Origin of the sequence: Streptomyces sp. NPDC001902, assembly GCF_042891295.1 — a bacterium.
Taxonomy (GTDB): Bacteria; Actinomycetota; Actinomycetes; order Streptomycetales; family Streptomycetaceae; genus Actinacidiphila.
Map to the genome: position 1 here is coordinate 57,672 of NZ_JBIATA010000016.1, position 56,819 is coordinate 114,490.

A 56,819-nucleotide genomic window follows, 5' to 3' on the forward strand; every position below is an offset into this window, starting at 1 on the left:
CACCAAGATCGTCCCGACCAGCGTCCTCGGCTCGCTCGACGTGGCGACCGGCGAGACGGACGACCCGGTGGCGGTACGGCGCGGCCCCGCCACGGGGATGGCGGTGGACGGCGCCAACGGGCTCGCGGTGGCGGCGTTCACAGCGCCGGAGGGCACGAGCTACGCCGGCTCCGGCACCGCCGTCGTCACGGACAACAACGCCACCGGTCAGCTGCTCGTCATCGACGTCACGACGGGCGAGGTGGTGAAAACGCTGACCGGATTCCAGATCACCGGCCACGGCGGTCCCCTGGTCCACGGGGGCGTGATGAACTCCGTCCAGCTGGACCCGGCGACCCGCACGGGCTGGACGTACGGGGCGTACGACGGTCAGATCCGCCAGTTCTCCTACTGAGCTCGGGGCGATCTGTGCCACGGGGGGCGAGAAGCGGTCACCGCTTCTCGCCCCCCTACCGGCCAGGCGAACCTATCCGGTCGCGGCATCGGGCCCACGAGTGGGTGCGGCAGGTGGTTCGCACGGACGAATCCACGTCACGGACAGCGCACTTGCATCCCGCTGCGCCGCTGATGAACGCGGTGGCTTCGGCCCTTTACTTCGCAGTGGATCACCGACGACACTGGTGCACCGCACGGCCGTCGGCTCTCTTCGCCCCCACGCGCCTCGTCCGGAAAGCCCGTCGGCGTGCGCCCACCCAGCCTCGCAAGACGGTGCCCCACCCCGGCTCGACCTCCGGCGAAGGACGCAAATGCGACACTCCACCTTGCTGACCCGCGGCTTCGGCGGCGGCGCCCTGGCGTGCGCCGCGGTCGCCCTGGCACTGATCTTCGTGCGCTACGACGCGCCCGCCCCGCGGTGGGACATCCTGACGGCGCTCGGGGCGTCAGCGGCCACCGCCGGAGCCTGGGCGCTCGCCTGCCGCCTGGCACCGCCGCTGCGCCCGGCGCCCTCCACCGCGCAGCCGTCCCCACCGCCACCCGTGCCGCGCCGGCTGCCGATGCCCGCCCGTGACGCCGGGCGCGCGACAGGGGCCGTACTCCTCATCGTGACGCCGTTCTTCCTCACCCGGCTGGCCGCCGGCACCGGCGGGGTGCTCGCCGGCGTGCTGATCATCCTCATCTTCATCCTGACGGCCAAGACGCTCCAGTTCGCCCGCCGCCAGACCAGGCAGGCCGACATCCGCGCCAAGATGCGCGTGCTGTCCGAGGACGCGGGCCGAGGCGAACTCCACACCGTGCGCGTCCGGGCCGGGGAACCGGTGCGCATGCGCTACCTCAAGCGCGGAGACAAACCAGGCCAGTTGGACGTCACACAGTTCCACTGGATCGTCCTCCACGAGGGCGGACGCGAGATCAGGCTCGCAGGCCCCGACGCGGAGGTGGGCCGGGCCGCCCTGCGCCTCGGCGGCCAGGACGGATGGCTCTGCTGGCCGGAACGCTGGAAGCTGATCGAGGACGAACTGCCCGCGGCGTTCGTCGCCGACAACGGCGAGACGGTCATGGGTCTCACGGACCCGGACGAGGCACGCCCCTACCTCAAGGGCGCCGCCAGTCCCGGCGCCGCCGACCGCGCCGTCCGCCGCGTGCCGCGCACCGCCAAGTTCTCGGCGCCGGTGCACGGACCCATCCTCGGCGGCGCCCTTCTCGCGGCCGTGATCGCCGCACCCGTCCTCTGGTTCGGGCCCGACCGGCTGCCCTGGTTCGTCACCTGGCTCCTGTGCGCCCTGGCCGCCGCGGCGGCCGTCCACCTGCCGCTGCGGGGGATCGGCGCGGCGAGCCGGACCCTCCCGGACGGCCCGACCTGGACGGTGCGCGAGGAGTCGGACCCGGCCATCTCGTGACCCGGGCCGGCACTCCCGCCACCGCCGCCGTGCGCGGTTCGCGGAAGGCCGTCACACACTGCGCCGGGAAGCCGGACCACGGAAGCCGAGGACGCGATGGCGATCCCATACCCGTGCCCACGACCAGGCGGCCGGGCGGCCTGCCACGGGGCGCGGGCCGACGCGGTCACCACGCAGCACAGCACCGAGATCCACTGCGTCCAGTGCAGCCGCGCGGGCCGATCTCATGCCCTGGCAAACAACGCCTCCAGTGCCTCAGCCGTCTCCGGGTAACGGTCGAGCAGTGCCGCGCCGGCCAGCTCGGGTTCTGGCGTCGCCCAAGGGTCCTTGCAGCCCAAGAGGCTGGCCAGTGCGTCGGTCGTTGATGGGTGGGCGGTGAGGAGGGTGGCACCGCGGGGGGACTGTCGTGCCGGGGGCAGGGCCAGCGGCGCTGGCTGAGCGGCGCGCCACGGGGGGATCCAGGCGTCGAGGGCGGGGAGGCGGCCCGGGAAGATGCGGCCCGCCTCGCGGATGAGGAGGGGGGCCAGTTCCGTGCCGCCCGCGCGGAGGCTCATGATCAGGGTGGGGAGCCATGGGAGGAGGACCTGGTCGGGGAGTCGGGCGAAGGCGTTGGAGACGGCCTCCACGACGACGTCGGCGAGGCCCGGGACAGGTTCCAGGGCGTGGAGGAGGCCGCTGAGGTAGCGGGGGTAGGCGGGGACCACCAGGGGGTTGGCGAGCAGCTCGTCGCACTTGGCCCGCAGTTCCGCGCGGGTCAGGGTTCCGAGGTGGACCTGGGCCGCCCACAGCAGGGCCGTCTTCGAGGGGTCCTGGGGGTGGGACTGCGCGACGGACAGTTCGAGCTGGGTGCGGTCGCAGCCCAGTGACAGGGCCAGGGTCTCCATGCTGAACAGGAAGCCCAGCATCGCCGCGACCTGGCGGACGGTGGCGTCGTCGTCGGTGAACGCGGTCGGGAGCAGGGTGCAGTAGTGCGCGTAGCCGGCTTTGGTGAAGGACTCGATCCACGACGGCAGCGTCGGTTCGCTGGTGCGGTAGTAGGAGAGGAGCCGTCGTACCCGGTGGAGTACTTCGGGCGCGCCGTCGACGGTGCGTTCGGCCGACAGGACCTCCAGGGCGCGGGTGCCGAGTTCGTCGGCGAGGCGGCGGCTGTTCAGGTAGAGCGTGGCGTCCTCGACGGCTTCGAGGACTGTTGCCGCGGTGGCCTTGGGGTCGTAGGCGCGGCGGCGCAGGCGTTGTTCCAGAACCTGTTCGATGCTGACGCCCTCGTAGCCGAGCTCGATGAGGGCGCGCTGGTGGGTACCGAGGGCGAGGTCCCAGGACTCCTGGATCGGGCGCTCGCCGAGCTTCCGCTCGCCCATGATGGGCCGGGCGGTGCCCTCGGGCATCAGGCGGCGCAGCATCCACAGGACGTCGGAGCACGGGCCGAGTTCCGGCCGGCCGGCGATGTCGAGCAAGGCGCGCTGCACGCCGCGCTGCTGGAGCTTGAGGCCCAGGGGTGCGAGCCGGTCGTGCACGTCGCGGGCTAGGGGCGGCAGGGCATCATAGCCGACCTGGCCGATCCGGTCGCCGCCCATCATGATCTCGACGAGCCGACGCACGTCGCGCCGGCCGGGCACCGCGTCCTTCTCGATGCAGGTGACGGCCGCGTCCTGGAAGTCATACGGCGTGGGCTTGGCCCGGTCGCGCATCCCGGCCAGCAGGATCGACGTCTCGAACACGGCGATGGCGTCGGCGGTGGAGGCAAGGTAGCCGTTGCGGCGGGCGGCGCGCACGATCTCCACCGACCAGCCGAGCAGTTCGGCCTCGTCCAGTTGGTCCAGGGCGGGCGGGCGCTGGAGGAAGCCGGTCAGCTGGTCGGCGGGTACAGCCTGAGGGGCGGGTGCCAGGGCCTTGGCGGGCGTCGTCTTCTTCGTGCCCGCCTGTCCCGCAAGGCGGTACGGCTTCACGCGGGTCCGCTTGAGGTTCTTCGTCCACTGCGTCGCGGCGATCGACACCGAGCCCGCGGCGAGGCCGAACTGCGCCTCGATCGCCGCGTGGCTGGACGGGATCAGGCCGTGCAGCCACTTGGTGCCGCTGCGCGGGGTGATCTCGAAGGTGTCGGCGCCGTCCACGCCGAACTCGGCGACGCGGCTGGCGGCGTGGAAGGCGCCGCAGACGTAGAGGCAGTCCGCCGGGTCGGTGGCGGTGGCGGCCAGGTGCTCGCGCATCCGGGTCCACATGTGGCGCTCGCGGTCCTCGTCCACGCGCACCCGGTGCGGGTCGCCGGGGGCGAGGCGCCGGAAGAGGCTGCCGATGAGGAACATGACCTGGCGGTAGGTGTCGTGGTCGGCGTCGCCGAGCGGCAGCTCCACGTACTGGTGCCACCACTCCGACCAGTGCCGCACGCGGCCGTGGCGCAGCAGGTGCTCCTCCAGTTCGGCGAAGCGCGGCCGCAGGTCGCCGATCTCGACGCCGACCGCGTCGCCGTGCAGCGCGGCCTCCTCCTCGGCGGGCGGCGCGTCCGGGTCGTCCGGCGTGTCGGGCCGTTCGGCGCGGGCGTCCCACTGGAAGACGTGGTCGGAGGAGCGGTCGACCAGGACAAGTTCCACGCCCGGGGTGTCCAGCGCGTAGGCGATGGCCTGGTACTCCGCCGAGGCCTCGGTGATCGGGGCGACCACCGACAGCGGGGCCCAGTCGGCGGGGAAGCCGTCGGCCTCGCTCGCGTACGCCTGGACCGCGACCGGCAGTCGGCAGTTGCGCAGCTCCGTGAGCAGCGGTGTCATGTCCTCGCACAGCTCCAGGTACACGACCTTGGGCTGCTTCTCGCGCAGGCGGCGTGCCATGGCGACCGCCGAGGCGGGCGAGTGGTGGCAGACCGGGAAGACCTCCAACGGCTCGCGCACGGCGCGGTCGACGTCGTCGACCATGCCGAGGAGGATGCCCTCCAGGGCGTCGGGCCCATCGGCGAACGTCGTGGCGGCTTCGCGGAGCTGACTGCGCAGCGCCTCGAAGGTGCCCTCGTGGGGGGCGGTCATGAGAGGGTGGCGATCGCGTCGCGGCCGCCCTCCAGGAACTCGGGCCAAGCGCCGCCCTCGTCCTTGCTGCGCGGCTCGACGACGCCGTGCAGGTACTTGTTGAGGATCGCCAGGTCCTCGGGCTCGCGCCGGGCCAGCGACCCGACGAGAGAGGACGCGAGGGCGCGGGCGGTCAGGGCCCGCTCACCGAAGAAGTTGCTGTGCAGGATGGAGTCCTCCAGCACGCCGATCTGCTCTGCGGTTGACAGCGCGGACTCCAGCTTCTCGTCGTCGCTGCCGGCCGCGGCGGCCGAGGCGCGCAGGTCGGCGAAGCTCTGCAGCAGCACGTCGAGCAGGGTCGGCGGCACGTCCAGCTCTATCTGGTGGCGGCGCAGCAGCTCCTCGGTGCGGAAGCGGACGATCTCCGCCTCGCTCTTCTTGTTCGTCACGACGGGGATGCGGACGAAGTTGAAGCGGCGCTTGAGCGCGGAGGACAGGTCGTTGACCCCGCGGTCGCGGCTGTTGGCGGTGGCGATGATGGAGAAGCCGGGCTTGGCGAAGACGATGTTGTCGCTGTCGCCGTCCAGTTCGGGGACGGAGATGTACTTCTCGGAGAGGATGGAGATCAGGGCGTCCTGGACGTCGCTGGTGGAGCGGGTGAGCTCCTCGAAGCGGCCGATGGCGCCGGTCTCCATGGCGGTCATGATCGGTGAGGGGATCATCGACTCCCGTGACTGGCCCTTGGCGATGACCATGGACACGTTCCAGGAGTACTTGATGTGGTCCTCGGTGGTGCCGGCCGTGCCCTGGACGACGAGGGTGGAGTTGCGGGAGATCGCGGCGGAGAGCAGCTCGGCGAGCCAGCTCTTGCCGGTGCCGGGGTCGCCGATGAGCAGCAGGCCGCGGTCGGAGGCGAGGGTGACGATGGAGCGCTCGACGAAGCTGCGGTCGCCGAACCACTTCTGTGCGATCTCGCGGTCCAGGCCGTCGGAGGGCTCGGAGCCCAGGATGAACAGGCGGACCATCTTGGGCGACAGGCGCCAGGAGAACGGCTTGGGGTTGTCATCGACCGACTCCAGCCAGTCCAGTTCCTCGGCGTACTTGGTCTCGGCGGGGGCGCGCAACAGGTCGGACATGAGGGGCCTTTCGGGCAGGGTGGGGTGCTGCTCGGGTTGTCTTGGGTTGCTTCGTGGTGCCTTGGGCCGCCTGGGGGCGCTCAGGCGAGGAAGGTCTTGAGCTCGTGGACGAGCTTGCGTATGTGGCCGGAGATCACCGGGGTGCCGAGGTCCTTGAAGCGCTCGCGGAACCACGGGTTGACGCTGCCGCGGCCGGAGCTGGTCACCGAGCCGACGGGGATGAACTTGACCCCCGAACGGTGGAGGGCGGCCATGCTCTCGAACAGCGGCTCCGTCCGCCATTCGTAGAAGTCGGAGATCCACACGACGACCGTGTTGCGCGGCTCGGCGACCTTCGGCTGCGCGAGCGCCATGGCGACCGTGCCGTCGGTGCCGCCGCCGAGCTGGGTGCGCAGCAGGGTCTCGAAGGGGTCGTGGACCCAGGGCGTGAGGTCGAGTGCCTGCGTGTCGTACGCGATGAGGTGGACGTCCACCTTCGGCAGCCCGGCGAAGATCGAGGCCAGGATGGTGCAGTTCACCATGGAGTCGACCATCGAGCCCGACTGGTCCACGACGACGATCAGCCGCTGGGGTGTCGTCTTGCGGGCGGTGTGCCGGTAGTAGAGGCGATCGACGTAGAGCCGCTGCTCCTCCGGGCTCCAGTTGGTGAGGTTCTTCCAGATCGTGCGGTCGAGGTCGAGGTTGCGGAACACCCGCTTGGGCGGGATCGAGCGGTCGATCGCGCCGACCGACGCCTTCTCGACCTGGGTGCGCAGTACTTCGGCGACCTCGTCGACGAAGCGGCGGATCAGGGACTTGGCGTTGGCCAGGGCGACGCCCGAGAGGTTGTTCTTGTCCCGCAGCAGCTGCTCGATCAGGGACATGCTCGGGGTCAGCTGCGCGGCGAGCTTGGGGTCGGCCAGGACTTCGCGCAGATGCATCCGCTTGACCAGGTCGGCCTCGATGGCGCCGAGTTCGGGGCCGATGGCCGGGATCAGCCGGCTGAGGTCGGGGGTGGTGCCCCCGCCGCCGGTGCCGGTCGGGCTGACGCCGGGTCCTGCCGCCCGTCCCCCGGCGCGGCCGCCTCCACGACCGCCCCGCAGCTCGCCGGGGCGGCAGCCGAGCGCGCGCTCCAGCCAGCCCGCGTCGGACTGCCAGCGCGCCAGCTGCCCGGCGGTGACCGTGCCGGAGCCGGAGGTGAAGACGTTGAGCAGCACCTTCGACACCAGTGCGGCGCGGCGGACTTCGGCGGCGCGGTCGCGTGCGCCGTCCTCAGGGTCGGGTTCGGGGGTCATCAGGCCGTCGAGCTCGGCGGCCAGCTCCGGGTGGCGTTGCACGATGGAGTCCACGGAGGTCTGCGGGTCCAGCAGGGCGGGCGGAAGGCCGATGTCCTCGACGACCGCGAGGCTCGCCGATTCCAGGCCGGCCTGCTCCTCGGGGTCGAAGAGCCGGGCCAGCAGGCGCCAGTACAGGACCTGGCGGCGGTTGTCGTGCGGGTCGGCGACGGGAGGCCCATCGGGGCCGTCGGCGTGCCCGGTCTGCCCGCTGGTCTGTTCGGTCATTTCCGCAGCAGCCTTCCGGCGCGTTCCCGCAGGACGTCCACCGCGTCGGTGGCGGCCTTCTCGGCCTTGACGCCGTTCTTGTCGCTCGTCCCGCCCGCCCATGCCCCGGCGTGGACGGCGACAGCCTTCTTCCGCACCGTCGTCTCGACGGCCAGCGGCTGCACGCGGTACGTCCCCTCGTCCCAGCGGAGCAGAGCGATGCAGGCGCCCGACGCCGCGACCGCCTCGGGGGTGAGCGGCCCGGCGGCCGGAACGCGGTCGGTGTCGACGGCGAGGGACTGCCCGGCGACGGTGAACGTCACCACGCCGTCCTCGGTCCCGGCGGCGTAGCCCTCCAGGAACACCGGCACGGCGATGCGCGCCGGGTGGCGGTCCAGGGGCGCGACGGCCGGGTCGGCGGCGGTGGGCAGCACGACGCGGGCGGCGGCGAAGGCGTCGGCGGGCTCGCCCGCTTGGGCGTGCGCGTCGTTCCAGAGCAGGTCGCCCTCGGCGGTGACGGGCATGCCGGCGAGGTCCATGGAGCGGCCCTCGCTGACGGCGGCCAGCAGCGACATGTGCGGGCGGAGCAGATGCCAGAGTCCGGCGCCGACGACGGAGTCGGGCTTGGGCGCGGACACGCTCGCGCGCACCAAAAGGGGCGTCGTGCCGTCCGCAGGCTCGAGCACGGCGTGGACCTGGGCCTGCACGGCGGTCGCGTGCTCCTGGAGGTCGACGCCGAGGGGCAGCAGGCGGCCGTTCGCCGTGCCGGTGGCGGGCACACCGGCCGCGCCGGGCAGCGTCAGCAGCATCCCGCGCGACCACAGGTCGGCCCAGCGGCGTACGGGGAACCGCTCCATGGTCGCCCCGGGACAGGAGGCGGCGAGTTCGGCGGCGAAGCCGTCGAGGAGCGTGGCCAGGCGGCGCAGTGCCGGGTCGGGCAGCATCGCGGAGACGATCTGCGCGGCGCCCGACACCAGGTCGTGGTCGAGGCCCTGCCAGCCGGAGCGGGCCAGGTCGGACAGCCAGGACCGGGCGGCGGCCAGCAGGTTCGGCGCCTGGTCGCCGTGGGGCTCGGGGGCGGCCTCCTCGGCGCGGGTCCGGCCGGTCGCCTCCTGGATCCGGGCCGTCAGTGCGTCATGGACGGAGCCGAGCAGCGCGGTGCGGGCGGCGGCGAGGACGACCAGGTGGTCCTCGCTCGCGGCTCCGGCAGCCGCCTTCTCGGCCGCCTCGGCGACCCTGGCGGCCAGCGGGGTTCCCGCGACGGCGTGGACGAGTTCCGTCAGGCCGGCGGTCTGGGCGGGCTGGGGACGCAGGAGTCCTGCGACGAGCGTTGCGTCGAAGGCGTTGACGGCCGTCAGGGCCTCGTCGAGCCCGGGGAGGGCTTCCGCGAGCAGGTCGATGCGCATCACGCCACCGCCCTGGTCGGCGGGAACCACTGCATCTCGGGCAGCGGGGCCGTGGTGGGGGCGAGCTCCAGGTAGGCGAGGTGGCGCAGGAACCGGCTGAAGACCGGCGCCGCGGCCTGCTTGTCGCCCTGCGAGGGGCGGGCGCTCGTCATGGCGGCGGTGATGCTCTGCGCGTCCGGCTCGGCGCCCGCGGTCTCGACCTTGACGTAGCGGGCGACGCGCTCGGCGCCGTACTGCAGCACGGCCTCGACGATCAGGGCTCGTATGTGGTTGCAGAAGCCGCCGCGTGCGCCGCCGCAGGGCCGGTTGTTGTTGGTGCTGCAGGTGTAGGCGTAGCTGCCCGCGGCGACCGACGAGACGTAGACCCGCTCGATGTCCGAGCCGCTGGACACCACGCCCTGCAGGCGTCCGTCGGCCAGTTCGACGAACGGTACCTTGGCGAGCTTGCGCGGCCGGGCGGGTGCCGTCACCCGTGCCGTGCTCGACCTCTCCCAATCTGACAACGCGCCATCTCCTGTGCAGCATGGGGGTATTCCGCGCCACATCGGCGGGACGTCAATGAACATATCCGCGATCACTGACAATGCCGTCCGGCCGTGCACAGGCCCAGGTCAGAGCCCCAGAGGGGCGTGCGGGCGCGCGTTTCCAGCGCCGCCGTCCCGGCCCGGGCGACGGCTCCGGCGCCGATGCCCTCGGCGCTGTCGATCCGCGACGCGAGCGGGGTGATCGCCACCACGCGCGCGAGCCGACCGAGCCTGCTCGCGTCCTCCATGTCGCCCGGCATGACGGAGCCGATGGTGAGCCCGCCGCCCGGCCGGCCGTCGCCGCGTCAGAGCCGCGAGGGGAGACCGCCCCGTTCCGGCAGCGGCGCGGTGAACCCCCAGCCGCGGGCCAGCAGCGCGTCGAAGGCGGTCGCGGCCGTCCGCAGCCGCTGCTCGTGCGGGATGGTGAGCACCACGTACGGCAGGCCGCGGCGGGTGAGTTCGGTGCGGAAGCGGCCGGTCATCCAGGAGCGCAGGTGCTCGCCGTCGCGCAGCCCGTCGTCCTCGAAGGGCACACCGGCGTCGTCGGTGAGCAGCCACAGGTGCTGCCGGCCCCGCGCGGCGACGGTTTCGACGCGGGGATCGCGGCCGCCCATGTAGCGCTCGTGCCAGATGGTCGTGGCCATGGCGTCGGTGTCGCAGAACAGGACCGGTGACCCGGCCCGTGCGGCGGCGTCCTCCTCGGCGAGCTGGCGCTCCGCGATGACCTCGAACTCGTCCGAGTCCCAGGTGACTTCGTCGAACGTGGCGTCCGGCCGGGTCTCCAGCAGCCGGGCGTACTTCTCCTCGCTGCGGTGCCCTGCGTTGCGGCTGTTGAGGCTGCGAGGGGCGGGGCGATGGTGGCTACACCTGCGCGGGCAATCGGTGATGAGGCCCTGCCTACCCTAGCTGGGCCCTGACCTGCAGTGACTGCTACGCGTCGGGGGTGCCGTCCTCGGTCGTGATGTCGACGGCTGTCCCCTGTACGGCGGTCATGCCGAGAAGCCTCCCGAGGCATCAGCGGCGGGAGGCTGGTGCCATCGGCGCGGCATGCACGTCTCATGCTGCAGGCAAGATCCATACCTTCGTGACCGGCCTCGCGGCCTCATTCGAACCGCGAGGTGTCCCCCGCGCCCCGCCGTACGATCTCTGCCACGCCGCCGGAGAAGTCGACCACCGTCGTCGGTTCGGTGCCGCAGTCCCCGGAGTCGACCACGGCATCCACCACGTGATCGAGCCGATCCTTGATCTCCCAGCCCTGAGTCATCGGCTCCTCCTCGTCAGGCAGCAGCAGTGTGCTGGACAGCAGCGGCTCGCCCATTTCGGCCAGCAGCGCCTGGGTGACCACATGGTCCGGGATGCGCACACCCACGGTCCTCTTCTTCGGGTGCAGCAGCTTGCGCGGCACCTCACGGGTGGCCGGGAGGATGAAGGTGTAGCTGCCGGGCGTGGACGCCTTCACGGCCCGGAACACGTCGTTGTCCACCTGCACGAACTGGCCCAGCTGCGCGAAGTCCCGGCACATCAGCGTGAAGTGGTGCCGGTCGTCGAGGTGGCGGATCGAACGGATCCGGTCCATGCCGTCCCTGCTGCCCAGCCGGCAGCCCAGCGCGTAACAGGAGTCGGTGGGGTATGCGATGAGTCCCCCCGAGCGCACCGCGTCGGCGACCTGGGCGATGCTGCGCGGCTGAGGGTTCTCGGGGTGCACGTCGAAGTACTTCGCCATCTGCCGAGCTTATGGCGTACCCGGGGGCCGCGCTCGCTGGGCCGCACCCCGTCGTCGCAACTACCGCATCGGACACGGACAAGACCTGTCACCCACGCTCCTGGAAGCCGCAGCCAGCAGCAGTGGCAGGTGAAACTTTGATGGGACGAACAGCTCAGTCGTCAATCTTCGGTGAGACCGGCGCATCTTCGCTGGGCCTCGCGTATCCGGATCGACGTCCACTTCGCGGCACCGACACTGCCGGCGCTGATAGCGGCGGAGCTGATCCGCCGGCTCGTCCGTTCCTTCATCTCGCCGAAGGACCGGTAGGCGCCGGAAAGCACGAGTCGGCGCAGCGGCCACGCCCGCTGCGCCCGACGGGCGTCCGTCGGACGTCCGACAGAATGGCTCCGTGACTCCCGAATCCGGACCCCACCGCCGTGCCGCAGACCCGGCGCGGACCCGTCTGACGGCGGCCGCTGCCGCGGTGATCACCGTCGGTGCGGGGCTGGGGCTCCGGGCCGTGGCCGAGGGGAGCGTGGCCAAGTACGGCGGAGACGCGCTCTACACCGTCCTGCTCGTCACCCTCGTCGTTCTGGCGGCGCCCCGGGTGACGCCCCTGATGGCCACCGGAAGTGCCCTGGCCGCCAGTTGGGTGATCGAGTTCCTGCAGCTCAGCGACGTGCCCGCGGAGCTCGCCCAACGCAGCCTCGTCGCCCGTCTCGTGCTCGGCTCCACCTTCAACCCACCGGATCTGCTGTGGTACGCCGTCGGCGCGGCGGCGGGCTGGCTCGTCCACACCGCGGTGTGCTCCTTCCTGGCACGCCGACGTACGGAGCACCGCTGACCTTGTCCCACCGCCCCGGTTCAGCGCGCGGCGAGCCGTAGCGCCATCTCCCGTGCGGAGGAGGGCAGTCCGCGGACGGGCTCCCCGTACTGCGGGTGTGCCTGGTCGAGGGTGGGGACCAGGGAGCGGGACCGTTCCTCGGGTACGCGTTCCAGGACCGTCGTGCCCGTCTCCGCCTCCAGGGCCGGGGCGTAGCCTGCCGTGCGCAGGGCGGCGAGGGTCTCGTCCGGAGGCGCCGTGGAGATCAGCACCGTCGGCGCGATCCGTCGCAGGCCCAGCTTGGCAAGGCCGCGCGCCTGCGCGACCTCCGCGATCAGCGTCGTGTCGTCGGAGCGGATGCAGCACGCCGAACGCACCACCCGCAGCCGCCCATGGCTGCGGGCGACGTCCTTGACCGTGTACGTCAGCGGTTGCGGCAGTTCCGTTCCCGGCCGGCAGACGGCGGTGAGGCGTTCGAGGATCCCGTCGGCGTCCCATCCCGCGTCGAAGGCCCGGCGCAGGGAGGCGGGAGTGATGCGCCAGACCACGGCGTGCCCCTCGGACTCGATGTCGCCGACCGCCGACAGCAACGCCGCTAGATCGGGCGCGGGCGCGCCGGTGACCGTCGCCGTGGAGTCGGCCTGGAACCGGGCCGTGGTGCTCGGCGCCGGCAGCATCGAGCGCAGGGCATCGCGCAGTGCGGCCACCGCCGTGGCCAGGGCCGGGCGCTCGGCCAGGCCCTCGCCCAGCCGGTCGGCGCCCTCGGCCGCCGGGTCGGCGTACGCGCCGGGCACGGCGGGGTAGTGGCGGGCGGCCCCGGCGCCGAGCAGTCCGGCGACCGCGCGGCCGACTTCGGTGAGCGCGCCGTGGGCCACCAGGCCGAGCAGCTCCGCCTCCGCCAACGTGGCCTCGAGGCGCCCTTCCAGGTCCTCGTCCTCGTAAGGCGCGATCAGCACCGGCCGGAACCAGACGGCGCACTCCAGTAGTTCGTCGCGTCCCTCTCCCCCGGCGGCCAGCCCGTACCCGTCCGGCAACGAGGCCAGCGCCTGGAGCACGCCGTGCCGCAGTGGCGCCGCGTACGGGTCCTGGGGGCTGATCAGCGCGACCGGGGTCTCACCCTCCTCCGGCCAGTACGTGAACACCTCCGGGACCACGGCCCAGGCGGCCGTCAACGGCAGCAGCTTCCCGGCGGGTGTGGCCGCGGCCCAGGCGTCGTAGCGCTCGCTAAGCAGCAGCCGCGCCGGTTGCGGCGGCGTGGCGGGGCGTCGGCGCCCCCGACCGCGAGCGGCAGGCTCCGCCTTCTCGCTCTGGGGCGCGGCAAGGCCCGCGTTCACCGCCAGGTCGAGCCACAACCGGGTGTGCTCCTCACCCGTCCCGGCCGCCTTGGCCAGCCTCCTGGTGTCGCGCACCGCGATCCCGCCGGCCTTGCGCACCGCCACCGGACGCGCGGCCAGTTCCCGCAGCACCAGTTCCGCCCGCCATGCGGCGGCTCCCGCCGCCACCGCGCCCTGGGCCGCCCAGTCCGCGGGCAGCCTGGTGACGCACGTCAGCGGTTCCGGGTCCAGGCTCGGCGCGGGCGCGGGCTGATCCGCGCGCAGTGCGTGGCCGACCTCGTACGGCAGCTCCACCAGATCAGGCCCGACCGGGACCACCATGCCGTGTTCGGCGAGCCAGTCGGTGCCCTCGTCCCCGCTGCCGCCCTCCCGGAACGTGTACTTGCGGTCCGGTCCCGCGTAGTCGCCGTACCGGGACACGAAGCAGTGAGTGCGCAGCAGCGGGGGTCCCTGCAGCATGTGGTCGAGCAGTTCGTGAGCCGCCGCCGGGGCGGTGGCCACCAGCTCCCGCACCCGGCCGGGGTCCGCGAGCAGAGCGCCGACCGCCGCCTGCGCGTCCGCGCGGGTGCGCTGCTCGATGCCGAGGGCGGCGGCGATCCGTTTGATCTCCGGCGCGTTGTACGCCTGTGTGAACAGCAGGTCGGCCGGCCTGCCGTAGCCGTCCATCCGGGCCGCCGACGTGTGCAGCAACGACGGCAGCGCCAGCCGGCCGGGCGGCGCGGGGAGCACCAGCGCCCGCTCCCGCAGCCGTTGCAGCGCTTCCGCGGTCCTCTCACGTGGTGTGCCGCCCTGCTCCAGCCAGTCCAGCACGTCCGTCTCGGGCACCAGCCGGGTGTAGGGGTCCACCGGCGGCGGCGCCGGGCGCCAGCCGTACGTGTGCTGCTCGGCCTCGGTCACCGGCCCGTACGTCTCCAGGGCCCGGGCCGCCACGCACGCCAGCAACTGCGCCTCGCCCCCCGTCCCCGCGGCGACGGCGCGCTCCACGGAGTCGTCGGTGAGGAGGTGCTCCGCCAGTTGCCGGAACGTGGTGACCGGCGTGTAGCCCGCGGCACGGGGCAGTTCACGCTCTTCCAGCAGGGCGGTGAGGGACTCGGTGGAGAGCCCGGCGAGCCACTGCTCCAGGGCGGTACGTGCATGCACCCGACTGAGCCTAGAACAGTCCGAGTCCCCCATGGCACCCCTCTCGCGATGCGCTTCGCCTCGGGTGGCGCCGTCCCGGCGGGAACGAGGGCGGCCCCATGACACGGCATGCCGCTGTGTCATGGGGCCGCGGCCCGCAAGGAGGCTGCTCAGAAGCCCAGGCTCCAGGTGTCGAGGTAGCCGGGGAGGACGATGAAGTTGCCCGGGGTGTTGTCCCTGACCCGCAGCTTCCAGGTGCCGTTGGCCGGGACAGCGGAGGCGTCGACGGTGAACGTCTGGTGCAGTTCGGGGATCGCGACGGGGCCCTGCGACCAGCCCTTGACCGGGATCACCCGGCCGTCCTCGCTGACCAGGTCGATGACGTAGAAGCCGACGTGGACGGCGTAGAGGTCGACCGTCACCTTGAGGTCGGCCGGGGCGTTGCCGTTGCGGCCGCTGACGGTGACCGGGCTCTCGATCACCGCCCAGTTGGGGATGTCGTACCGGTTCGGGTTGACGAAGACGTCGCCGCCGGAGGCGAGGACGGTCCACTGGTAGCGGACCGTGCGGCAGTTGCCCGCCGCGTCCTTGACGGTGATCGCGGGCCGGTACTCGCCGCCCTTGACCGGGATCCCGGAGACCAGGCCGGTCCTCGCGTTCATGGACAGGCCGCGCGGGAGGCCCTTGGCGGAGTACCTGAGGGCGCCCGGACGGGAACTCTGCGCCTGGATCTGCCAGGTGACCGACTGGCCGGTCGCCGTCCGCCGCGGGTTGGTGCTGTCGATCGCGAGGTGGTCGACGAAGCGGTACCCGACCTTGACCGCGGCCCAGGCGTTGCCGACCGCCTCGTACTTCTTGCTGCCCACCCCGTAGAGGTCGGCGGCGGCCTGGAGCGTGGCGGTGCGCGCGCCCGCGTAGTCCGTCGTGCTGGTCATGTAGACGGTCAGCGCGCGGTACCAGATGTCGGTGGCCGACTCGCGGCCGATGCCGGAGACCGCCTTGCCGTCGAAGGTCGGGCTGTCGTAGCGGACGCCGTTGATCGTCTTCTTGCCGCTGCCTTCGGAGAGCAGGTAGAAGAAGTGGTTCGCCGGGCCCGAGCTCTGGTGCGGGTCGAGGTGCTTGGTGCCGGTGGTCCAGTAGTCCTGCGACGCGCCGTAGCCCACGTCGTCCTTGGACGGCTGGTCCATGTAGCGCAACGGTACGCCGGTGCCGTAGACGTCGACCTTCTCGGCGATGAGGTAGTCGGGCACGTCCTTGGGGCTGTTGGTGAAGAACTCCACCGCGGTGCCCATGATGTCGCTGGTGGCCTCGTTCAGCCCGCCGGACTCGCCGCTGTAGATCAGGTCCGCGGTGGCCGAGGTGATGCCGTGCGTCATCTCGTGGCCTGCGATGTCCAGGGCGGTCAGCGGCCGCTGGTTGTCCTCGCCGTCGCCGTAGTTCATGCAGAAGCACTCTTCGTCCCAGTACGCGTTGACGTACCCGTCGCCGACGTGGACGTAGGAGCGCGCTCCGACGCCGTCGTCCGCGATGCCCTCGCGGCCGTAGCGGGAGTGGAAGAAGTCCCAGGTCTGCTGGGCGCCGTAGGCGGCGTCCACGGCGGCCGTCTGGAGGTCGGCCGGTGTGCCGTCGCCCCAGACGTCGTCGTCGTCCGTCATGACCTGCCGGGTGTCGTAGTCGTACGTCTCGTGGTTGCCGCGTGCGGCGTCCACCAGCTCGAAGACGTCACCGTTGCGGACGGAGCCGATCTGCACGCTGCCGTTGTGCTGGCCGGTACCCGTACCCGAGTGGACCTGCTCGACGCTCGCGAGCCGCTTGCCGGTCTTCGCGTCGGTCACGACCTGGAGGCGGCTGGGGGTGCCGTCCTTCTGGACGCCGGTGACGACGGACTCCCAGGCCAGGGTCGGTGCGCCGGTCGCCGCCCAGACCACCAGGCGCGGGGCCCGGTCGACCGCTGCCGTGCGGGTCTCCTCCCGGCCGGCGATGTCCAAGGCCGACTTCCGTGCCTTCGCCGCCGCGAGCGCCGGCGTGGTCGTCGGCACCGTGAGCCTCGCACCGCGGGCCTTGGTGACCGTCCGGGCGCCGCCCCGCTCGTGCACCACCAGGTCGCCGCCGAGGACCGGGAGACCGGCGAAGGTCCGCTCGTACCGTGTGTGGACGGTGCCGTCGGCGTCCTTGATGACGCCCCTCGGTATCAGCTGCTCCTCGTCGCCCAGCTTCAGCGACTCGGCCGTACCGGCGCTCGTGGCGGCGGCGGTTCTGAGCAGTTGCCCGCGCTGCGCGGGGGTGAGCGGGACCGTCCGCGTTCCGGACGCGGAGGACGCGACGGTCCCCTGCGGGTTCTCCTGCGCGCCCGCCGAGGCGAGGGGCAGGACGGACGCGATGAGCGTGGCCATGGTGACGGTCGCGGTCGCCACGGCGCGTCTGCGCCCTGACGACCGGGCTGCGGATGGCGTGGACCGGGTGGCGCGGAAGGTGCTCGTCACTCCTGAGGCTCCTTGTGGGTGGGGGCGATGCGGGGACGGGTGAGGACGTGGCTGCGCCGGAGCCGCCCTCGCCCCCCTGAAGTGGCCCGAACACAGCCCCAGATGCTTGCAGCGGCCGGTCCCCGTGTCACGAGTGCGGAGATCATTGTCCGGATTCCGGAGAGCCCTGCGCGGTGGTGTCACATAGCGGGGGCCTGTCTGGTCTGTTCGACCTCGCGGGAGGTACTCGGCGCTGCCCGGCAGCCCACTCCGGACGTCTCCTGCCGCGTGCCGCGGGGTCCGCACCGCGAAGGCACCGTCGGTGCACGAATCTTCCGCCGTCGCAGGTCAGCCGGACACCGGCAACTGCCCACTCGAACCTTTCCGGACCGGTGGCGGTACCCGGCCGTAAGGGGAAGCCCCCGGTGCCGGTTGCCTCGCCCGCCGCGCCGACACCTGGGCCCGCATCGTGGACACGTCACTTCGCGCCATGAGAGGACGGGACGCTTTCCGGCCAATGTGGCCGCCGGACGACCCTGTCGCGGACTCGGCGCGGCACCCCGGCCGCGCGCTCTGGACGTCGCGCCGGACGCTGTGCGAGCATCACTGCTGGTCAGGTGTACGGCACTTGGCCCGCTTGATCCCGCCGCGCCCGCGGCCCGCAGATCTCCCTGCCCGGCAGGTAAGGGGGTCCCTTTCAGAGGAGACCCCTTGTGCCTGTCGCACCTCGTCCCGCCCGGCCGACGCAGTGGCCGTTCTACCTGCGCGCGGTCGTGGACATCGCCTTCCCCGCCCACACGCTCCGCGTCATGCCCACCGCCGGACGGCCGGGCCGGCCGGGTCTCACGTACCCGCTCCACGGCGGTCGGACGATCCACATCGTCACCGCCTTCAATCCTGAAGGACGTGACGCCACCACGCGGGCCAACCTCCGCGCGCACCACGCGCTGCTGCACCGCATCGGCGTCGCCGGGTTGCCCTGGTGGCCCGCCGTCGGCGGCGACCCTTCCGGCGCACACGCCGAACCCGGCGCAGCCGTGGTCGGCATGGACGACGCGCAGGCCCGCGCGATGGGCCGCCGCTTCCGCCAGGACGCCGTCTTCGCCTGGTCGCCCTCTTCGTGGCGGGTGCTCTCCTGCACCGACCCGGAGTACGACACGACCGCCGCCGGCTGGCACGCAGCCCTACTCCGGCCGCCCGCCCAGCCGGTGACGCCGTTGCCCGCGGGCTCCGGGCCCTCCCGCCTCAGGTCTGACGACTGTATTCTGCATACCAAAACGCAGAGCTCGGAGGCGACATGGCAGACCTGGACCCCGAGGTAGTCCTGGGCATGACGGCCCAGGCGCCCGACGGCGTAGTGATCATCGACCGGGAAGGACTCATCCGCTACTGGAACCACGGGGCGGAGCGGATCTTCGGGTTCCCGGCGGCCGAGGTCGCCGGCCGCAGTCTGGACGTGATCATCCCCGAGCGGCACCAGCAGCGTCACTGGGACGGTTTCGAAAAGTCCATGGCCAGCGGCACCACCAGGTACGGGGACGACGACCTCCTGACCGTCCCCGCGGTGGGCGCCGGCGGCCGGAAGCTGTCGATCGAGTTCAGCGTGGTGCTGCTGAACGGCGCGGACGGGCAACCGGGTTACGTCGGGGCCGTCATTCGTGACGTCACCGAGCGGCGCGCCAAGGAGAAGGAGCTGTACCGCCAGGTGGCGGCCGCCAAGGCGGACCACACGCCGGCCACCTGACCTCAGCAGCCACGAACGCGAAGTCCCTGTACGGAAGACCGGATGCTGCTGGTCAGCTTCCGGGGGTGTGCGTGATGTCGGCCCTCAAGACCCGGTCGGGGCTCTGAAGGCCGACGTCATCGTTCGGGGCGGGTTGTGGATGGTGATGCAGCCGAGCGGACCGAGTGACGTGTCCGCGGAGACGGTGCGGGTAGCTCGGGCCGCGCTTCCGAGGGGGGATCTCGCGACCCGGGTACAGGACGAGCTGGGACCGCCGCTTCATGGTGGGGGGTGCGCGGACCCGATTTCGGCCCATGGCAGGCCTACGCGGTCACCGGGATGGCTGACTCTCGCGTTGGTGTTGCAGTTCGTGGACACGTGAGCCGGCGACAACACGAGCACGCCCTACGCCTGGTTCATCGCCTAAGAGGCTGCGCAGATCGGCGACCGCAAAAAGGTGTCCCATAAATGTGCGACGGAAACTGATAGTTGCTGGCAGAGGTAAGCAAACCCGTTCGCAGCCGCGTGATGCGGTAACCGTCGTAGAAGCAACGAGCCAGCTGATCACAGAGCGTCGCAACTCCATGAGCACCAGGACCTTTTCCCGTCCTGTTGCCGGTGTCCTCAACCGCGCCTATCCGCGCGACCTCTAAGCCCAGGCAGCGGATTCGGCCCAGCCGACGGAGGCGGTGGTCATCGAGGGGGCGCTGTGACTGGAGGCAGAAGCGCGGGACGGCGAGGCGCGGAGCCGATCGTGATCGCCCTCCGCTCAACGAGCGCCGCATACGACGGAACGCCCGGCCGAGAGAACTCGGCCGGGCGTTCCGGACCCCATGTCAGGCGAGTTTGAAGTCGCTCCGAATGACGCCGTATTCGGTCGGCTCCACCCAGCACGTGTACTGGCAGCCGAGGAGGCTGGAAAGATCAATCCCGAGTTGTCCCGCCAGGACGTCGGCACCGGTCTTGGAAGTCCGAGAAGGGTCATCGATCGCCCGATAGTGGGCAGTGGCTCCGCGCAGCTCTACGACGACGTACGCGACACGCCTTCCTTTTCGGGTAGGCCGGCCCTCATCGTGTTGCTGATGAAGGTCATGGGCATTCATCGGCTGACCGCAGATCCCACAGCGCGCATCTTCTCGCAGAGCGTCCATGGAGGGAATGGTACTTCCACATGAAAAACCCCTGCCCGGTGCGGCCCTACGATGATGACTGCCCGGGCAGGGGCCCTGCCAATTGGTCACATCTGGGCGGCTTCCAGCAATACGACGCTGGAGCGTGCCCCTGCCTCGCACCTGCCGACGGTACGTTCAGTGGTCGACGGACTCAAGCCATCTCCGGGCAGCCGCCTTCTCCTGCTGCGGCGTCCCCCGCCATCCTGCCTTCCACTCCGCGAGTTGGCGAAGACCGGCGAGGTCCGAGAATCCGTTCACCAGGACAGCGCCGATCGAGGACTCCCCCGTCCTGCCGCAGACGATGACGTCTCCGGTGACCGACAGCATGGCGAACTCCGGTGCGCCGAAACCGATCCCGAGAGCGGCGGCGGAGCCGGCGCCCACGATGTCCCAGGGTTCGTCCAGCCTGACGCGCGCCCACCAGTGGTCGCCCTCATCGATCTCGACGGCGACCAGAAATTCTCGGTCGTCTCCGAAAAGGCCTCCTTCGCGGGAAAGATCGAACCAGCCCTTGTTCGCCGTGTCGACGAAATCCGGAGTATCGCTGCCGACGACCGATCTCCGCCAGTCTCCGAACGCGGGCGGATATCCCGTGGCCGCATTGGCGAGCGTCGGCGGGATGAGGCGATGTTCCGGGGCCATCAGCCCCAGGAAGACCAGTCCGGCCGGGGCGAGCCGCCCAGGGTGGTCCATTTCTTCAACCTTTCCGGATGACCCTTGGACGAAATCCACGGATACATGGACGAAGCAGTGCGCGACGCCCGTCAAGGAGCGCCGTGCGCTGCTTCCTTAAGCTACTGCACTTGATTGGGTGATGTCGGTGCCGTTCGCCTGACAGCTGGCCGTCGGCACCGATAGCCGTTGGGTGTGAGGTATGCCCAGGGCGGCGGGCTGACCGACGCCGAGAGGATCACGCGGGAGCGGTTACGGCTCCAGGCCGTGGAGCGTTTCGAGGCCGGGCAGAAGAACGCGGAGATTGCAGGTGCCCTGCGGATCAGCTTGCGGTCGGTCGAGCGGTGGCGCCGGGCCTGGCGCGAGGGCGGCGAGGCGGGAGTCCTGTCGAAGGGGTCGCCGGGCAGACCTCGACTCAGTGAAGCCCAGATCGCCAGGCTGGAGCAGGAGTTGGAGCGTGGTCCACTGGCTCACGGCTGGGCGGACCAGCGGTGGACCCTGGCACGGATCAAGACGCTGATCGGCCGACTCTTCCACGTCTCCTACACGGTCGAGGGCACCTGGCGGCTGCTGAAGCGCCACGGCTGGAGCTGGCAGCAGCCCACTCGACGGGCGATCGAGCGCGATGACGACGCGGTCGAGGTGTGGAAGAAGGAGACCTGGCCACGGGTAAGAGCACCGCGGCGGAGCGCAACGCCTGGATCGTCTTCGAGGACGAGGCCGGGCAGTCGATGACTCCGCCGCGCGCCAGGACCTGGGGCCGGATCGGCCAGACCCCGGTCGTGAGGGTGAGGGGCCGGGGCTCGGGGCGCGTATCGATGGCGGGGATGGCCTGCTACAAGCCGGGCCAGCGGTCCCGGCTGATCTACGCGATCCGCGAGTACCGGGGCCGCAAGGACGAACCGAAGGGCTTTGGCTGGCGCGACTTCCGCGACCTGATCGTCCGCGCTCGCATCCAGCTCGGCGGACCGATCGTGCTGGTCTGGGACAACGTCCGCCTGCACCTGACGGCCGGCATGCGCGAGTTCATCGACGCGAACGCCGAGTGGCTCACCGTGTTCCAGCTGCCCACCTATGCCCCGGACCTCAACCCGACCGAGGGCGTCTGGTCGCTGGTCAAGCGGGACATCGGCAACCTCGCCGCGACCGACCTCGGCCAGATCACCCACGCCGTGAAGCGCAAACTGAAGATGCTGCAGTACCGACCTGAGGCCATCGACGGCTGCCTCGCCGGCACCGAACTGGCCCTGGACCTGTGAGCGTGGGGTCGACCGACCCGAAATTGTTCGAAGCCCAAAGCTGCTGGTCAGCTACGGTGGCGACATGACTGACAGCCTGCCCGAGGACGTAGCCGACGTGCTTGACCTCGTCCTGAACCCGGACGAGCCCGTTCACGTCGCCCTCCGACGGCAGGTGCCTCAACTCAGGGTGCAATCCCGCTGTGAGTGCGGTTGCGGCACTGCCTACTTCGACCTTGACGCCGACGCGGTGAAGCCCGCGCCAACGGGCCCCGGCACCGTCGTGGCTGCCAACGTGCAGCTGTTCACCGAAACCGGCGAGTGCCCTGGCGAGGTCCTGGTCTTCGCGCAAGGCGGCTACCTCTCATGGCTGGAGGTCTGCTCTTGGAGCGATGACGTCGAGGTGAATCTCGCCGCGGCGCGGCGCTGGCTACAGCCACCGTCCTGAGCCCGAGCCGGTAACAGCAGGCGGTCTCGGACCTGACGCCGTCACCACGAGTCGACCGACATCACGAGTTCAAGTTCAGTACTGCGCTGGTCGCCTTGCCCTCGATCTGGTCGTCGCCGCCCGTCGGGCAGGAGGCGTTGTGACCGGCGCCGGTGCCGGTGCGGGCCCGGGATGTCGGTCCGCTCGGCTGCATCGGCATCCGCACCCCACCCCGAACGGCAACGTCGGCCTCCACAGCCCGACCGGGACGTGAAGGCCGGCATCACGCGAAGAGGCCCCCGCGCCGCGGGCCACCTGGGGCGCCGGCACGGGGGCTTCGCCGTACGGAGACACGGGTGCCCCGCGCGCACGGATCGCGCGGGGCACCCGTGGGTCTGTCCGGGTCAGACGATGATCTTGCCCTCACGCAGCCTGGCGATGTCGTTCGCGTCGTACCCCAGGTCCGCGAGGACCTCGCTGCCGTGCTCGCCGAGCAGCGGGGCACCCTTGATCTCGGGCTTGAAGTTGGAGAACTTGATGGGGCTGCCCACCGTCAGGTAGGTGCCGCGGCCTTTCTGCTCGACCTCGACGATCGTGCCGCTCTTGCGCATGTCCGGGTCCTCGGCGAGCTCCTTCATGCTGAGGACGGGCGCGCAGGGCACCTCCCACTTGCGCAGGATGTCGACCGCCTCGTACTTGGTCTTGTCGGCCAGCCACTTCTCGATCTCCGCGAAGATCTCGAAGATGTGCGGCTGCCGCGCCCTGGCGGTCGTGTACTCCGGGTCGTCGACCCACTCGGGCCGGCCGATGGCCTCGGCGGTGCGCTTCCAGTTCTGCTCCTGGACCGTGAAGTAGATGTAGGCGTTGGGGTCGGTCTCCCAGCCCTTGCACTTCAGGATCCAGCCCGGCTGGCCACCGCCGCCGGCGTTGCCGCCGCGGGGCACCGCGTCGCCGAACTCGCCGTTCGGGTACTGCGGGTACTCCTCCAGGTAGCCGATCTTCTCCAGGCGCTGCTGGTCGCGGAGCTTGACGCGGGTCAGGTTGAGGACGGCGTCCTGCATGGACACCGACACCTTCTGGCCCACACCGGTCGCGTTGCGGTGGATGATCGCCGTCAGGAGGCCGATCAGCAGGTGCATGCCGGTGTTGCTGTCGCCGAGGGCCGAGCCGCTGATGGTCGGCGGGCCGTCCCAGAAGCCGGTGGTGGACGCGGCGCCGCCGGCGGCCTGGGCGACGTTCTCGTAGACCTTGAGGTCGTTCCAGGACGAGTCGTCGTTGAAGCCCTTGACCGAGCCGAAGATCAGGCGCGGGTTGAGCTCGTGGATGTGGTCCCAGCCCAGGCCCATGCGGTCCATGGCGCCCGGCGCGAAGTTCTCGACCAGGATGTCCGCCTCGCGGATCAGCTTCTCCATGACCTCCTTGCCCTCGGGGGTCTTGGTGTTGATGGCCAGCGAGCGCTTGTTGCTGTTGAGCATCGTGAAGTACAGCGCGTCGAGGTCGGGGTCGTCCCGCAGCTGGTTGCGGGTCACGTCGCCGCCCTGGGGACGCTCGACCTTGATCACGTCGGCGCCGAACCAGGCGAGCATCTGGGTGCACGCGGGGCCGGCCTGGACCCCGGTGAAGTCGATCACCTTGATCCCGGCGAGCGGCTTTTCACTCATGGTGGCTTCCTTCTTGTCTGTTCGCGGTGCGCGGGTGGGCGGTGCTGGGGAACGGTGCTTCGGGGTGCGGTGCGTCGCCTACGGGGCGGTCACTTCTTGGCCGGCACGATGTTGCCGACGGTGATGCCCTTGGGGTTGAGGTGGGCGATGTGGCCGCTCTCGGTGCCCGCCGAGGGGTCGATCACGCAGTCGATGAGGGCCGGGCCGCCCGAGGCGAGCGCCTCGGTGAGGGCGGCGGTGACCTCGGCGGGGGTGGTCGCGCGGTAGCCCTTGCCGCCGAAGGCCTCGAACATCACGTCGTGGCGGGCCGCGGACATCAGCGTCGTCGGCGACGGGGCCTCGTCGTAGGGGTTGACGTCGTCACCGCGGTAGACACCCCCGTTGTTCATGATGACCGTGACGACGGGCAGCTTGTAGCGGCAGATCGTCTCGATCTCCATGCCGCTGAAGCCGAAGGCGCTGTCGCCTTCCACGGCCACGACCGGCTCCCCGCTCTCGACGGCGGCGGCGATCGCGTAGCCCATGCCGATGCCCATGACGCCCCAGGTGCCGCTGTCGAGGCGGTGCCGCGGCACGTGCATGTCGATGACGTTGCGCGCGATGTCGAGGGCGTTGGCGCCCTCGTTGACGAGGTACGTCTCGGGGCGCTCGCGGATGACGTCGCGTACGGCCTTCAGGGCGCCCATGAACTGCATCGGGTGCGGGTCGGCCTTGAGGCGCTCGGCCATCTTGGCGACGTTCTGCGCCGAGCGCGCCCCCAGTTCCTCCCGCCAGGCGGCGGGGGCCGCGATCTGGCCCGGCTTGCTGCGCTCGATGAGGGCCTCGACGACCGACTCGATGTCACCGACGAGCGGCGCGGCGATGGGCTGGTTGCTGTCCATCTCCTTCGCCTCGATGTCCACCTGGACGAACTTCGCGTCGGGGTTCCACTGCGGTGCCTCGCCGTGGTTCAGCAGCCAGTTCAGGCGGGCGCCGACCAGCATCACCACGTCGGCCTTCTTCAGCGCCAGCGAGCGGGCGGTGGCCGCCGACTGCGGGTGGTCGTCGGGCAGCAGGCCCTTCGCCATCGACATCGGCACGTAGGGGATGCCGGTGGACTCGACGAACTCGCGGATCTGCGTGTCCGCCTGCGCGTAGGCCGCGCCCTTGCCGAGGACGATCAGCGGCCGCTGCGCGCCGGCCAGCAGCTCGATCGCGCGGTCCACCGCCTCGGGGGCGGGCAGCTGGCGCGGTGCCGGGTCGACGAGGCGGCTGAGCGTCTTCGCGCCCTCCCCGGCGTCCATGATGGAGCCGAGCACCGCGGCGGGGATGTCGAGGTAGACGCCGCCGGGGCGCCCGGAGACGGCGGTGCGCAGGGCGCGGGCGATGCCGCGGCCGATGTCCTCGACCCGGCTGATGCGGTACGCGGCCTTGCAGAACGGCTGCGCGGCGGCAAGCTGGTCCATCTCCTCGTAGTCGCCCTGCTTGAGGTCGACGAGGTGGCGCTCGCTGGAGCCGGAGATCTGCACCATCGGGAAGCAGTTGGTGGTGGCGTTGGCGAGCGCCACCAGTCCGTTGAGGAAGCCCGGCGCCGACACCGTCAGGCAGATGCCCGGCTTCTTGGTGAGGTAGCCGGCCGCCGCCGCCGCGTGTCCCGCGTTGCTCTCGTGGCGGAAGCCGATGTAACGGATGCCCTGCGCCTGGGCGAGCCGGGCCAGATCCGTGATCGGGATGCCGACCACCCCGTAGATGGTGTCGACGTCGTTCATCTTGAGCGCATCGACGACCAGGTGGTACCCGTCGGTGAGCTCGGCCGGTGCGTCGGCGTTCGCCGCTGTCTCCAGTGGTGAGGGGGCGGTCATGGTCCGAGGTCCTCCTTGGGCGGGTCATGCGTGCGGCTTCTCCCTTCACCATCCGCAGCCCGCTCCCCCGCGTCCAAGACCTATCGGCGACCAGCCGATAGACGGCGTTTATCGACGCACGCCACAGGGGCGTTGAGGTGGGTTGATAGACCTCCGCTATCGACCGTTCGCCAGTGCGTATTGGACGGGTGCTCCGCGCCCCGCGCAGTCTCGCTGGGGACGGTTCATCAGACATTCCAGGCGCGAGGAGGTGCGGCCATGGCCGTTCCGGCCGCTGCATCCGTGCGCGACCCCGACCGTTACCGGCCGCCCGCGGTCACGGGCCTGACCGATCTCCTCGACCGGCACGCCCGGGGGCGTCCGCAGGCACCGGCGCTGATCGCCGGCGCGGACCGCGCGGAGGTCTCCTACCGCGCCCTGGACGAGCTGGCCGACGCGGTGGCCGCGCGCCTGACCTCGGCGGGGCTGCGCCCCGGGGACCCGGTCGGCCTCGTCGGCGCCAACACCGTGGAGTTCGTCGTGGCGTTGCTGGGCGGGGCGCGGGCCGGACTGGTGGTGGCCCCCGTGGACCCCGCGCTGCCCGAGCCGCAGATGACGGCCCGGCTGGAGGCGCTGGGGGTGCGGGCCGTCCTGCTGGGCCCGGCCGCGGGCGGTGCCCCGCCGGCGGCCGTGGGGCCCGGTGTCCCGGCCTGGACCCTGCGGGTGGGCCTCTCCCCCGCCGGGACGGCGACGGCCGTGCTCGCAACGGGCGAGGGCGCGCCGGCCGCCGCGCGGGGCGCGTCCGGCGAACTGACCGCGCACGACGCCCTGGTGCTGTTCACCGCGGGGACCACCGACCGGGCGAAGATGGTCCCGCTGACGCACGGCAACGTGGCCGCCTCGGTCCGCGGCGTGTGCGCCGCCTACGAGCTGGTGCCGGGCGACGCGACGGTCGCGGCGATGCCGTTCTTCCACGGGCACGGGCTGTTCGCCACGCTGCTGTCCACGCTGGCGAGCGGGGGCTGCGTGCTGCTGCCGGCGCGCGGGCGGTTCTCGGCGCACACCTTCTGGGACGACATGCGGGCGGCGGGCGCCACCTGGTTCACCGCGGTCCCCACCGTCCACGAGCTCCTCCTGGAGCGGGCGGCGACGGACCTCACGGGCCCGCAGGTGCCGGGCTTGCGGTTCCTGCGCAGTTCCAGCGCGCCCCTCAACACGGCCACCCAGCGGGCGCTGGAGCGCACCCTGGGCGCGCCCCTGCTGTCGGCGTACGGCATGACCGAGTCCGCGCACCAGGCGACGAGCGAGCCGCTGCCGCAGTACGGGTCGCTCAAGCACGGTTCGGTCGGCCGGCCGGCCGGGATCGAGCTGCGGGTCCTGGACCCGGACGGGAAGCCGTGCCCGCCCGGCGGCGAGGGCGAGGTGTGGGTGCACGGTCCCACGGTGGCCCGCGGTTACCTGGGCAATCCCGCCGAGACGGCACACGGCTTCGCCGACGGCTGGTTCCGCACCGGCGACCTGGGCGCACTCGACGAGGACGGCCACCTGTTCCTGACCGGCCGCCTGAAGAACCTGATCATCCGCGGGGGCGAGAAGGTCGTGCCCGAGCACGTCGAGGACGTCCTCGCCGGGTGTCCGGGGGTGGCCGAGGCCGCCGTGTTCGCCGTTCCCGACGCGACGTACGGGCAGCGGGTCGGCGCGGCCGTGGTCCTGGGCGGGGCGGAGGCGCCGGGGGCCGAGGCGCCCGGGGCCGAGGAGATCCGCCGGTACTGCCGCGCCCGGCTGGCCCCGTTCGAGATCCCCGACCGGATCCGGGTCGTCGCCTCGCTCCCGCACACGGCGAAGGGCGGTCTTGACCGGGCGGCGGTGGACGTCCTGTACTCCGAGGGCCCCGTATGGCCCGGGCTCACCTGACGCGGTGCTCCGCGGGCAGCGGCTCGTCGAAGAACTCGTCGAGCGACAGACCGGCCGCCGCGGTCATGAACGCCCGCGCCGCGACCGACCCCGGGGTCGCCGCGTGGATCGCGACGGAGACCTGCGCCCTGGCGTCCGGTTCGACGAGGCGCACGGCCCGCATCCGGCCGAGCGGCGGCATCGCGCGCAGCCACGTGTGCGGGACGATGCTCGCGCACGCGCCGGCGCCCACGCTGGCGTAGAGGGCCGCCACCGAGTCCGTCTCGACCTGTGGGGTCACCACGACCCCGCTCTCGGCGAACGCGTCGTCGATGACCTGGCGGATCCTCATGTCGGGGGTCAGCAGGGCGAGGGGCATCGTGGCCGCGTCCGCCCACTTCATGGTGTCGGTCTGCGGCAGCAGCTGGTCGCTGGAGGCGAGGAGCATGTACCGCTCCTCGTACAGCGGCATCACCTGCAAGTTCTCCCGGTCGTGCGGGGCGAAGTGCGCGATCGCGGCGTCCAGCTCGAACGCGAGGAGCTGGCGGTGGAGTTCGGTGGTCGACAGCCGGGAGCGGACCTGGACCTTGGCCAGCGGATGGGCCGCGCAGAAAGCGGCGACGGGCAGGACCAGGGTGGTGGACGCGGTGGGCTCGGTGCCCAGCCGCAGGGTGCCGGTGATGCCCGACTGGACGGCGGCAACCTCGGCCTTGAAGGCCTCCTGCTCGGCGAGGATGCGTTTGGCCCAGACCACCAGCCGTTCGCCCTCCGGGGTCAGGCCCTGGTAGTTGTGCCCGCGGTTGATCAGCGTGACGTTCAGCTCCCGCTCCAGCTTGGCTATCGCCGCCGAGAGCGCGGGCTGCGAGACGTAGCAGGACTCCGCCGCCCGGGCGAAGTGCCGCTCCCTGGCGACCGCCACGAAGTACTCCAGCTGACGGAACAGCATGAACGACTCCTCTCTGCCTGGGCCGCGGCCGCGCCGGCACTTCCTGCTGGAGTCGCAACGCCGTCGGTCCCGGCGGACCGGCGCTCCCGGGATCGGGAACGTCCCCGGGCGGCCGACGGCGGACGAGCTGGTTGCGGTGTGACCGGGCACAGCCTACCGAGCCGGATCGCGGCCCTCGTTCGTGCCCGCCGAGCCGGTGCGGGCCCCGGTCCGGGGCCCGGTCCCGTCGCGGCGGCGACGGGACCGGGCTCCGGAGGTACTGCGGCGGTCGTCCGGCGGTGGACCGGAGATCCGCGGGTGTCTCGGGTTCGGATACGCGGGGGACGGGTCAGGCGGGGACGGGTTTGCGCGCGACGGCCCCGTTCTCCCGGTCCGCGGTGACGCCGCGGGCCAGCAGGTCGGTCGCGGCGTGGACCGCCCGCAGGTTGGGGGCGTCCGCGCCGGAGATGTCGGCCATCTCCACGACGGCCGTCACGATGGCGTCGAGTTCCAGCTGCTTGCCGGCCTCGAGGTCCTGGAGCATCGAGGTCTTGTGGTGTCCCACCCCCTCGGCGCCCCGAAGCCGCTTCTCGATGGAGATGTCGGGGGTGCTGCCGACCCTGGCCGCGATGTCGAGGGTCTCCTCCATGAGCTGGGCGACCAGCCGCCGGGTGTGCGGGTGCTTGCAGATGTCGACCATCGTCGCCCTGGTGAGGGCGCTGATCGGGTTGAAGGCGACGTTGCCCATCAGCTTGATCCAGATGTCGTCGCGCAGGTTGGGCTCCACCGGGCACTTGAGGCCGCCGGCGATCATGGCCTCGCTCAGCTGCGTGCACCGGTCGGAGACGCCGCCGCCCGGCTCGCCGATGGAGAACCGGGTGCCCTCCAGGTGCCGGATGACCCCGGGGGCCTCGATGACCGTCGCGGGGTAGACGACGCAGCCGATGGCGCGTTCCGGCGCCAGCACCGCGCTGGTGGCGCCGCCGGGGTCGACCGCCTCGATCCGCCGCCCCTCGTAGGGGCCGGCCAGCTCGTGGAAGTACCACCAGGGAATGCCGTTCTGACCGGCCACCACCGCGGTCCGCTCGTCGAGCAACGGGGAGATCAGCGGTCCTGAGGTCGCGTAGGAGTGTGCCTTCAGGCCCAGGAAGACGTAGTCGACGGGGCCGATCTCCTTGGGGTCGTCCGTGGCGTGGGGCTTGGCCACGAAGTCACCGCGCGGGCTGTTCACGCGGACTCCGTGGGCGCGTATCGCCTGAAGATGCTCACCCCGGGCGATCAGGTGGACGTCCGCGCCACCACGGTGCAGTGCCGCGCCCACGTAAGCGCCGATCGCACCGGCTCCGAGGACTGCGATTTTCACGGCGACTCCTCTCCATTCGAAGGGGGAGTGAATACTGTATGCAGTACTCTCTTGGGATGTACAGTCCCCTCACGCGAAGTCGCGCGCCCGGAACCGAACAGGGTCCCGCCTGGCGCCGCGACGGAGGTCTCCGGCGTCGCCCGGGGCCATGAACCGGGTCACACACGCTCCGGACAGGTTGATCGAGCACGCAGCGGGGGAACGCTTCGCCGCACACGCGGTCCCGGGCACGCACGGCCGCACCACGAGGCCGGGGAGCACGCAGTGCGGACGACGGCTCGGCTGACGACGCCGTGACGTCAGTCAGTAGCGACGGAAAAGGAGAGCGATGTCTGATTCACCCCCACAGCAGATCGGTGTCGTCACCGAGTCCACCGCCGGGGAGACGCGGGTGGCGGCCACACCGGACAGCGTCCGACGGCTCCTCGGCCTCGGTTACGAGGTCGTCGTGGAGTCCGAGGCCGGAGCGGCCTCCGGCTTCCCCGACGAGGCGTACGCCGAAGCGGGCGCGCGGATCGGCGACGCCTGGCAGGCGGACGTGGTCCTGAAGGTCAACGCCCCCTCGCACGAGGAGATCGGGAAGCTGCGCGACGGCGCGACCCTGATCGGGCTGATCGCCCCGGCCCACAGCCCCGACCTGGTCGAGGAACTGGCGGCCCGGCCGATCACCGTCCTGGCGCTGGACGCCGTCCCGCGCATCTCCCGGGCCCAGTCGATGGACGTCCTCAGCTCGATGGCGAACATCGCCGGGTACCGGGCGGTGATCGAGGCGGCCCACGTCTTCGGGCGCTTCTTCACCGGTCAGGTCACCGCGGCGGGCAAGGTGCCGCCGGCGAAGGTCCTGGTGGCGGGCGCGGGCGTGGCGGGTCTGGCCGCGATCGGCGCGGCCGGCAGCCTCGGCGCGGTGGTGCGGGCCACCGACCCGCGGGCCGAGGTCGCCGACCAGGTCCGTTCCCTGGGCGGCGAGTTCCTCGCCGTAGAGGTGGAGCAGGAGGCGAGCGGCGACGGCTACGCCAAGGCGACCTCGCAGGCGTACGACCGGCGTGCCGCGGAGATCTACAGCGAGCAGGCCGCGGACGTCGACATCATCATCACCACCGCGCTGATCCCCGGCCGCCCGGCCCCCCGGCTGATCACGGCGGCCGACGTGGCGTCGATGAAGCCCGGCAGCGTCATCGTCGACATGGCCGCCGCACAGGGCGGCAACGTCGAGGGCACGGTCAGCGGGAAGGCCATCGTCACCGACAACGACGTGACGATCATCGGCTACACCGATCTTGCGGGCCGGCTGCCCGCCCAGGCCTCGCAGTTGTACGGGACCAACCTCGTCAACCTGCTCAAGTTGCTGACGCCGGCCAAGGACGGGCAGCTGACGCTCGACTTCGACGACGTCGTGCAGCGGGCCGTCACGGTGGTGCGGGAGGGCGAGATGACCTGGCCGCCACCGCCCGTCCAGGTCTCGGCGGCGCCCGCCGGGCAGGCACCGGCGCCGGTGGTGACCGCGCCCGCGCCGAAGGAGCCCCGGCTCTCACCGGCCGCGCGCTACGGCCTGATCGCCGCCGGCATGCTCGCGATGTTCTTGTTGGTCGCCTTCTCCCCGGCCCAGCTCGTGGGCAACTTCACGGTGTTCGCGCTGGCCGTCGTCATCGGTTACTACGTGATCGGAAAGGTCCACCACGCCCTGCACACCCCGCTGATGTCGGTCACCAACGCCATCTCGGGGATCGTGGTGGTCGGAGCACTGCTGCAGATAGGTCACGCCGGACCGGCCGTCACCGTGATGTCGGTCGTGGCGATCATGTTGACCACCGTGAACATCTTCGGAGGATTCGCCGTCACCCGCCGTATGCTCGGCATGTTCTCGAAGGGCTGAGGATCGATGAACGCAACCACGGCCGCACAGGCCGCCGACATCGTCGCCGCGCTGCTGTTCATCTTCAGCCTGGCCGGACTCTCGCAACACCGCACCTCCCGCGCCGGAGTGGCGTACGGCATCGGCGGCATGGCGCTGGCGCTGGTCGCCACCGTCGTCGCCGCGGCACAGGACATCCCGGGCACCGCCGTCGTGCTGATCGTCGCCGCCACGGTCGTCGGCGGTGCCGTCGGCCTGTGGCGGGCACGCCGGGTCGAGATGACCCAGATGCCCGAGCTCATCGCCGTCCTGCACAGCCTCGTCGGCCTGGCCGCGGTGCTGGTCGGCTGGAACAGCTACTACGAGGTGGAGGCGCACGGCGCCGCGCAGACCCGGGTCGCCAGCGACCTGCTCGGCATCCACCACGCGGAGGTGTTCATCGGCATCTTCATCGGCGCGGTCACCTTCACCGGATCCATCGTCGCCTACCTGAAGCTGTCGGCGCGGATCAAGTCCCGTCCGCTGACCCTGCCCGGCAAGAACGCCCTCAACCTCGGGGCGCTGGCCGCCTTCGTGGCCCTGACGGTGTGGTTCACGGTGAGCCCGGACCTCGGCCTGATGATCGCCGTCACCGCGCTGGCGCTCGTGCTCGGCTGGCACCTGGTCGTCTCGATCGGCGGCGGTGACATGCCGGTCGTCGTCTCGATGCTCAACAGCTACTCGGGCTGGGCCGCGGCCGCGGCGGGATTCCTGCTCAACAACAACCTGCTCATCGTCACCGGCGCGCTCGTCGGCTCCTCCGGCGCCTACCTGTCGTACGTCATGTGCAAGGCGATGAACCGGTCCTTCCTCTCGGTGATCGCCGGGGGCTTCGGCGCCCCGGCGCCGACGGGCGGCGACGCCGAACAGGGCGAGCACCGCGAGACCTCAGCGGAGGAGACCGCCGAACTCCTGGAGAACGCCACGTCGGTGATCATCACGCCCGGCTACGGCATGGCGGTGGCCCAGGCACAGCACCCGGTGGCGGAGCTGACCCAGGCGCTGCGGCGGCGCGGGGTCGAGGTCCGCTTCGGCGTCCACCCGGTGGCCGGCCGGCTGCCCGGGCACATGAACGTGCTGCTCGCCGAGGCCCGGGTGCCGTACGACGTCGTGCTGGAGATGGACGAGATCAACGACGACTTCGGCGACACCACGGTGGTGCTGGTGATCGGCGCCAACGACACCGTCAACCCGGCGGCGGAGGAGGACCCGTCCAGCCCCATCGCCGGCATGCCGGTGCTGCGGGTGTGGGAGGCGGAGAACGTGGTCGTCTTCAAGCGGTCCATGTCCTCGGGGTACGCGGGGGTGCAGAACCCGCTGTTCTTCCGCGAGAACAGCCGCATGCTCTTCGGCGACGCCAAGGAGAGCGTGGACGCCATCCTGCGCTCGCTGAGCACGCCCGACCCCGCTTCCGCGGCGTCGCAGGGCCTGCGCACCGACCAGCAGCCCGCCCCCGCCTGACCGGTGTTCCGCCCATGGCGGTGGGGTGGGGGAAGCGCGGCTTCCCCCACCCCGTCCGCCGTGCCGCCGGTGCTCCGCCGCGGGCCTCCGCACGCCGACGGCCGATTTCCTACCAAGCCCGTTCAATCCTGCGGCTGAATTGCATACCGAAATCTGTATTCTTGGCACTGTGCAAAGAACTCAGCCGACAGGGGGGCTCATGCGCGAGAGAAGCACCGCGGCCGCCGTCGTCCGGGTCACCCGGCCGGCACCGTTGCGCCAGGCCGTCTACGAGGCCCTGATCGACCTGATCGTCAACGGCACCCTCAGACCGGGCCAGCACCTGGTCGAGGCCGAACTCGCCGACCACCTCGGCGTCAGCCGCCAGCCGGTGCGCGAGGCGCTGCAACGGCTGCAGACCGACGGCTGGGTCGACCTGCGCCCCGCCCAGGGCGCCTTCGTCCACTCCCCCACGCAGGAGGAGGCCACGCAGCTCCTCAGCGTCCGCGCCGTGCTGGAGACCCACTCCGCGCACGGCGCCGCGCTGCACGCCACGGATGCGGACGTGGCACACCTGTGGGAACTGCAGGACGCCGGCATCGCCGCCCTGGCGGCGGACGACGCCCGCGGGATCGTCGAGGCCAACGCCGCACTGCACGGCTTCATCACCGAGCTGTCCCGCAACCAGGTCCTCGGCGAGCTGATCCTCCAGGTCGACCGGCGGGTGCGCTGGTACTACATGCCCATCGCGCGGCCCCGCGGCCGGGACGCCTGGAACGAGCACGCCACCATCATCGAGGCCATCGCCCTGGGCGACGCGGAGCGTTCCGAGGAGCTGATGCGCCGCCACACCCGGAACACCACCGACTTCTACTGCCGGCAGATCGCCGCCGCCGTCGACGCCGGAAGGGCCTGAGGGCCTGAGGGCCCACGGGAACGCCGGACGGTCCGGGGGCAGGGGGCACCCGGACCGTCGTCGAGGGGGGAACAGGAGTACGGGGAGTACGGGAGGGACGGGCGGGGCCGGGCGGAGCAGGGAGCGCACCCCACCGGCCGGCCCCGCCTCCGTGACGCGGGCACCCGGTGCGGAACTGCCGCCGTCCCGGGCCGGGCTCCTACGCCCGCGCACGTTCGATGGGGGGCTCCTCGCGGAGCCCCGGTACCGCAACCGTCAGGTGGTCGCCTCGGCAGGGGCGGCGGTGAGGCCGCCCACCGGGGCCACGGGGCTCCCGTCGCCGCTCCGGCGGGGGGCACCGGGCTGCCGCAGGAACACCGAGATCAGCGCGGAGAGGAAGGCGATGCCCCCGGCCAGGCAGTAGGCACCCGTGTAGCCCCAGGCCGCGACCACCCCGGCGGCCACACCACCGCCGCCGACACCGCCGACCAGCTTGGCGCTGTAGACCAGCCCGTAGTTCTGCGCGTTGTTGTTCTCCCCGAAGTAGTCCGGCGTGAGCGCGGCGAACAGCGGGTAGAACGCCCCGCCGCCGAAACCGTTGAGGAACGCGAAGAACAGGAACAGGGGTTCGTTGTGCGCCTGGCCCGACCACAGCACGCCGAACTGCGCCACGCCCGCCACCACCAGGACCAGCCCCAGCGTCTGACGCCGGCCCAGGTAGTCCGACAACCAGCCCACGATCGCCCGGCCGACGCCGTTGACCACGGCGAGCACACCCGCCGAGGAGGCCGCGACCAGCGGGCCGAAGCCCAGGCTCTTGGCGAACGGGACCTGGAAGTTGATGCCGAAGAGCGACACGCCGCCGATGCAGACCAGGGCGAACCACATCAGCGGCAGCTGCCCGGTCCTGATCGCCTCCATCGGGGTGAACTGGCCCTTGGCGGGAGGGTTTTTGGCCAGGCGCTTGGCGACCCGCCTCGCGTCCTCGGTCACGCCGCGGTTCAGCGGGTCCACGTCGTGCGGCCACCAGCTCTTGGGCGGGTCGCGGAAGGACATCCCGCAGAAGGCGACGACCAGCACCATGCCCAGCGCGATCAGGTCGAGGACCATCCGGTAGTTGGAAGGGTGGAACCAGTAGTTGAAGACGAAGATGAGCGGGAGGGTTCCGTAGGCGAAGCCGCCGTTCACGAACCCGGTGCGGGCGCCCTTGTTGTCGGGATACCACTTGCCGACCATGTTGATGCAGGTCGCGTACACCAGGCCGGCGCCCGTACCGCCCAGCACCGAGTAACCGGCCATCACCAGGTAGGGGTTGCCGAGGTGCGACAGCGCCAGGAAGCCCAGACCGGAGAAGACCGCTCCGGCGAGCATGGCCGTCCTGGCCGGCAGGACCCCGGTCTCCCGCAGACGTCCCGCGGGGAACGCGACGCCCGCCTGGAAGACCGCCCAGATGCTGGCGATCCAGAACGTCTCGGTGAGGGTCCACCCGTGGGCGTGCTCGAGCACCGCCTCCGCGGAGCTGTAGCCGTACTCGTAGACGCTGACACCCATCATCGAGATCCAGGGGAGCCAGACCATCCAGGCCCGGGGCCTCCCGAGCAGGGAGCGGTCGGTCTCCCCGACCCGGTAGACGCGGCCGTTCGCGTCGGTGACCTCCCGGTACTGGCCGGGAGTCACGTGCGGTGTTGCTGACATCGGTGCCTTCCCTTGCGTGAAAAGAACCTGGCGTGCGCCCCCTGGGCCTTTCTCTTCATGCGGAGGGGTGGAGCGGACCATCCCTGCGGCTCGGCCCGGCATGGCCGGGCCCGGTGGTACGTCGTCCGGGCGACTGAGGTCCAGGGCGGCAACCCGGACGTGACAGCGCGCAGGCGGGTGACACGGTGGTACGGCCCCGGGCATGGCGATTCCGCCGTGCTCAGGGAGTGTTGAGGCAGACATTCAGCTGGTCAGCGCGATTCTCCATACTGGAGATTGCATACGGTATGGACCTGCGAAACGGGGTGTCCAGGGGACGACGGGAAGATTGACCAGCGCATTACCAACCGGTCAAGCCCGCTCCGCGCCCGTCCCGGCGGGCAACTCAGGCAGCTCCAGGGCGCGTTGCCCCAGGTCGGAGGGGTAACTGCCACTGCCCGTCAAACGGTTGCCTGGGGCATCCGATGCCTCCGCGCCGCGGACCGGGACGGGCCCGGGTAAAGGGTCGGTAAGGAGGGTGGTGCCCTCCGGTTACGCGCTCAGGCGCCCGAACCTCCGTAGCGCCAGCGGCAGGAACACCGCCAGCAGGGCCAGCGGCCAGGCCACCGCGGCCCAGACGTGGCCGGATTCACCTCCGGGAGCGCCGAACAGGTCGCGTACCGCCGTCGCCGTCCGGGACATCGGGTTCCACTGGACCGCCGTGCCCAGCCAGCCGGGCATGGAGTCGGGCGTGGCGAAGGCGTTGGACAGGAAGCCCACCGGCCAGACCAGGATCTGCACCGTCTGCACCAGCTCCGGCTTCCCCGCGACCAGCGCCAGGTGGATGCCGATCCACAGCATCGCGAAGCGGAAGAGCAGCAGGAGGCCGACCGCGCCGAGGAAGGCGGCGGCCCCGCCGTGCGTGCGCCAGCCGAGCGCGTGGCCGACCCCGGTCAGGACGGCCAGGCCGGCCGCCGACTGGAGCATGTCGGCGGCGGAACGGCCCACCAGGACCGCTCCGTTGGCCATCGGCATCGACCGGAAACGGTCGATCACGCCCTTGTTGAGGTCCTGGGTGACCGCGAGCATCGTGCCCTCCAGACCGAAGGCCATGGTGAGCGCGAGCATGCCGGGGACGAGGTAGCCGAGGTAGTCGCCCGTGATGCCGCGGCCGCCGCCGACGAGGTAGCCGAACATCAGCAGCAGCATCACCGGGAAGACGAGGCCGACCAGCACCTGGACCGGCTGCCGGGCCCAGTGGGCGAGTTCGCGGCGGGTCATGGTCCAGCAGTCGGCGAGGACGTGGGATCCCCGCGCGGGCCGGACCGGGCCCCGAGTGGTGTACGTGGCGCTCACGCGGTCTCCTTCGTGGGGTGGTTCCCTCCGGTGAGGTGCAGGAACACCTCGTCGAGCGTCGGACGGCGCAGGGCGATGTCCTCCGCCTCGATGCCGGCCGACTCCAGGGCGCGGACGACCCCGGCGAGCGCCGCCATGCGGTCGGTGACCGGGGCGCTGAGCAGCCGCCGGTCGACGTCCACCGACACCTCGCCCCCGGTCGCGGGCAGCAGTGCCCTGGCCGCGTCCAGTCGGCCGGCGTCGCGCAGGACCACGTCGATGCGGTCGCCGCCGGTACGGGCCTTGAGTTCGTCCGCGGTGCCGTCGGCGATCACCCGGCCGTGGTCGACGACCGAGATGCGGTCGGCGAGCTGGTCGGCCTCCTCCAGGTACTGGGTGGTGAGCAGGACCGTCGTACCGCCGTCGGCCAGGGAACGGACCGAGGCCCACACCTCGGCGCGGCCCCGGGGTCGAGTCCGGTCGTCGGCTCGTCGAGGAACAGCACCTCGGGATCGGTCACGAGGGACGCGGCGAGGTCGAGGCGGCGCCGCATGCCGCCGCTGTACTGCCGGACCGCCTTGCGTCCGGTGTCCGCGAGGCCGAAGCGCCCGAGCAGTTCGCCGGCGCGCTCGCGCGCCCGGCGGGCGCCGAGATGGTGCAGGCGCGCGAACATCTCCAGGTTCTGGCGGCCGCCGAGTTGCTCGTCCAGGGCCGCGTGCTGCCCGAGCAGGCCGATGCGGAACCGCACCTCCCGGGCCTCGGTCACCACGTCGTGCCCGGCCACCTCGACGCGGCCGCGGTCCGGCCGGAGCAGGGTGGACAGGATCCGGACCAGGGTCGTCTTGCCCGCGCCGTTGGGGCCGAGCACCCCGTGCACGGTGCCGCGCGCGACCAGCAGGTCGAGCCCGTCCAGCGCCGGTTTGTCGCGGTACTTCTTGTACGCCCCCTCGACGGTGATGGCTGCGTCGGTCATGGGCCGCTCCCCCCACTGATCAACTAGTCAAACTTGACTACCGGCGCAAAGTAGCGGGCGCGGAATCCATTCGTCAAATGTGACTAGTGCTCGTCCCCGGGATGCGGTTCGCCCGTCGCGTACGGGTTCTCCTCGCCCTGCGCGAGCACGCCCACGAAGGGCTCGCCCTCCCCGGCGAAGGTGTAGGCGCCGCCCTCGATCCGCTCGACGAGCCCACGGGTCCACGCGGCGTCGGAGTCGGCCGTGTGCACCCAGAGGTTCATGATCTCGCCGATGTGGCCGAGCCGGCCGGGGCCGTCCTCGGGGACGTAGTGCTCGGTGACGGCGGCCCGCCACTCCCCGATCCTGCGGATCCGCTCCCTCAGCAGGTCCAGTGCCTCGTCCCGGCGCAGGTCGACGATGAAGCCGATGGCCGCGGACTGGAGGTCCATCTTCTGGTCGTAGGCGACCAGCGCCTCGTGCAGGAGGCGCAGGAACTCCTCGGTCCCGGTGTCCGTGATCTCGTACTCGGTGCGGGGCGGGCCGCCCGCCGTCGACGGGGCGACCTCGTGGGCGTGCAGCAGTCCCTGCTTCGCCATCTGCTTCAGGGCGTGGTAGATCGAGCCGGGCTTGGCGTTGGACCACTCGTGCGCGCCCCAGTACTCCAGGTCGTTGCGCACCTGGTAGCCGTGGGCCCGCCCGTGCTGGCGGACCGCGCCCAGGACGAGGAGACGGATCGCTGACATGCCGTCCAGATTAGGCCGAACGGCACCGGGCCCCGCACGCGCCCCGGCACCGCCGTGCCGCAGCAGGTGCCGGTCCGGTGCCGGGCCCCGTGTACGTCCCCCGTCCGGTCAGCCCGCGGGGTTGCGGCGGCCGCTCCGGCCGCCCCTGCCCTCGGTGCCGGCCACCGGCCGCCGCCCGGAGCCGCGGGTCCCCGTGCCGGAACCGGCACCGGAAGCCGCGCCCGCCGCTCCCCGGCGGTCGGCTCCCCGGCCGCCCGAACTGCCTGCGGCACCCGTCGTCCCGCGCGCGTCCGCCCGGCGGGCGCCACCGCGAGCACCGGTCCCGGTGGCGGCACCTGCCGCCGCCCCGGCTCCGCCGCCGCCGCTGCGGCGCCGGCGAGCGGGCCGCCCGCCGTTCTCGGTGCCGTTCTTCTGGCGGGACGCCTTCGGCGCGGCCGGCGGCTGGGGCACCTCGATGGTGACGGCCACGCCGGACGGCTCACGGGCGCCGGTGATGGTCGCCAGTTGCGCGTCGCTCGAGGTGATGCGGGCCGTCCGGGGGCGGATGCCCGCGTCCGACATGAGCCGGGTCACGTCCCGCTTCTGGTCGGGCAGGACCAGCGTGACCACGCTGCCGGAGCCGCCTGCGCGGGCCGTGCGGCCGCCCCGGTGGACGTAGTCCTTGTGGTCCATGGGGGGATCGACGTTCACGACGAGGTCGAGGTCGTCGATGTGTATGCCGCGGGCCGCGACGTTCGTGGCGACCAGCGCGGTGACCTGGCCGTTCTTGAACTGCTCCAGGGTGCGGTTGCGCTGCGGCTGGGAGCGGCCCCCGTGCAGCGCCGCCGCGCGGACACCGACGGCCAGCAGCCGCTTGGCGAGCCGGTCGGCGGACCGCTTGGTGTCGAGGAAGAGGATGACCCGGCCGTCGCGTGCCGCGATGCGCGTGGTGACGGCCTTCTTGTCGGTCTCGTCCAGGACGTGGAGCACGTGGTGCTCCATGGTGGTCACCGCCCCCGCGGACGGGTCCACGGAGTGCACCACGGGGTCGGTCAGGAACCGCTGCACCAAGCGGTCGATGTTGCCGTCCAGGGTGGCCGAGAAGAGCATCCGCTGCCCGTCGGGCCGCACGCGCTCGATCAGCCTGGTGATCTGCGGCAGGAAGCCCATGTCCGTCATCTGGTCGGCCTCGTCCAGCACCGTGATGCCCACGCTGCCGAGCACGCAGTCGCCGTGCTCCACCAGGTCGTTCAGCCTGCCGGGGGTGGCCACGAGCACCTCGACGCCGCGCCGGAGCGTGGCGGCCTGCTTGGTCATGGACAGCCCGCCGACCACGGTGGCCATGCGGAGGTTCACCGCCGTCGCGTACGGGGTCAGCGCGTCCGTCACCTGCTGGGCGAGTTCACGGGTGGGCACCAGCACGAGGGCGAGGGGTGCCTTGGGCTCCGCGCGCAGTCCGGCCGTACGGGCCAGCAGCGCCAGTCCGAAGGCGAGGGTCTTGCCCGAGCCGGTGCGGCCCCGTCCCAGCAGGTCACGCCCGGCCAGCGAGTTGGGCAGCGTCGCGGCCTGGATGGGGAAGGGGGTGGTCACCCCCTGCGCGGTGAGGGTCTTCAGCAGCCCCGCGGGCATGTCGAGAGCGGCGAAATCCTCGACGGCGGGAAGTGCGGGTGTCGTGCTTTCCGGCAGCCGGAATTCTCTCGGCGACGATGCGGACGGTGCGGACGACGGCGCGCGCCGATTCGATTTCTGGGGCCTGCGGGACATGCGGATATTTGCCTTCCTGGAGCAGCGCAAACCGGGGTCCGCACCATGACGGTGCGGACCCCGGTGAGCAGGTACGCGTCCGGCGATCAGGCGGGGACGATGTTCTCCGCCTGCGGGCCCTTCTGGCCCTGCGTGACGTCGAAGGTGACCCGCTGGCCCTCCAGGAGCTCACGGAAGCCCTGGGTGGCGATGTTCGAGTAGTGGGCGAAGACGTCGGGGCCGCCGCCGTCCTGCTCGATGAAGCCGAAACCCTTTTCGGCGTTGAACCACTTCACGGTTCCCTGTGCCATGACATTCTCCTTCAGTAGGCAGAGGGCCCATCCGGGGAATGCCGGAGAACAAATAATGCGCCTGCGGGAGATGAATTCCGTCAGGCGCACATAGGTTTCATGGGTACCACAACTGCAACCAGGACACCTTAGCACAGGCCGCGCCCCGGACGACGGGGCGCAAGCGGCGGCGGGGACGGGACGGCGGGCGGGCACCGTCGGTCACGACGCGTTCACGCGGCAGCGTGAAACGCCCACCCGTTCATGTGCCGGAGGCTCGGCACGCCCCCGCCCGGGGGGCGCGGGGACAGGTCCCCGCGCTCCCCGGTGTCCGGGATCCCGGCCGGCCGGGACCGGCCGGGATTGCGCGTCGTCAGCGCAGCAGCTTCACCGCCTCGACCACCAAGGGGTCCAGCCCGTCCGCCCCGGCGTCGACGAAGTCGAGGAGACGGGTGCGCATGCGCGGGTCCCAGAACCTGCCGATGTGCCCCGCGACGGCCTCGGCCGCCCGGTCGCCCGGCAGATGGACGAGGTTGGCCGCGATGTCGTTGGCCATCCGGCGCTCGGCCGGCACTGCGCCGGCCACCTCAGTCCACCACCGTCAGCAGCTGGTCCCTGTCCCGGTCGTGTTCCGCGCCGTCGGCCCGCCGCGGGCGGGCGAGCCCCACCTGCACGGCGGTCACCTTGTACTCCGGGCAGTTGGTCGCCCAGTCGGAGTTCTCCGTGGTCACCACGTTCGCCCCGGTCACCGGGTGGTGGAAGGTGGTGTACACGACGCCGGGCGGCATGCGGTCGGAGATCTCGGCCTTCAGCGTCGTCTCCCCCACCCGGCTCGCCAGGGTCACCGTGTCGCCGTCCACGATGCCGCGGACCTCGGCGTCGTGGGGGTGCAGTTCCAGCACGTCCTCCGGGTGCCAGGCGACGTTGCCGGTACGGCGGGTCTGCGCGCCCACGTTGTACTGGCTGAGGATCCGTCCCGTGGTCAGGATCAGCGGGAAGCGCCGGGTGCTGCGCTCGGCGGTCGGCACGAAGGTGGTGACCACGAACTTGCCCTTGCCCCGCACGAACTCGTCCACGTGCATGATGGGCGTGCCCTCGGGGGCCTTCTCGTTGCACGGCCACTGGACGCTGCCCAGCTTGTCCAGCAGCTGGAAGGAGACACCGGTGAAGGTCGGCGTGACCTGGGCGATCTCGTCCATGATCTGACCGGGGTGGTCGTACGCCATGGGGTGGCCCATGGCGGTGGCGATCTCGGAGACGATCTGCCACTCGTGCTTGCCCGTCTTCGGCTTCATCACCGCGCGCACCCGGTTGATGCGGCGCTCGGCGTTGGTGAAGGTGCCGTCCTTCTCCAGGAAGGACGCGCCGGGCAGGAAGACGTGCGCGAACTTCGCCGTCTCGTTGAGGAACAGGTCCTGGACGACGACCAGTTCCATGGCCTCCAGCGCGGCGGTGACGTGCTTGAGGTTGGGGTCGGACTGGGCGATGTCCTCGCCGTGCACGAACAGGCCGCGGAACGTCCCGTCGATGGCCGCGTCGAACATGTTCGGGATGCGCAGCCCGGGCTCGGCGAGGATCGTGCCGCCCCAGAGGTTCTCGAACACGGTGCGCACGGCGTCGTCGGAGACGTGCCGGTAGCCGGGCAGCTCGTGCGGGAACGAACCCATGTCGCAGGAGCCCTGGACGTTGTTCTGGCCGCGCAGCGGGTTCACCCCGACGCCGTCGCGGCCGAGGTTGCCGCAGGCCATGGCCAGGTTGGCCATGCCCATCACCATGGTGGAGCCCTGACTGTGCTCGGTGACGCCGAGACCGTAGTAGATGGCGCCGTTCGGGGCCTGCGCGTACAGCCGTGCCGCCGCGCGCAGTTCCCCGGCCGGCACGCCGGTGAGCTCCTCCGTGGCCTCCGGGCTGTTCTCCGGGCGGGCGATGAACTCCGCCCACTCGTCGAAGTCCTCGCACCGCGCGTCCACGAAGGCCCGGTCGACCAGCCCCTCGGTGACCACCACGTGCGCCATGGCGTTCACGACGGCCACGTTGGTGCTGGGCCGCAGCTGGAGATGGTGCTCGGCCTGGACGTGCGGGGAGCGCACCAGGTCGATGCGGCGCGGGTCGACGACGATGAGCTTGGCGCCCTCGCGCAGCCGGCGCTTCATCCGCGAGGCGAACACCGGGTGCCCGTCCGTGGGGTTGGCGCCGATCACCATGATGACGTCGGCCTCGGCCACGGACCGGAAGTCCTGGGTGCCGGCCGACTCGCCGAAGGTCTGCTTGAGCCCGTACCCCGTCGGGGAGTGGCAGACCCGGGCGCAGGTGTCGACGTTGTTGTTGCCGAAGGCGGCGCGCACCATCTTCTGGACGACGTACACCTCTTCGTTCGTGCACCGCGAGGAGGTAATGGCGCCGATCGCGCCCGACCCGTAACTCTGCTGGAGCTCGCGCATCCGGCGGGCGACCGTGCCGATCGCCTCGTCCCACTCGACCTCGCGCCACGGGTCGGTGATCTTCTCGCGGACCATGGGCTTCAGCACCCGGTCGGGGTGGCTGGCGTAGCCGAAGGCGAAGCGGCCCTTCACGCAGGAGTGGCCCTCGTTGGCGCCGCCGTCCTTGTACGGCACCATCCGCACCAGCTCGTCGCCGCGCAGCTCGGCCTTGAAGGAGCAGCCGACGCCGCAGTACGCGCAGGTGGTGACCACCGAGCGGGTGGGCATCCCGAGCTCGACCACCGACTTCTCCTGGAGCGTGGAGGTCGGGCAGGCCTGCACGCAGGCCCCGCAGGAGACGCACTCGGAGTCCATGAAGCTCTCGCCGGCGCCGGCGGAGACCTTGGAGTCGAAGCCGCGCCCCTCGATGGTCAGCGCGAAGGTGCCCTGTACCTCGCCGCAGGCGCGGACGCAGCGGGAGCAGGCGATGCACTTGGACGCGTCGAAGTCGAAGTAGGGGTTGGAGGTGTCCTTCTCGGCGTCGAGGTGGTTCGCGCCCTCGTAGCCGTAGCGGACCTGCCGCAGCCCGACCACGCCGGCCATGTCCTGCAGCTCGCAGTCGCCGTTGGCCGGGCAGGTCAGGCAGTCCAGCGGGTGGTCGGAGATGTACAGCTCCATGACGCCCTGGCGGAGCTTCTCCACCTTGGGGGTCTGGGTCCGCACGCTCATCCCGTCCGCCACCGGCGTGGTGCAGGACGCCGGGGTGCCCCGCCGGCCGTCGATCTCCACCACGCACAGCCGGCAGGAGCCGAAGGGCTCCAGGCTGTCGGTGGCGCAGAGCTTGGGGATGTCGATTCCGGCGAGCGCGGCGGCGCGCATCACCGACGTGCCCTCCGGCACGGTCACCGGCATCCCGTCCACTTCCACCGCGACCGTCGCCGCGCCGGGGCGCTCCGGGGTGCCGAAGTCGGGTTCCTTCAGGAGTGTCATGCCGTGCCCTCCGTCCTTCCTCCATGGGCGTGCGTGCGTGGGATCGCCCGGCCGGGGTCGCGGGCGAGGAAGTCGTCGGGGAAGTGCGCGATGGCGCTGCGCACGGGCATCGGCGTGAGCCCGCCCATCGCGCACAGGGAGCCGTCGGTCATCAGCTCGCACAGGTCCTCGAGCAGGGCCAGGTTCTCGTCCCGCTGCTGACCGGCCACGATCTTGTCGATCACCTCGACGCCGCGGACCGATCCCACCCGGCAGGGCGTGCACTTGCCGCAGGACTCCTCGGCGCAGAACTCCATCGCGAACCGGGCCTGGGCGGCCATGTCGACGCTCTCGTCGAAGACGACGACACCGCCGTGGCCCAGCATGGCGCCCGCCTCGGCGAACGCCTCGTAGTCCATCGGCAGGTCGAACATCGACGGCGGCAGGTAGGCGCCGAGCGGCCCGCCGACCTGCACCGTGCGGACCGGCCGCCCGGAGAAGGTGCCGCCGCCGTACTCCTCTACCAGCTCGCGCAGCGTGACGCCGAAGGCCGTCTCCACGATCCCGCCGCGGGCGATGTTGCCGCCGAGCTGGAACACCTGGGTGCCGCGCGAACGCTCCACGCCGAGTTCCCGGTACGCCTTGGCCCCCTCGGCGAGGATGACCGGCACCGTGGCGAGGGTGAGGACGTTGTTCACGACCGTCGGCTTGCCGAACAGCCCCTCGATGGCGGGGATCGGCGGCTTGGCCCGGACGGTCCCGCGCTTGCCCTCCAGGCTCTCCAGCATGGAGGTCTCCTCGCCGCAGATGTACGCGCCGGCGCCGACGCGTACGTGCAGGTCGAAGTCGAGCGGGGACCCGAGGATGCCCTCGCCGAGCCACCCCTGCTCGCGGGCGATGCCGATCGCCGCGCGCATCGTGGCCACCGCGTCGGGGTACTCGGAGCGGATGTAGAAGTAGCCCTCGCGGGCGCCGACGGCGTGCGCGGCGATCGTCATGCCCTCGATGAGCATGAAGGGGTCGCCCTCCATGACCATGCGGTCGGCGAAGGTGCCGCTGTCGCCCTCGTCGGCGTTGCAGCAGACGAACTTGAGTTCGTCGGCGCAGTCCATGACGGTCTTCCACTTGATGCCGGCCGGGAAGCCGGCGCCGCCGCGGCCGCGCAGGCCGGAGTCGGTGACCTCGGTGACGACGTCGGCGGGGGCCATGCCGAGGGCGGTGCGCAGTCCGGCCAGGCCGCCGTGGCGCAGGTAGTCCTCCGGCGAGAGGGGGTCGGTCACCCCGACCCGGGAGAAGGTGACCCGCGTCTGGCGGGCCAGCCAGGGCAGTTCGTCGACGACGCCGAGGCGCAGCGGGTGGTCGGCGCCTTCGAGCATGCCCGCCGCCAGCAGTCCCTCGACGTCCGAGGGGGCCACCGGCCCGTAGCCGACACGGCCGGCCGGGGTGACCACCTCGACCAGCGGCTCCAGCCACAGCATGCCGCGGGAGCCGTTGCGCACCACGTCGACGGGCGCCTCCCGCTCCGCCGCGACGCGCCGCAGCGCGTCCGCCACCTCGTCCGCGCCGACCGATCTGGCCGCCGAGTCACGCGGGACGTAGACCGTCACCGTGGAGTCGGAGGAGTTCTTCGTCATGCGACCGTCCCCTTGAGGATGGAGCCCAACCGGGCCGTGCCCACTCGTCCGTACAACCGGCCGTTCACCTCGACCGCCGGCCCCAGGGCGCAGTTGCCGAGGCAGAAGACCTGCTCGACGGTGACCGAACCGTCCGGTGTCGTCTCCCCCAGGGCCAGTCCCGCTTCCCGCGCGTAGCCCACCAGCGCGTCGGACCCGAGGGCCTGGCAGGCCTCGGCGCGGCAGATGCGCACGGTGGTCCGTCCCGCCGGCTCACGGCGGAAGTCGTGGTAGAAAGTCACCACTCCGTGGACGTCCGCCCTGGAGAGGTTGAACTCGTCGGCGAGCACCGGTATCGCCTCTTTCGGCACGCAGCCCAACTCGGCCTGCAGGGCGTGCAGTACCGGTAGCAGCGCGCCGCGCTGATCCCGATGATCAGCCACAACCGTCCGGACCACGTCTTCGACCGTCATGCCACTCCCGCCGATCGTCATTGACCACTCCGCCTTCGCCAGGTCAGGGAGTTCGGGCGCGGGATCGTCACAGAGCCGCTCGCCTTCCCGACGGTGCCGGCAGTACACGGTGACGATACCGCATACAAACTTCTGCATACAGAATCCTGCAGCCAGGACTTTTCCCAAGTCCCGGCACCCGGGCGCGTCTTGTCGCGACCGAAAGGCATGTTGCATACCAAAACCTGTATACTGACCGTTCCCGCCGCCGGCGACCCTCACGGCGGCCACCAGTGCAGAGCCGTCGGCCCACAGGCTCGGTGGCAGAACGGGGGAACCATGCGTGAGGCCCTGACGGCCGCGGCGACCCGCCGGGTCGCCCGCCCCGCACCACTGCGCCAGGCCGTGTACGACGCCCTGATCGAACTGATCATCAACGGCTCCCTCACACCGGGCCAGCACCTGGTCGAGGCCGAACTCGCCGAGCACCTCGGGGTCTCCCGCCAGCCGGTGCGCGAGGCCCTGCAGCGGCTGCAGACCGACGGCTGGGTCGACCTGCGCCCCGCCCAGGGCGCCTTCGTCCACTCCCCCACCGAGGAGGAGGCCGCCCAGCTGCTCGGCGTCCGCTCGGTGCTGGAGACGTACTCGGCCCGGCTCGCCGCCGAGAACGCCAAGCCCGAGGACGTCGAACGCCTCTGGGAGCTGCAGCAGGAGGGCGTCGAGGCGCTCGCCGGAGGCGACGTGGAGCGCCTGGTCACGGCCAACACCGCGCTGCACTCCTTCATCACGTCCATCGCCGCGAACGCCGTGCTGGCCGAGCTGATCTCGCAGGTGAGCCGGAAGGTGCGGTGGTACTACACCCCCATCGCCAAGCCCCGGGGCAAGGACGCCTGGAACGAGCACGCCCAGCTCATCAAGGCCATCGCCAAGGGCGACGGCGACCGCGCCGGCGAGATCATGCGCAAGCACACCGAACGCACCGGCGACTACCGCAAGGCGGTCGCGGCGGGGGCGACGGCGCTGAGCTGAGCCGCCCCGCCCGCCGCCGCCGCCGCGGCCGTGTCCGCGGCCTCGACCGACGGGTGGACGGCCGAGGAGCCCAGGGCGTCGCGCAGTTCGCGCAGCCACGGCAGCACGGTGCGCAGCACGACCTCGTGCCCCGCGCCGTCCTCCCCGAGCATCGCGTCGGCGGGGACGAGGACCGGGTCGGCCAGGACCGTGGAGGTGGCACTGCCGTGCGGTCCGCCTCCGTCCGGCCGGGCCGGGACGAACAGGTCGGGCGCGTGCGCGGGCACCAGCCACAGGGTCAGCCCGTCCCCGGCGGCCAGCGGCAGCGACGACCAGACGTAGCTGTCGGCCTCCCCCGCCGCGACCACCTCGCGCTTGCGGGCGCGCAGGGCGACCACCTCTCCCGAGCGGGTGGCGGTCGCGCCCGCGGCACCGTACGCGCCGTCCGTACCGTCCGCCAGGGCGAGGCTGCTGAGGTGGCGTCCGGCGGCCGTCTCGCCGCGCACCCAGCGGCTCCCGCACGCCTCGATCACGGCGACCGCCGCGTAGTGGGACTGCAGCACGGCCGCGGTCACCGGGCAGGTACCGGCGATCCGCGCGACGACCTCGGCGGCCTCGGCCGGACCCCGGCCACCGCCGCCCAGGTCGGTGGAGACGGTCAGCCCGAGCAGCCCCGCCTCGCCCAGGGCGCTCACCGCGCGGCGCGGGAAGCTCCCCTCCCTGCCGGTCCGCTCGGCACGGGGCGCGATGACGTCGCTCAGGACACGGGAGAAGGCGTTGCGGTACGACACGAGGTGACCCCCTCGGGAACGGTTGCTGATCTGCCGTCAGGCAGCGGATGTGGGCACGACGACGGACGGGGCAGCCGGGCACGCGGGTGCGTGCGGGCCGGCCGCCCCGCCGGCGTGCGCGCGGACCAGCCGCCGGGAGCAGCCGTCCCGCGTCTCCCGGCAGGTTGCCGTCCGCCGGTCCGCGCGCAGGTTTGGAGGGGGCTTGGGTGCCCCGGGTGGTTCAGGGGCGCGGGTCGATCTCCCGCAGCAGCCCCGTCGTGACGTCGAAGACGAATCCCCGGACGTCGTCGGTGTGGGGCAGGAACGGGGACGTACGCACCCGCTGCATCGACTGCCGGACGTCCTGGTCGACGTCCTGGAACGCCTCCACCGCCCAGGCGGGGCGCTGGCCGACCTCCAGCTCCAGCTCGTGGCGGAAGTCCTCGGTGAGGGTCTGCAGACCGCAGCCGGTGTGGTGGATCAGTATCACGCTGCGCGTCTTCAGGGCGCGCTGGCTGATGGTCAGCGAACGGATGGTGTCGTCGGTGACCACACCGCCGGCGTTGCGGATGGTGTGGCAGTCGCCCAGTTCCAGGCCGAGGGCGGCGTGCAGGTCGATCCGCGCGTCCATGCAGGCCACCACGGCCACCTGGAGCACCGGCCGGGCGCCCATGCCCGGGTCGGTGAACCCGGCGGCGTACTTGCGGTTGGACTCCACGAGGCGGTCGGTGACCGTCTCCCCGCCCGGGGCGCTGCCGCCGGGCTGTGCGGAACCGTACGTTGACGTCGTCATGACTTCCGGTGCGCTCCTTTTCTGGTGCGGCCGTCCACGTGCTCCGATCATCCACGCGGGCTGCCGGTCCGGGGCGGACCACGGCGGCTCCTGCCGCTCCCGTGTCCGCCCGGCGGTCGATAGACGGGGTGTATCAACGCAGGCCGGACCGCACGGCGCACCGGCCCCGGTACGGCGGCGGGGTCCGCGGCGCCGGCGGGCCGCACACCGCGCGCCGCCCGTACGGCGGCGGGGCGCACCGCCGGGTCGTGTCACTGCCGGTGGAACGGCGCGCGTGGTCCGCGGTCATGTCAGATCACTCCCAGTGCCTTGAGCCCCGGCAACTCGTCCTCGTGGATGCCGAGCTCGGTGGTGTAGATGTCGTGGTTGTGTTCGCCGAGGAGGGGTGAGCGGTGGATGGTGGTGGGTGAGTCGGAGAGTTTGAGGGGGTTGCCGACGGTGGTGTAGGTGCCGCGTTCGGGGTGGTCGACTTCGACGACGATGTCGTTGGCCTTGAGGCTGGCGTCGTCGATGATCTCCTTGGTGGACAGGATGGGCCCGCACGGGATGTTGTGGGTGTTGAGCTCTTCCAGGACCTGCCATTTGGGCAGGGTGGTGGTCCATTCCTCGATGAGCTGGAACATCTTGGCGAGTTTGGGCAGCCGGGCTTCGGGGGTGGCCCATTCGGGGTCGTCGGCGAGTTCGGGGTGGCCGATGAGTTCGGCCAGGGGTTGCCAGCCGACGGGCTGCACGATGACGTAGACGTAGTCGTTGGGGCCGCCGGGGGCGCATTTGACCGCCCAGCCGGGCTGTCCGCCGCCGGAGGCGTTGCCGGAGCGGGGGACTTCGTCGGTGAAGTCCTCGTTGGGGTACTCCGCCAGTGGTCCGTGGGCCAGGCGTTGCTGGTCGCGGAGTTTGACCCGGCACAGGTTGAGCACCGCGTGCTGCATGGCGACCTGCACGCGTTGTCCGCGGCCGGTGTGGGTGCGCTGGTACAGGGCGGCCAGGATCCCGGCCACGGCGTGGACCCCGGTGCCGGAGTCGCCGATCTGGGCGCCGGTGGCCATGGGGGGACCGCCTTCGAAGCCGGTGGTGGCCATTGACCCGCCCATCGCCTGCGCGACGACCTCGTACGCTTTGAACGCGGTGTAGGGGCCGTCCCCGAAGCCCTTGATGGAGGCGTACACGATCCGCGGGTTGATCTCCTGGATCCGCTCCCAGGTGAACCCCATCCGGTCCACCGCGCCCGGCCCGAAGTTCTCCACCATCACGTCACTGCGCGCGATCAGCTCGGTCAGGATCTCCCGCCCGCGCGGGGTCTTGGTGTTCAGCGTGATGCTCCGCTTGTTCGCGTTCAGCATCGTGAAGTACAAGCTGTCCACCCCCGGCACGTCCCGCAACTGACGCCGCGTGATGTCACCACCGGGAGCCTCCAGCTTCACCACGTCCGCACCCAGCCACGCCAGCAACTGCGTCGCCGACGGACCCGACTGCACATGCGTCATATCCAGGACGCGCACACCTTCGAGTGCCTTGGTCACAACGGCCACCTCACAAGTCCAACGACGGGTCGGGAGTGGTGCGTCGGGATCCCATACTGCAGATTGCATACCGTATGGAGTAACCATGGTTGCGGCCCACACGGTGGATGTCCAGAGAAGGAGGGCAAAGATTTCCCCCGCGCTCCCTATGGATGACCCACGGTCACCGTGTTAAATTAACACGAAGATTCGTTTTTTAATCGAAGGATGAATCCATGCCGAAGGTCACGCAGGAGTACATGGAGGCCCGCCGCCGGCAGATCCTGGACGCGGCGCGCCGCTGCTTCCTGCGGGACGGGTTCCACTCCACGTCCATGCAGGACCTCTTCGCGGAGTCGGGCCTCTCGGCGGGCGCGGTGTACCGGCACTTCGCCAGCAAGAACGAGATGATCACGGCCATCGTCGAGGAGAGCATGCGTGACGTCCTGACGATGGTCCACGGTGTCGCCGGGCAGCGGCCCACCAGCTCCGTCGGAGACCTGATGGCCGGTGTCTTCGACATCGTGAAGGCCAAGACCGCCGAGCAGAACATCGCCGGGCTGTCCGTGCTGGCCTGGTCCGAATCCCTGCGGAACCCTTCACTGGCCGAGCAGTTCAACGACCTGCTGGCCCAGATGCGCTCCGCCCTCACCGAGGTCGTCCGGGAGCACCAGCAGGGCGGCACCCTGACGCGTGGGGCATCTCCCGAGGCGATCGCCGCCACGCTCCTGTGCACGCTGCCCGGCTACATCCTCCACTTGGCCATGGGTGACTCCGAGGCCGTCGAGGGGGTTCCCGACGCGCTCCGCGCGCTCTGGCCCGAAGCGGCACCGTCCTGACACCGCGCCTCGCCCGGCTCGGTCCCGGGCCGGGCGAGGCGCTTCACCGGGCAGGCGGCTCAACGCGGCATCGGCATCGCGATGAGGGCCCGGCGGGTGCCGGTGTCGTCACAGGGGCGGACCAGCCGCAGCTCCCCGCCGGAACGGGCGAGTTGGCGCCCCAGGTCCGTCCGGCGCCAGGACAGGCGCCACGAGCCGCCGGCTTCGTCCGCGTCGGGTATCCGGAAGCGCACCAGTCCCCCGGCCGGTCCGCCGGCGCCGGGGCCCACGAGGAACGCTTCCACGAGGTGCAACGGCAGGGACGAGAAGAGCCGGTCGCGGCGCCCGCTGCGCAGCCGGCTGCCGGCCCCGCGGCTGCCGTTGCCGCCGTCCGGAGACGGCGGTGAGACATGCGGGATCCGGCGTCCGGGCTTCATCCGTGCCTGTGCAACGGCTTGCCCGCGAGAGCGAGGAACGCCTCCCCCAGGGCCTCGTTCTGGGTCGGGTGAGCGTGGACGAGGGGGGCGACGTCGTCCGGATGGGCTTCCCAGGCGACCGCGAGCTGCGCTTCCGCGATGAGCTCGCCCACCCTCGCACCGACCATGTGGACCCCCAGCACCAACGTGGGCCTGCTCAAGCACGCCTCGAACGTCCCGCAGTCCGCGTTGTACCTCGACACGCTCTTCGAATGGGCGGGCTTCCCCGTCGGGTCGTTCCAGGCGCTCCTCATCGGAGCAGCCGGCGTCGAAGCCGTCGTCCGCGACCGGCGCGTCGCCGCCGAGACGCTCACCGGATCCGAGCCGGCCGGACGGTCGATCGCGGCGGTCGCGGGCTCGGAAGTGAAGAAGGCCGTGCTGGAGCTGGGCGGGTCCGACCCGTTCATCGTGCTGCCCTCCGCCGACGTCCGCGCGGCGGCCCGGACCGCCGTGACCGCGCGCACGATGAACAACGGCCAGTCGTGCATCGCGGCCAAGCGGTTCATCGTCCACACCGAGGTGTACGACGAGTTCGTCGAGGCCTTCGTCGCGGGCACGAAGGCGCTGACCGTCGGCGACCCGCTCGACGAGGACACCGACATCGGGCCGATCGCCACGGAGTCCGGTCGGCGCGAGCTCGCCGAACTGGTCGACGACGCCGTCTCGCAGGGCGCCGTCCTGCGGTGCGGCGGGTCCGCGGTCGGTACCGAGGGGTGGTTCTTCGAGCCGACGGTGCTGGAGGAGGTCACCCCCGCGATGCGGGTGTACCGGGAGGAGGCCTTCGGTCCGCTGGCCGTGGTCCACCGGGTCGACGACATCGCACAGGCCGCGGCGCTCGCCAACGACACGGCCTTCGGCCTCAGCTCGTCGGTGTGGACCACCGACCCCGACGAGGAGCGGTTCCTGATCCCCCGGCTCGAGGCGGGCGCCGTCTTCGTCAACGGCATGAGCGTCTCCTACCCCGAACTGCCGTTCGGCGGCGTGAAGGACTCGGGCATCGGCCGCGAGCTCGCCGCAGAAGGCATCCGGGAGTTCTGCAACCTCAAGACGGTCTGGAAGGGCTGACGGGAGGCGCTCCCGCAGAGCACGCCCAGGACGCCCGCCGGCCGGCGGGCGTCCTGGGCGTGCTCAAAGTGCCTTTTCCGCCCAGCGGTTCAGCGTCCCGCTCTTGTCGTCATAGGTGAGCCAGGTCCCGTCGCCGAGCGGACGCACATAGCTGTCGACAGGGCCCGTGGGATAGCCGACCGCCCCGCGTATCTCCAGGCTGTGGGCGTCGAGCAGCCAGTGGCGGGCCTGTTCGGGGTCCTCGGCGGAGTCGATCGTCGAGGCGATGACCGTGTCGGCGTCCACGAAGCCGCAGCCGTAGTCCCAGCGGGGCGGGTCCCCGTCACCGGCCGGATCGGGCGAGACCTCGGCGAGCACGGTGCCGTCCAGGGCGTGCAATTGCAGGTCCCACCCGCTGTGCTCGACGGTCAGGAAGCCCGGGTGCCCCGCATGGACGTCCATCAGGATGCGGTCCATGCCCTCGTTCAGGTCCCAGCCGGTCAGCTCGCCGCCGTCCCGGCGCGCCCAGTGCAGCAGGACGCCGTCCTGGCCCATGCCGATGCACAGGCCCATGTGGACACCGTCCGGGTGGGACAACTGGTGCGAACCGGACGCCGCGCTGCCCAGCGGCAGCCGGTCCAGCTCCCGTCCGTCCCGGGCGTCCAGGACGACCCAGCGCTCCTCCCACTCGCCTTCCGCCGGCTCGGCCACGACATGCGCCCAGACGAGCCGGCCGGCGTCCGAGACCCGGCAGGAACCGTGCTCGTGACCGGGGCACACCTCCTGCTCGTCCCCCGTGTGCGGATGGCCGATCTCGGGCCCCCAGCAGGCGTGCCGGTACTCCCACAGCGTCTCGCCGCCCCTGCCCACCGCCCGTACCGCGCGCTGACCCGAGAACACCGCGAACGTGCCGTCGGGACTCACCGAGTGGACGCCGCGGTCCCACCCGGGCCAGGGAAGGGGGAAGACGGCGGCCGGCACGCTCTCGCCCGAGAACACCTCGCCCAGGTCGTGGACCTCCAGCTCGCGCCCGTTGCCGAGCAGGGCGCGGCACGCACCGCCCCCGCGGCTCTCGAACGCGAAGCCGTTGACGAGCGCGCCCCCACCCGGCAGCCACACCGAGTCGCGCAGTTGTGCGGTGATCGACATGGCCCGACGGTAGCGGACCCCACCGACAGCGGGTCAAAGGACCCGGAGGATGCCCTCGACGCGGTCCTTGGCCTCCCCGAAGAGCATGGCGGAGTTGTCGCGGTAGAAGAGGGGGTTCTGGACTCCGGCGTAACCGGAGGCCATGGAGCGTTTGAAGACGATGACGCCCAGCGGCTCATCACCTTCCGCAAGGCGCACCCGGCCCTGCGTCCGGCCGCCTTCTACAGCGCCGACAACAACGGCAACGGCCTGGGCCAGCTGGACTGGTTCACCCCTGCCGGCAGCGCGCCCGACGGGGCCTACTGGTCCAGCCCGAACAACCATGCCTTGGCCTTGCGCCTCGACGGCACCGAACTCGGCGACCCCAGCAGCGCCGTCTACGTCGGCTACAACGGCTGGTCCGGTGACGTCGACCTCACCCTCCCCTCACCCGGCGCGGGCAAGCAGTGGTACCGCGTCACCGACACCTCGACCTGGGCCGAAGGACCCGATCAGGTGGCCTCCTCCGGTTCAAGCCCTCGTCGGCGGCGCCGGCACTGTCTACCGCCTGCACGGCCGGGCCAACCTGCTGCTGATCGCGAAGTAGCCCGGTCCCCGAACGCGTGGCGGGTACGCCCCGGCCCGGACGGGACTGACGGCAGTCTCGACCGGGCTGCGCGCCTGCCGCGCCCCGCCGTGTACCGGCACCAGGTGACCGACGGCCCGGAAAGCAGCCCGCCTCGTCCGCAGTCCAGGGAGCGGGGCCGCAGGGTCCAGAATGCGGCCCGCACCGGTTCGTTCGGTGGCCGTCGCGTCGGTGAACAGGCGATGGCTGTCTCCGTCCTCGCCGGTAGACTGGTGCTCCTATGCGTAAGCGCTCCGTCTCGCCGGCTCCCACCGTCAACGATGTGGCACGTATCGCGGGGGTATCCCGCCAAACGGTCTCCAACGCCCTGAACACACCGGATCGCTTGCGACCGGAGACGCTGGACCGCGTGCTCCGGGTGATCAAGGAGACCGGCTATGAGCCCAACCGGGCGGCGAGGTCGCTCAGGACCCAGGCGTCGCGGCAGATCGGCTACTGCGTCGAGGTAGGGCGGGGTGGCACATCGAATGTGATCCTCGACCGATTCCTGCACGCGCTCGCGGCGGCGGCCCAGGAGAACGGCTACCGCGTGGTGATCTGCGCCGCGCAGGATTTCCAGGACGAGCTGGCGACGTACGACGAGATGCTGCGCACGTCCAGCGTCGACGCCTTCATACTGTCCCGGCTGGACCCCGGCGATCCCCGACCGGAATGGCTCGCCTCACGGAACGCGCCCTTCGTGGGCTTCGGCCGGGCGCCCCATGCCCCGCCCGGGCAGTTGTGGGTTGATGTGGACGGCGCAGCCGGCATCGGCGCGGCTGTGGACCACCTCGTCGCCAGAGGTCACCGGGAGATCGCGTTCCTCGGGATGGAGGAAGGCAGCGGGCCGGGACAGGACCGCCTGCTCGGATGGCGCCTGGCCATGGACCGGCACGAACTGGTCGCCCGCAACTGCGCCCGGTCGCCCGACACGATCGACGACGGCGCCGCCGCTGCCGCTGAACTGCTGCGCGCCTGGCCCCGCCCCACGGCGGTGGTGGCGGCCAGTGACACCCTGGCGCTGGGGTGTTACACGGCAGTCCGGGACCAGGGGCTGTCCATCGGGCGGGACGTGGCAGTGGTCGGCTTCGACGACTCCCCTGCCGCCGCGCTGGTCCAGCCCTCGCTGACCACGCTGCGGCAGCCGTTGACCGAGGTCGGACGTGCGGTGATCAGGCTGCTGACCGCCCTCCTGGCAGGGAGTCCACCCGCCGCTTCCGAGTACGTGCTGTTCGAACCGGAGTTGATCGTCCGTGAGAGCTCCTGACGCTCGCGGCTATCCGCCCGCTGCTTCCGCGTAGTTTCTGCGGGACGGAAGTTGACCGTCGGCGGGAGCACCTGAGTTCCTCCACACGGAACACCACGGAAACGTTGAGGAAACTCCCCCTAGTCAGGTGGTCCACCACATGGCATAGTCCTGCGCGTCGCAGTTTTGATCGTTCAACTTACGGGTCGCCGACGACGGTTCGAGCTCGGCGCCCGGACTCTGTACGTCAGCGACCGCCGATCGGCCGCGCGTTCACCGCTGCTGTCTTCCGCATTCACGGTCGACGCACCGGGTGACGGCACCAGCCCATGAATTCGGCGGCGGTTGCGCTGCGCGGCCCCACCGGTGACCCGCTTGACCGAAGGAGGCAGGGTGACAATCCCTCACCCACCTGCGCTGCACGACCTCGTGACCGTGCTGCGTGCCCCCGCCGCCGCGCTGTGCGGGTCGGACGGCCAACTGCGGACGGGCGGCGCGGACGGCTACTACGACGACGACCGCCGGATGCTCTCCCGGCTGGAGGTCGAGATCGTCGATGCCGAGGTCCGGCCGGTGGGCCGGTCACTGACCCGGTCGTCCGAGGCCCGGTTCACCGCCGTCGTGCAGCCGGTCCGCGGAGCTGCGACCGACACGGACCTGATGCTGGAGCGCCGCCGGGTGCTGACGCACAGCGCCCTTGAGGAGCACCTGAGGCTGCGGACCTTCGGCGACGCCCCCCTGCGGGTGCGGGTGCGGGTGCGCGCCGAGTCGGACCTGGCTCCCGTGCACGAGGTCCGGTCGGGCGAGCGCATCCGCCCTGTCCCCCCGGTCAGCGCCGGCGGCGAGGTTCGCTGGGACCGCGACGGCACGGGGGTCGTCCTGACCGCGGACCCGGCGCCGGCCGAATGCCGGAGGGAGGACGGTACAGCCGTCCTGTGCTTCGAGGCCGAACTGCCGCCCGGAGGCTCCTGGTCGCTCTCCCTTCGCGTGTGCGCATCGCCCGACACCGACCCGGCGAGTACTTCCGCGCGCGTGCCGCGGACCGACTTCAGCGCGCCACTCGACTCGCTGCCTCCGCCATGGGCCGCGCCCGCGCAAGCGCCGGTCGACCACCGCCGGGCGCGCCTGCTGCACAGCAGCCTCGAGGACCTGCGGGCCATGCTGCTGTGCGACCCTCTCGATCCGCGGGACCGCTTCCTCGCCGCCGGGAGTCCTTGGTACTTCACCCTCTTCGGACGCGATTCGCTCTGGTCCGCCCG

45 protein-coding genes and 5 pseudogenes (2 of these 50 cut by a window edge) are annotated in these 56,819 nt (G+C 71.5%); 17 read left to right on the forward strand and 33 right to left on the reverse strand.

Going from position 1 to position 56,819, the window contains the following annotated elements:
* Window positions 1-394: the 3' end of a S8 family serine peptidase gene (locus tag ACFYYN_RS24915; RefSeq protein ID WP_500547561.1), read on the forward strand. The gene continues 3,674 nt to the left of window position 1, outside the view; only the last 394 of its 4,068 coding nucleotides appear in the window; its start codon lies beyond the left edge, outside the window; its stop codon occupies window positions 392-394.
* Between the two features lie 352 nt (window positions 395-746).
* Window positions 747-1,838, forward strand: a complete 1,092-nt coding sequence (locus ACFYYN_RS24920; protein ID WP_500547562.1) for a hypothetical protein — start codon at window positions 747-749, stop codon at window positions 1,836-1,838.
* Window positions 1,839-2,062: 224 nt separating this feature from the next.
* Here the strand turns inward: ACFYYN_RS24920 and ACFYYN_RS24925 are convergent, their stop codons facing one another.
* From ACFYYN_RS24925 to ACFYYN_RS24960, 8 genes and pseudogenes are all read right to left on the reverse strand, one after another.
* The gene (locus ACFYYN_RS24925) at window positions 2,063-4,852 is read right to left on the reverse strand and encodes a DUF5682 family protein (protein ID WP_500547563.1); all 2,790 of its coding nucleotides are present in this window, start codon (window positions 4,850-4,852) and stop codon (window positions 2,063-2,065) included.
* Window positions 4,849-5,967 (reverse strand): ATP-binding protein, encoded by a 1,119-nt coding sequence (locus ACFYYN_RS24930; RefSeq protein WP_499514984.1) that lies wholly within the window; start codon window positions 5,965-5,967, stop codon window positions 4,849-4,851. Before ACFYYN_RS24930 ends, ACFYYN_RS24925 begins: the two co-directional genes overlap by 4 nt.
* 80 nt (window positions 5,968-6,047) lie before the next feature.
* Complete coding sequence (locus ACFYYN_RS24935; RefSeq protein WP_500547564.1) at window positions 6,048-7,508, reverse strand: VWA domain-containing protein; 1,461 nt, start codon at window positions 7,506-7,508, stop codon at window positions 6,048-6,050.
* Complete coding sequence (locus ACFYYN_RS24940; RefSeq protein ID WP_500547565.1) at window positions 7,505-8,923, reverse strand: hypothetical protein; 1,419 nt, start codon at window positions 8,921-8,923, stop codon at window positions 7,505-7,507. The genes ACFYYN_RS24935 and ACFYYN_RS24940 overlap by 4 nt, the downstream gene beginning before the upstream one ends.
* Entirely contained in the window at window positions 8,893-9,438 is a 546-nt protein-coding gene (locus ACFYYN_RS24945) for a hypothetical protein (RefSeq protein ID WP_500547649.1), read from the reverse strand. Before ACFYYN_RS24945 ends, ACFYYN_RS24940 begins: the two co-directional genes overlap by 31 nt.
* Window positions 9,439-9,467: 29 nt before the next feature.
* The gene (locus ACFYYN_RS24950) at window positions 9,468-9,677 is read right to left on the reverse strand and encodes a hypothetical protein (RefSeq protein ID WP_500547566.1); all 210 of its coding nucleotides are present in this window, start codon (window positions 9,675-9,677) and stop codon (window positions 9,468-9,470) included.
* Window positions 9,678-9,722: 45 nt separating this feature from the next.
* Window positions 9,723-10,226 (reverse strand): annotated as a pseudogene (locus tag ACFYYN_RS24955) (AAA family ATPase); the annotation flags it as partial.
* Between the two features lie 293 nt (window positions 10,227-10,519).
* Complete coding sequence (locus tag ACFYYN_RS24960) at window positions 10,520-11,140, reverse strand: L-threonylcarbamoyladenylate synthase (protein ID WP_386991703.1); 621 nt, start codon at window positions 11,138-11,140, stop codon at window positions 10,520-10,522.
* A gap of 391 nt (window positions 11,141-11,531) precedes the next feature.
* On the opposite strand from ACFYYN_RS24960, the gene ACFYYN_RS24965 reads away from it, so the two are divergent.
* Window positions 11,532-11,966 carry a ribosomal maturation YjgA family protein gene (locus tag ACFYYN_RS24965; protein ID WP_500547567.1) on the forward strand — a complete coding sequence of 145 codons (435 nt, stop codon included), beginning with the start codon at window positions 11,532-11,534 and terminating at the stop codon, window positions 11,964-11,966.
* Window positions 11,967-11,986: 20 nt separating this feature from the next.
* On the opposite strand, the gene ACFYYN_RS24970 is transcribed toward ACFYYN_RS24965, so the two are convergent.
* Together ACFYYN_RS24970 and ACFYYN_RS24975 are read right to left on the reverse strand one after the other, a co-directional pair.
* Window positions 11,987-14,419, reverse strand: a complete 2,433-nt coding sequence (locus ACFYYN_RS24970; RefSeq protein ID WP_500547568.1) for a helicase-associated domain-containing protein — start codon at window positions 14,417-14,419, stop codon at window positions 11,987-11,989.
* A gap of 149 nt (window positions 14,420-14,568) precedes the next feature.
* Window positions 14,569-16,791 (reverse strand): M4 family metallopeptidase, encoded by a 2,223-nt coding sequence (locus ACFYYN_RS24975; RefSeq protein ID WP_500547650.1) that lies wholly within the window; start codon window positions 16,789-16,791, stop codon window positions 14,569-14,571.
* Between the two features lie 782 nt (window positions 16,792-17,573).
* Between ACFYYN_RS24975 and ACFYYN_RS24980 the strand changes: the two genes are divergently transcribed.
* Window positions 17,574-18,182 (forward strand): DUF3293 domain-containing protein, encoded by a 609-nt coding sequence (locus tag ACFYYN_RS24980; RefSeq protein ID WP_500547569.1) that lies wholly within the window; start codon window positions 17,574-17,576, stop codon window positions 18,180-18,182.
* A complete protein-coding gene (locus ACFYYN_RS24985; RefSeq protein ID WP_500547570.1) occupies window positions 18,158-18,604 on the forward strand; it encodes a PAS domain S-box protein in 447 nt (148 codons plus the stop codon). Before ACFYYN_RS24980 ends, ACFYYN_RS24985 begins: the two co-directional genes overlap by 25 nt.
* Window positions 18,605-19,419: 815 nt before the next feature.
* On the opposite strand, the gene ACFYYN_RS24990 is transcribed toward ACFYYN_RS24985, so the two are convergent.
* Together ACFYYN_RS24990 and ACFYYN_RS24995 are read right to left on the reverse strand one after the other, a co-directional pair.
* Window positions 19,420-19,734, reverse strand: a complete 315-nt coding sequence (locus ACFYYN_RS24990) for a hypothetical protein (RefSeq protein WP_500547571.1) — start codon at window positions 19,732-19,734, stop codon at window positions 19,420-19,422.
* 156 nt (window positions 19,735-19,890) lie between these two features.
* The gene (locus tag ACFYYN_RS24995; RefSeq protein WP_500547572.1) at window positions 19,891-20,487 is read right to left on the reverse strand and encodes a hypothetical protein; all 597 of its coding nucleotides are present in this window, start codon (window positions 20,485-20,487) and stop codon (window positions 19,891-19,893) included.
* 135 nt (window positions 20,488-20,622) lie between these two features.
* Between ACFYYN_RS24995 and ACFYYN_RS25000 the strand changes: the two genes are divergently transcribed.
* Both ACFYYN_RS25000 and ACFYYN_RS25005 read left to right on the forward strand, forming a co-directional pair.
* A protein-coding gene (locus ACFYYN_RS25000) for an IS630 family transposase (protein WP_500547573.1) occupies window positions 20,623-21,686 on the forward strand; the annotation gives its coding sequence in 2 pieces (ribosomal slippage) (window positions 20,623-21,079 and window positions 21,079-21,686; 1,065 coding nt in all).
* A gap of 64 nt (window positions 21,687-21,750) precedes the next feature.
* On the forward strand, window positions 21,751-22,113 hold the full coding sequence (locus ACFYYN_RS25005; RefSeq protein ID WP_386997252.1) for a hypothetical protein: 363 nt from the start codon (window positions 21,751-21,753) through the stop codon (window positions 22,111-22,113).
* Between the two features lie 383 nt (window positions 22,114-22,496).
* Here ACFYYN_RS25005 and frc (ACFYYN_RS25010) read toward each other — a convergent pair whose 3' ends face one another.
* Both frc (ACFYYN_RS25010) and oxc read right to left on the reverse strand, forming a co-directional pair.
* The gene (frc, locus tag ACFYYN_RS25010) at window positions 22,497-23,753 is read right to left on the reverse strand and encodes a formyl-CoA transferase (protein ID WP_500329811.1); all 1,257 of its coding nucleotides are present in this window, start codon (window positions 23,751-23,753) and stop codon (window positions 22,497-22,499) included.
* 89 nt (window positions 23,754-23,842) lie between these two features.
* A complete protein-coding gene (oxc, locus tag ACFYYN_RS25015) occupies window positions 23,843-25,594 on the reverse strand; it encodes an oxalyl-CoA decarboxylase (protein WP_500337805.1) in 1,752 nt (583 codons plus the stop codon).
* A 258-nt stretch (window positions 25,595-25,852) separates the two neighbouring features.
* Here oxc and ACFYYN_RS25020 point away from each other — a divergent pair, with 258 nt between their 5' ends.
* A complete protein-coding gene (locus tag ACFYYN_RS25020) occupies window positions 25,853-27,487 on the forward strand; it encodes a FadD7 family fatty acid--CoA ligase (protein WP_500547574.1) in 1,635 nt (544 codons plus the stop codon).
* Here ACFYYN_RS25020 and ACFYYN_RS25025 read toward each other — a convergent pair.
* Both ACFYYN_RS25025 and ACFYYN_RS25030 read right to left on the reverse strand, forming a co-directional pair.
* Entirely contained in the window at window positions 27,480-28,412 is a 933-nt protein-coding gene (locus tag ACFYYN_RS25025; RefSeq protein WP_499514964.1) for a LysR family transcriptional regulator, read from the reverse strand. The two genes, ACFYYN_RS25020 and ACFYYN_RS25025, sit on opposite strands and share 8 nt — an antisense overlap.
* A gap of 328 nt (window positions 28,413-28,740) precedes the next feature.
* Window positions 28,741-29,754, reverse strand: a complete 1,014-nt coding sequence (locus ACFYYN_RS25030; protein ID WP_500547575.1) for a 2-dehydropantoate 2-reductase — start codon at window positions 29,752-29,754, stop codon at window positions 28,741-28,743.
* 328 nt (window positions 29,755-30,082) lie between these two features.
* On the opposite strand from ACFYYN_RS25030, the gene ACFYYN_RS25035 reads away from it, so the two are divergent.
* From ACFYYN_RS25035 to ACFYYN_RS25045, 3 genes are all read left to right on the forward strand, one after another.
* Complete coding sequence (locus tag ACFYYN_RS25035) at window positions 30,083-31,627, forward strand: Re/Si-specific NAD(P)(+) transhydrogenase subunit alpha (RefSeq protein ID WP_500547576.1); 1,545 nt, start codon at window positions 30,083-30,085, stop codon at window positions 31,625-31,627.
* A gap of 6 nt (window positions 31,628-31,633) precedes the next feature.
* On the forward strand, window positions 31,634-33,106 hold the full coding sequence (pntB, locus tag ACFYYN_RS25040; protein WP_500547577.1) for a Re/Si-specific NAD(P)(+) transhydrogenase subunit beta: 1,473 nt from the start codon (window positions 31,634-31,636) through the stop codon (window positions 33,104-33,106).
* A 199-nt stretch (window positions 33,107-33,305) separates the two neighbouring features.
* On the forward strand, window positions 33,306-34,001 hold the full coding sequence (locus tag ACFYYN_RS25045; protein WP_500439613.1) for a GntR family transcriptional regulator: 696 nt from the start codon (window positions 33,306-33,308) through the stop codon (window positions 33,999-34,001).
* A 255-nt stretch (window positions 34,002-34,256) separates the two neighbouring features.
* On the opposite strand, the gene ACFYYN_RS25050 is transcribed toward ACFYYN_RS25045, so the two are convergent.
* From ACFYYN_RS25050 to ACFYYN_RS25095, 10 genes and pseudogenes are all read right to left on the reverse strand, one after another.
* Window positions 34,257-35,675: an OFA family MFS transporter gene (locus ACFYYN_RS25050; RefSeq protein ID WP_500547578.1), complete on the reverse strand. Its 1,419-nt coding sequence runs from the start codon at window positions 35,673-35,675 to the stop codon at window positions 34,257-34,259.
* Between the two features lie 531 nt (window positions 35,676-36,206).
* A complete protein-coding gene (locus ACFYYN_RS25055; RefSeq protein WP_500547651.1) occupies window positions 36,207-36,935 on the reverse strand; it encodes an ABC transporter permease in 729 nt (242 codons plus the stop codon).
* A 71-nt stretch (window positions 36,936-37,006) separates the two neighbouring features.
* A pseudogene (locus ACFYYN_RS25060) lies at window positions 37,007-37,962 on the reverse strand (ATP-binding cassette domain-containing protein).
* A gap of 83 nt (window positions 37,963-38,045) precedes the next feature.
* Window positions 38,046-38,687, reverse strand: a complete 642-nt coding sequence (locus tag ACFYYN_RS25065) for a PadR family transcriptional regulator (RefSeq protein ID WP_500547579.1) — start codon at window positions 38,685-38,687, stop codon at window positions 38,046-38,048.
* A 108-nt stretch (window positions 38,688-38,795) separates the two neighbouring features.
* Window positions 38,796-40,430, reverse strand: a complete 1,635-nt coding sequence (locus ACFYYN_RS25070; protein ID WP_500547580.1) for a DEAD/DEAH box helicase — start codon at window positions 40,428-40,430, stop codon at window positions 38,796-38,798.
* A gap of 86 nt (window positions 40,431-40,516) precedes the next feature.
* Entirely contained in the window at window positions 40,517-40,720 is a 204-nt protein-coding gene (locus ACFYYN_RS25075) for a cold-shock protein (RefSeq protein ID WP_319137404.1), read from the reverse strand.
* A 352-nt stretch (window positions 40,721-41,072) separates the two neighbouring features.
* On the reverse strand, window positions 41,073-41,255 hold the full coding sequence (locus ACFYYN_RS25080; RefSeq protein ID WP_500329841.1) for a formate dehydrogenase subunit delta: 183 nt from the start codon (window positions 41,253-41,255) through the stop codon (window positions 41,073-41,075).
* 31 nt (window positions 41,256-41,286) lie between these two features.
* Complete coding sequence (gene fdhF, locus ACFYYN_RS25085; RefSeq protein ID WP_500547581.1) at window positions 41,287-44,109, reverse strand: formate dehydrogenase subunit alpha; 2,823 nt, start codon at window positions 44,107-44,109, stop codon at window positions 41,287-41,289.
* Window positions 44,106-45,722 (reverse strand): formate dehydrogenase beta subunit, encoded by a 1,617-nt coding sequence (locus tag ACFYYN_RS25090; RefSeq protein WP_500547582.1) that lies wholly within the window; start codon window positions 45,720-45,722, stop codon window positions 44,106-44,108. Before ACFYYN_RS25090 ends, fdhF begins: the two co-directional genes overlap by 4 nt.
* Window positions 45,719-46,312, reverse strand: a complete 594-nt coding sequence (locus ACFYYN_RS25095; RefSeq protein WP_500547583.1) for an NAD(P)H-dependent oxidoreductase subunit E — start codon at window positions 46,310-46,312, stop codon at window positions 45,719-45,721. Before ACFYYN_RS25095 ends, ACFYYN_RS25090 begins: the two co-directional genes overlap by 4 nt.
* Window positions 46,313-46,492: 180 nt before the next feature.
* On the opposite strand from ACFYYN_RS25095, the gene ACFYYN_RS25100 reads away from it, so the two are divergent.
* Entirely contained in the window at window positions 46,493-47,182 is a 690-nt protein-coding gene (locus tag ACFYYN_RS25100; RefSeq protein ID WP_500547584.1) for a GntR family transcriptional regulator, read from the forward strand.
* Here the strand turns inward: ACFYYN_RS25100 and ACFYYN_RS25105 are convergent.
* From ACFYYN_RS25105 to frc (ACFYYN_RS25115), 3 genes are all read right to left on the reverse strand, one after another.
* A complete protein-coding gene (locus tag ACFYYN_RS25105; RefSeq protein ID WP_500547585.1) occupies window positions 47,140-47,952 on the reverse strand; it encodes an acyl-CoA dehydrogenase family protein in 813 nt (270 codons plus the stop codon). The genes ACFYYN_RS25100 and ACFYYN_RS25105 overlap by 43 nt on opposite strands.
* Window positions 47,953-48,172: 220 nt before the next feature.
* Window positions 48,173-48,724 (reverse strand): beta-class carbonic anhydrase, encoded by a 552-nt coding sequence (locus ACFYYN_RS25110; protein ID WP_500329835.1) that lies wholly within the window; start codon window positions 48,722-48,724, stop codon window positions 48,173-48,175.
* A 290-nt stretch (window positions 48,725-49,014) separates the two neighbouring features.
* The gene (gene frc / locus ACFYYN_RS25115) at window positions 49,015-50,244 is read right to left on the reverse strand and encodes a formyl-CoA transferase (RefSeq protein WP_500547586.1); all 1,230 of its coding nucleotides are present in this window, start codon (window positions 50,242-50,244) and stop codon (window positions 49,015-49,017) included.
* Between the two features lie 215 nt (window positions 50,245-50,459).
* Here frc (ACFYYN_RS25115) and ACFYYN_RS25120 point away from each other — a divergent pair, with 215 nt between their 5' ends.
* A complete protein-coding gene (locus ACFYYN_RS25120; protein WP_500547587.1) occupies window positions 50,460-51,062 on the forward strand; it encodes a TetR/AcrR family transcriptional regulator in 603 nt (200 codons plus the stop codon).
* 59 nt (window positions 51,063-51,121) lie between these two features.
* On the opposite strand, the gene ACFYYN_RS25125 is transcribed toward ACFYYN_RS25120, so the two are convergent.
* The gene (locus tag ACFYYN_RS25125) at window positions 51,122-51,478 is read right to left on the reverse strand and encodes a hypothetical protein (RefSeq protein ID WP_500547588.1); all 357 of its coding nucleotides are present in this window, start codon (window positions 51,476-51,478) and stop codon (window positions 51,122-51,124) included.
* Window positions 51,475-51,660 (reverse strand): annotated as a pseudogene (locus ACFYYN_RS25130) (oxidoreductase dimerization domain-containing protein); the annotation flags it as partial. The pseudogene ACFYYN_RS25130 and the gene ACFYYN_RS25125, both read right to left, overlap by 4 nt.
* A 1-nt stretch (window position 51,661) precedes the next feature.
* On the opposite strand from ACFYYN_RS25130, the pseudogene ACFYYN_RS25135 reads away from it, so the two are divergent.
* Window positions 51,662-52,582 (forward strand): annotated as a pseudogene (locus ACFYYN_RS25135) (aldehyde dehydrogenase family protein); the annotation flags it as partial.
* Between the two features lie 63 nt (window positions 52,583-52,645).
* On the opposite strand, the gene ACFYYN_RS25140 reads toward ACFYYN_RS25135, so the two are convergent.
* Window positions 52,646-53,710, reverse strand: coding sequence for a hypothetical protein (locus ACFYYN_RS25140; protein ID WP_500547589.1), 1,065 nt, complete (start codon window positions 53,708-53,710; stop codon window positions 52,646-52,648).
* Between the two features lie 33 nt (window positions 53,711-53,743).
* A pseudogene (locus tag ACFYYN_RS25145) lies at window positions 53,744-53,875 on the reverse strand (NAD(P)(+) transhydrogenase (Re/Si-specific) subunit beta); the annotation flags it as partial.
* Window positions 53,876-53,968: 93 nt separating this feature from the next.
* Here ACFYYN_RS25145 and ACFYYN_RS25150 point away from each other — a divergent pair.
* The 3 genes from ACFYYN_RS25150 to ACFYYN_RS25160 form a co-directional block, all read left to right on the forward strand.
* Entirely contained in the window at window positions 53,969-54,646 is a 678-nt protein-coding gene (locus ACFYYN_RS25150; protein WP_500547652.1) for a hypothetical protein, read from the forward strand.
* Complete coding sequence (locus ACFYYN_RS25155) at window positions 54,556-55,581, forward strand: LacI family DNA-binding transcriptional regulator (protein WP_500547590.1); 1,026 nt, start codon at window positions 54,556-54,558, stop codon at window positions 55,579-55,581. Before ACFYYN_RS25150 ends, ACFYYN_RS25155 begins: the two co-directional genes overlap by 91 nt.
* 372 nt (window positions 55,582-55,953) lie before the next feature.
* Window positions 55,954-56,819 carry the 5' end (the start) of an amylo-alpha-1,6-glucosidase gene (locus tag ACFYYN_RS25160; protein ID WP_500547591.1) on the forward strand. It continues 1,168 nt past the right edge of the window, so only the first 866 of its 2,034 coding nucleotides appear in the window; its start codon is at window positions 55,954-55,956; its stop codon lies beyond the right edge, outside the window.

Excerpts from the sequence above, each read along its gene's own strand:
- ACFYYN_RS25065 (WP_500547579.1), bottom strand. The coding sequence starts at position 38,687 with ATGTCAGCGATCCGTCTCCTCGTCCTGGGCGCGGTCCGCCAGCACGGG.
- ACFYYN_RS25120 (WP_500547587.1), top strand. The coding sequence starts at position 50,460 with ATGCCGAAGGTCACGCAGGAGTACATGGAGGCCCGCCGCCGGCAGATC.
- ACFYYN_RS25005 (WP_386997252.1), top strand. The coding sequence starts at position 21,751 with ATGACTGACAGCCTGCCCGAGGACGTAGCCGACGTGCTTGACCTCGTC.
- ACFYYN_RS24950 (WP_500547566.1), bottom strand. The coding sequence starts at position 9,677 with ATGCCGGGCGACATGGAGGACGCGAGCAGGCTCGGTCGGCTCGCGCGC.
- ACFYYN_RS25080 (WP_500329841.1), bottom strand. The coding sequence starts at position 41,255 with ATGGCCAACGACATCGCGGCCAACCTCGTCCATCTGCCGGGCGACCGG.
- ACFYYN_RS25055 (WP_500547651.1), bottom strand. The coding sequence starts at position 36,935 with ATGACCCGCCGCGAACTCGCCCACTGGGCCCGGCAGCCGGTCCAGGTG.
- oxc (WP_500337805.1), bottom strand. The coding sequence starts at position 25,594 with ATGACCGCCCCCTCACCACTGGAGACAGCGGCGAACGCCGACGCACCG.
- ACFYYN_RS25140 (WP_500547589.1), bottom strand. The coding sequence starts at position 53,710 with ATGTCGATCACCGCACAACTGCGCGACTCGGTGTGGCTGCCGGGTGGG.
- ACFYYN_RS25045 (WP_500439613.1), top strand. The coding sequence starts at position 33,306 with ATGCGCGAGAGAAGCACCGCGGCCGCCGTCGTCCGGGTCACCCGGCCG.
- ACFYYN_RS24990 (WP_500547571.1), bottom strand. The coding sequence starts at position 19,734 with ATGGACGCTCTGCGAGAAGATGCGCGCTGTGGGATCTGCGGTCAGCCG.
- ACFYYN_RS25155 (WP_500547590.1), top strand. The coding sequence starts at position 54,556 with ATGCGTAAGCGCTCCGTCTCGCCGGCTCCCACCGTCAACGATGTGGCA.
- ACFYYN_RS24925 (WP_500547563.1), bottom strand. The coding sequence starts at position 4,852 with ATGACCGCCCCCCACGAGGGCACCTTCGAGGCGCTGCGCAGTCAGCTC.
- ACFYYN_RS24935 (WP_500547564.1), bottom strand. The coding sequence starts at position 7,508 with ATGACCGAACAGACCAGCGGGCAGACCGGGCACGCCGACGGCCCCGAT.
- ACFYYN_RS24960 (WP_386991703.1), bottom strand. The coding sequence starts at position 11,140 with ATGGCGAAGTACTTCGACGTGCACCCCGAGAACCCTCAGCCGCGCAGC.
- ACFYYN_RS25020 (WP_500547574.1), top strand. The coding sequence starts at position 25,853 with ATGGCCGTTCCGGCCGCTGCATCCGTGCGCGACCCCGACCGTTACCGG.
- ACFYYN_RS25025 (WP_499514964.1), bottom strand. The coding sequence starts at position 28,412 with ATGCTGTTCCGTCAGCTGGAGTACTTCGTGGCGGTCGCCAGGGAGCGG.
- ACFYYN_RS25035 (WP_500547576.1), top strand. The coding sequence starts at position 30,083 with ATGTCTGATTCACCCCCACAGCAGATCGGTGTCGTCACCGAGTCCACC.
- ACFYYN_RS25110 (WP_500329835.1), bottom strand. The coding sequence starts at position 48,724 with ATGACGACGTCAACGTACGGTTCCGCACAGCCCGGCGGCAGCGCCCCG.
- ACFYYN_RS25050 (WP_500547578.1), bottom strand. The coding sequence starts at position 35,675 with ATGTCAGCAACACCGCACGTGACTCCCGGCCAGTACCGGGAGGTCACC.
- fdhF (WP_500547581.1), bottom strand. The coding sequence starts at position 44,109 with ATGACACTCCTGAAGGAACCCGACTTCGGCACCCCGGAGCGCCCCGGC.
- ACFYYN_RS25090 (WP_500547582.1), bottom strand. The coding sequence starts at position 45,722 with ATGACGAAGAACTCCTCCGACTCCACGGTGACGGTCTACGTCCCGCGT.
- ACFYYN_RS25095 (WP_500547583.1), bottom strand. The coding sequence starts at position 46,312 with ATGCAGAAGTTTGTATGCGGTATCGTCACCGTGTACTGCCGGCACCGT.
- pntB (WP_500547577.1), top strand. The coding sequence starts at position 31,634 with ATGAACGCAACCACGGCCGCACAGGCCGCCGACATCGTCGCCGCGCTG.
- ACFYYN_RS24920 (WP_500547562.1), top strand. The coding sequence starts at position 747 with ATGCGACACTCCACCTTGCTGACCCGCGGCTTCGGCGGCGGCGCCCTG.
- ACFYYN_RS25125 (WP_500547588.1), bottom strand. The coding sequence starts at position 51,478 with ATGAAGCCCGGACGCCGGATCCCGCATGTCTCACCGCCGTCTCCGGAC.
- ACFYYN_RS25070 (WP_500547580.1), bottom strand. The coding sequence starts at position 40,430 with ATGTCCCGCAGGCCCCAGAAATCGAATCGGCGCGCGCCGTCGTCCGCA.
- ACFYYN_RS24930 (WP_499514984.1), bottom strand. The coding sequence starts at position 5,967 with ATGTCCGACCTGTTGCGCGCCCCCGCCGAGACCAAGTACGCCGAGGAA.
- ACFYYN_RS25100 (WP_500547584.1), top strand. The coding sequence starts at position 46,493 with ATGCGTGAGGCCCTGACGGCCGCGGCGACCCGCCGGGTCGCCCGCCCC.
- ACFYYN_RS24985 (WP_500547570.1), top strand. The coding sequence starts at position 18,158 with ATGGCAGACCTGGACCCCGAGGTAGTCCTGGGCATGACGGCCCAGGCG.
- ACFYYN_RS24975 (WP_500547650.1), bottom strand. The coding sequence starts at position 16,791 with ATGGCCACGCTCATCGCGTCCGTCCTGCCCCTCGCCTCGGCGGGCGCG.
- ACFYYN_RS24945 (WP_500547649.1), bottom strand. The coding sequence starts at position 9,438 with ATGTGGCGCGGAATACCCCCATGCTGCACAGGAGATGGCGCGTTGTCA.
- ACFYYN_RS25075 (WP_319137404.1), bottom strand. The coding sequence starts at position 40,720 with ATGGCACAGGGAACCGTGAAGTGGTTCAACGCCGAAAAGGGTTTCGGC.
- frc (WP_500329811.1), bottom strand. The coding sequence starts at position 23,753 with ATGAGTGAAAAGCCGCTCGCCGGGATCAAGGTGATCGACTTCACCGGG.